Origin of the sequence: Paenibacillus piscarius (assembly GCF_022234545.1) — a bacterium.
Lineage (GTDB): Bacteria > Bacillota > Bacilli > Paenibacillales > Paenibacillaceae > Paenibacillus_AQ > Paenibacillus_AQ piscarius.
The window spans coordinates 1-57,671 of record NZ_JAIEUI010000028.1 but is presented as its reverse complement, the minus strand read 5'-3'; the positions used below and the strand labels follow the sequence as shown (position 1 = coordinate 57,671).

At 54.1% G+C, this 57,671-nt stretch carries 43 protein-coding genes (1 of these 43 running past the window's edge); 10 read left to right on the top strand and 33 right to left on the bottom strand.

Features of this window, described 5'->3' with window-relative positions; translation table 11 throughout:
* The 6 genes from K1558_RS29330 to K1558_RS29305 form a co-directional block, all read right to left on the bottom strand.
* A protein-coding gene (locus K1558_RS29330) for an ABC transporter permease (RefSeq protein ID WP_420800479.1) crosses the window boundary here: on the bottom strand, window positions 1–219 show its start. The gene continues 2,355 nt to the left of window position 1, outside the view; only the first 219 of its 2,574 coding nucleotides appear in the window; the start codon lies at window positions 217–219; its stop codon lies beyond the left edge, outside the window.
* Between the two features lie 10 nt (window positions 220–229).
* Entirely contained in the window at window positions 230–931 is a 702-nt protein-coding gene (locus K1558_RS29325) for an ABC transporter ATP-binding protein (protein WP_238655521.1), read from the bottom strand.
* A 410-nt stretch (window positions 932–1,341) separates the two neighbouring features.
* Window positions 1,342–2,238 carry an SDR family oxidoreductase gene (locus K1558_RS29320; protein ID WP_238655520.1) on the bottom strand — a complete coding sequence of 299 codons (897 nt, stop codon included), beginning with the start codon at window positions 2,236–2,238 and terminating at the stop codon, window positions 1,342–1,344.
* Between the two features lie 82 nt (window positions 2,239–2,320).
* On the bottom strand, window positions 2,321–3,160 hold the full coding sequence (locus tag K1558_RS29315; RefSeq protein ID WP_238655519.1) for an aldo/keto reductase: 840 nt from the start codon (window positions 3,158–3,160) through the stop codon (window positions 2,321–2,323).
* A 37-nt stretch (window positions 3,161–3,197) separates the two neighbouring features.
* The gene (locus K1558_RS29310) at window positions 3,198–8,231 is read right to left on the bottom strand and encodes an AAA domain-containing protein (protein ID WP_238655518.1); all 5,034 of its coding nucleotides are present in this window, start codon (window positions 8,229–8,231) and stop codon (window positions 3,198–3,200) included.
* Window positions 8,232–8,401: 170 nt separating this feature from the next.
* Window positions 8,402–10,801: a GH36-type glycosyl hydrolase domain-containing protein gene (locus K1558_RS29305; RefSeq protein WP_238655517.1), complete on the bottom strand. Its 2,400-nt coding sequence runs from the start codon at window positions 10,799–10,801 to the stop codon at window positions 8,402–8,404.
* A 169-nt stretch (window positions 10,802–10,970) separates the two neighbouring features.
* Between K1558_RS29305 and K1558_RS29300 the strand changes: the two genes are divergently transcribed.
* The 3 genes from K1558_RS29300 (at window position 10,971) to K1558_RS29290 (ending at window position 16,106) form a co-directional block, all read left to right on the top strand.
* Complete coding sequence (locus tag K1558_RS29300; protein WP_238655516.1) at window positions 10,971–11,960, top strand: DUF4003 family protein; 990 nt, start codon at window positions 10,971–10,973, stop codon at window positions 11,958–11,960.
* 608 nt (window positions 11,961–12,568) lie between these two features.
* Window positions 12,569–14,344: an ABC transporter ATP-binding protein gene (locus K1558_RS29295; protein WP_238655515.1), complete on the top strand. Its 1,776-nt coding sequence runs from the start codon at window positions 12,569–12,571 to the stop codon at window positions 14,342–14,344.
* Window positions 14,331–16,106, top strand: coding sequence for an ABC transporter ATP-binding protein (locus K1558_RS29290; protein WP_238655514.1), 1,776 nt, complete (start codon window positions 14,331–14,333; stop codon window positions 16,104–16,106). Before K1558_RS29295 ends, K1558_RS29290 begins: the two co-directional genes overlap by 14 nt.
* 285 nt (window positions 16,107–16,391) lie before the next feature.
* On the opposite strand, the gene K1558_RS29285 is transcribed toward K1558_RS29290, so the two are convergent.
* Window positions 16,392–16,994: a GNAT family N-acetyltransferase gene (locus tag K1558_RS29285; protein WP_238655513.1), complete on the bottom strand. Its 603-nt coding sequence runs from the start codon at window positions 16,992–16,994 to the stop codon at window positions 16,392–16,394.
* Window positions 16,995–16,998: 4 nt separating this feature from the next.
* Entirely contained in the window at window positions 16,999–17,937 is a 939-nt protein-coding gene (locus K1558_RS29280) for an AraC family transcriptional regulator (RefSeq protein ID WP_238655512.1), read from the bottom strand.
* 64 nt (window positions 17,938–18,001) lie between these two features.
* On the opposite strand from K1558_RS29280, the gene K1558_RS29275 reads away from it, so the two are divergent.
* Together K1558_RS29275 and K1558_RS29270 are read left to right on the top strand one after the other, a co-directional pair.
* Window positions 18,002–18,556 (top strand): histidine phosphatase family protein, encoded by a 555-nt coding sequence (locus K1558_RS29275; protein WP_238655511.1) that lies wholly within the window; start codon window positions 18,002–18,004, stop codon window positions 18,554–18,556.
* Between the two features lie 102 nt (window positions 18,557–18,658).
* Complete coding sequence (locus tag K1558_RS29270; protein ID WP_238655510.1) at window positions 18,659–19,186, top strand: ClbS/DfsB family four-helix bundle protein; 528 nt, start codon at window positions 18,659–18,661, stop codon at window positions 19,184–19,186.
* Window positions 19,187–19,221: 35 nt separating this feature from the next.
* Here K1558_RS29270 and K1558_RS29265 read toward each other — a convergent pair whose 3' ends face one another.
* From K1558_RS29265 to K1558_RS29235, 7 genes are all read right to left on the bottom strand, one after another.
* Entirely contained in the window at window positions 19,222–19,467 is a 246-nt protein-coding gene (locus K1558_RS29265; RefSeq protein WP_238655509.1) for a hypothetical protein, read from the bottom strand.
* Window positions 19,457–21,025: a glycosyltransferase family 39 protein gene (locus K1558_RS29260; RefSeq protein WP_238655508.1), complete on the bottom strand. Its 1,569-nt coding sequence runs from the start codon at window positions 21,023–21,025 to the stop codon at window positions 19,457–19,459. The genes K1558_RS29265 and K1558_RS29260 overlap by 11 nt, the downstream gene beginning before the upstream one ends.
* A gap of 207 nt (window positions 21,026–21,232) precedes the next feature.
* The gene (locus tag K1558_RS29255) at window positions 21,233–22,084 is read right to left on the bottom strand and encodes a formylglycine-generating enzyme family protein (protein ID WP_238655507.1); all 852 of its coding nucleotides are present in this window, start codon (window positions 22,082–22,084) and stop codon (window positions 21,233–21,235) included.
* Between the two features lie 164 nt (window positions 22,085–22,248).
* Window positions 22,249–22,881 (bottom strand): glycoside hydrolase family 11 protein, encoded by a 633-nt coding sequence (locus K1558_RS29250; protein WP_238655506.1) that lies wholly within the window; start codon window positions 22,879–22,881, stop codon window positions 22,249–22,251.
* Window positions 22,882–23,294: 413 nt separating this feature from the next.
* Window positions 23,295–24,335 carry an NAD(P)-dependent alcohol dehydrogenase gene (locus K1558_RS29245; RefSeq protein ID WP_238655505.1) on the bottom strand — a complete coding sequence of 347 codons (1,041 nt, stop codon included), beginning with the start codon at window positions 24,333–24,335 and terminating at the stop codon, window positions 23,295–23,297.
* A gap of 219 nt (window positions 24,336–24,554) precedes the next feature.
* Complete coding sequence (locus tag K1558_RS29240) at window positions 24,555–25,682, bottom strand: ROK family transcriptional regulator (RefSeq protein ID WP_238655504.1); 1,128 nt, start codon at window positions 25,680–25,682, stop codon at window positions 24,555–24,557.
* A gap of 171 nt (window positions 25,683–25,853) precedes the next feature.
* Window positions 25,854–26,498 carry a hypothetical protein gene (locus K1558_RS29235; RefSeq protein WP_238655503.1) on the bottom strand — a complete coding sequence of 215 codons (645 nt, stop codon included), beginning with the start codon at window positions 26,496–26,498 and terminating at the stop codon, window positions 25,854–25,856.
* A gap of 67 nt (window positions 26,499–26,565) precedes the next feature.
* On the opposite strand from K1558_RS29235, the gene K1558_RS29230 reads away from it, so the two are divergent.
* Complete coding sequence (locus K1558_RS29230) at window positions 26,566–27,036, top strand: acetyltransferase (RefSeq protein ID WP_238655502.1); 471 nt, start codon at window positions 26,566–26,568, stop codon at window positions 27,034–27,036.
* Here the strand turns inward: K1558_RS29230 and K1558_RS29225 are convergent.
* From K1558_RS29225 to K1558_RS29205, 5 genes are all read right to left on the bottom strand, one after another.
* The gene (locus K1558_RS29225) at window positions 27,022–30,402 is read right to left on the bottom strand and encodes a HEAT repeat domain-containing protein (RefSeq protein WP_238655501.1); all 3,381 of its coding nucleotides are present in this window, start codon (window positions 30,400–30,402) and stop codon (window positions 27,022–27,024) included. The genes K1558_RS29230 and K1558_RS29225 overlap by 15 nt on opposite strands.
* A gap of 150 nt (window positions 30,403–30,552) precedes the next feature.
* Entirely contained in the window at window positions 30,553–31,311 is a 759-nt protein-coding gene (gene yaaA / locus K1558_RS29220; protein ID WP_238655500.1) for a peroxide stress protein YaaA, read from the bottom strand.
* A gap of 61 nt (window positions 31,312–31,372) precedes the next feature.
* Window positions 31,373–31,684: a type II toxin-antitoxin system RelE/ParE family toxin gene (locus K1558_RS29215; RefSeq protein WP_238655499.1), complete on the bottom strand. Its 312-nt coding sequence runs from the start codon at window positions 31,682–31,684 to the stop codon at window positions 31,373–31,375.
* A gap of 109 nt (window positions 31,685–31,793) precedes the next feature.
* Window positions 31,794–32,072 (bottom strand): type II toxin-antitoxin system Phd/YefM family antitoxin, encoded by a 279-nt coding sequence (locus K1558_RS29210; protein ID WP_238655498.1) that lies wholly within the window; start codon window positions 32,070–32,072, stop codon window positions 31,794–31,796.
* A gap of 132 nt (window positions 32,073–32,204) precedes the next feature.
* Complete coding sequence (locus K1558_RS29205; protein WP_238655497.1) at window positions 32,205–33,230, bottom strand: glycoside hydrolase family 88/105 protein; 1,026 nt, start codon at window positions 33,228–33,230, stop codon at window positions 32,205–32,207.
* Window positions 33,231–33,378: 148 nt separating this feature from the next.
* Here K1558_RS29205 and K1558_RS29200 point away from each other — a divergent pair, with 148 nt between their 5' ends.
* A complete protein-coding gene (locus tag K1558_RS29200) occupies window positions 33,379–34,320 on the top strand; it encodes an AraC family transcriptional regulator (protein WP_238655496.1) in 942 nt (313 codons plus the stop codon).
* On the opposite strand, the gene K1558_RS29195 is transcribed toward K1558_RS29200, so the two are convergent.
* The 3 genes from K1558_RS29195 to K1558_RS29185 all read right to left on the bottom strand — a co-directional run bounded on the left by K1558_RS29195 (window position 34,304) and on the right by K1558_RS29185 (window position 42,621).
* Window positions 34,304–34,729, bottom strand: coding sequence for an NUDIX domain-containing protein (locus tag K1558_RS29195; RefSeq protein WP_238655495.1), 426 nt, complete (start codon window positions 34,727–34,729; stop codon window positions 34,304–34,306). The genes K1558_RS29200 and K1558_RS29195 overlap by 17 nt on opposite strands.
* A gap of 119 nt (window positions 34,730–34,848) precedes the next feature.
* Window positions 34,849–41,631, bottom strand: coding sequence for an S-layer homology domain-containing protein (locus tag K1558_RS29190; RefSeq protein ID WP_238655494.1), 6,783 nt, complete (start codon window positions 41,629–41,631; stop codon window positions 34,849–34,851).
* Window positions 41,632–41,889: 258 nt separating this feature from the next.
* Window positions 41,890–42,621: a hypothetical protein gene (locus K1558_RS29185; RefSeq protein ID WP_238655493.1), complete on the bottom strand. Its 732-nt coding sequence runs from the start codon at window positions 42,619–42,621 to the stop codon at window positions 41,890–41,892.
* 147 nt (window positions 42,622–42,768) lie between these two features.
* On the opposite strand from K1558_RS29185, the gene K1558_RS29180 reads away from it, so the two are divergent.
* Complete coding sequence (locus K1558_RS29180; RefSeq protein WP_238655492.1) at window positions 42,769–43,368, top strand: DUF4304 domain-containing protein; 600 nt, start codon at window positions 42,769–42,771, stop codon at window positions 43,366–43,368.
* 80 nt (window positions 43,369–43,448) lie between these two features.
* On the opposite strand, the gene K1558_RS29175 is transcribed toward K1558_RS29180, so the two are convergent.
* The 7 genes from K1558_RS29175 to K1558_RS29145 all read right to left on the bottom strand — a co-directional run bounded on the left by K1558_RS29175 (window position 43,449) and on the right by K1558_RS29145 (window position 52,897).
* Window positions 43,449–44,615, bottom strand: coding sequence for a DUF4317 domain-containing protein (locus K1558_RS29175; RefSeq protein WP_238655491.1), 1,167 nt, complete (start codon window positions 44,613–44,615; stop codon window positions 43,449–43,451).
* A gap of 110 nt (window positions 44,616–44,725) precedes the next feature.
* Window positions 44,726–46,255, bottom strand: a complete 1,530-nt coding sequence (locus K1558_RS29170) for a hypothetical protein (protein ID WP_238655490.1) — start codon at window positions 46,253–46,255, stop codon at window positions 44,726–44,728.
* Window positions 46,248–46,817 (bottom strand): RNA polymerase sigma factor, encoded by a 570-nt coding sequence (locus tag K1558_RS29165; protein WP_238655489.1) that lies wholly within the window; start codon window positions 46,815–46,817, stop codon window positions 46,248–46,250. Before K1558_RS29165 ends, K1558_RS29170 begins: the two co-directional genes overlap by 8 nt.
* Window positions 46,818–46,980: 163 nt before the next feature.
* Entirely contained in the window at window positions 46,981–47,718 is a 738-nt protein-coding gene (locus K1558_RS29160; RefSeq protein WP_238655488.1) for a Fic family protein, read from the bottom strand.
* An 89-nt stretch (window positions 47,719–47,807) separates the two neighbouring features.
* Window positions 47,808–49,355, bottom strand: coding sequence for a GGDEF domain-containing protein (locus K1558_RS29155; RefSeq protein WP_238655487.1), 1,548 nt, complete (start codon window positions 49,353–49,355; stop codon window positions 47,808–47,810).
* Between the two features lie 87 nt (window positions 49,356–49,442).
* A complete protein-coding gene (locus tag K1558_RS29150) occupies window positions 49,443–51,167 on the bottom strand; it encodes an ABC transporter ATP-binding protein (RefSeq protein ID WP_238655486.1) in 1,725 nt (574 codons plus the stop codon).
* The gene (locus tag K1558_RS29145; RefSeq protein ID WP_238655485.1) at window positions 51,164–52,897 is read right to left on the bottom strand and encodes an ABC transporter ATP-binding protein; all 1,734 of its coding nucleotides are present in this window, start codon (window positions 52,895–52,897) and stop codon (window positions 51,164–51,166) included. Before K1558_RS29145 ends, K1558_RS29150 begins: the two co-directional genes overlap by 4 nt.
* Window positions 52,898–53,067: 170 nt before the next feature.
* Between K1558_RS29145 and K1558_RS29140 the strand changes: the two genes are divergently transcribed.
* Window positions 53,068–53,274 (top strand): helix-turn-helix transcriptional regulator, encoded by a 207-nt coding sequence (locus K1558_RS29140; RefSeq protein ID WP_238655484.1) that lies wholly within the window; start codon window positions 53,068–53,070, stop codon window positions 53,272–53,274.
* The gene (locus tag K1558_RS29135) at window positions 53,271–53,702 is read left to right on the top strand and encodes a DUF6442 family protein (protein ID WP_238655483.1); all 432 of its coding nucleotides are present in this window, start codon (window positions 53,271–53,273) and stop codon (window positions 53,700–53,702) included. Before K1558_RS29140 ends, K1558_RS29135 begins: the two co-directional genes overlap by 4 nt.
* Before the next feature lie 51 nt (window positions 53,703–53,753).
* Here the strand turns inward: K1558_RS29135 and K1558_RS29130 are convergent, their stop codons facing one another.
* The 3 genes from K1558_RS29130 to K1558_RS29120 are packed head-to-tail and all read right to left on the bottom strand — an operon-like array spanning window position 53,754 to window position 57,357.
* On the bottom strand, window positions 53,754–55,475 hold the full coding sequence (locus tag K1558_RS29130; RefSeq protein ID WP_238655482.1) for an AraC family transcriptional regulator: 1,722 nt from the start codon (window positions 55,473–55,475) through the stop codon (window positions 53,754–53,756).
* Window positions 55,476–55,526: 51 nt separating this feature from the next.
* The gene (locus K1558_RS29125) at window positions 55,527–56,294 is read right to left on the bottom strand and encodes an IucA/IucC family C-terminal-domain containing protein (RefSeq protein WP_238655481.1); all 768 of its coding nucleotides are present in this window, start codon (window positions 56,292–56,294) and stop codon (window positions 55,527–55,529) included.
* Between the two features lies 1 nt (window position 56,295).
* A complete protein-coding gene (locus K1558_RS29120; RefSeq protein ID WP_238655480.1) occupies window positions 56,296–57,357 on the bottom strand; it encodes an ABC transporter substrate-binding protein in 1,062 nt (353 codons plus the stop codon).
* Window positions 57,358–57,671 lie beyond the last annotated feature (314 nt).

Sequence of the window (57,671 nt, the reverse complement as noted above, 5' to 3'; positions counted from 1 at the left end):
CTTCCCGTTCAATCCGTAAGTGGACTGGACGCGAAGGTCCATCAGCCGCAGGTTCTTATAATACGTTGCTGCGGTGTCCAGCATGTCCGGCCCTGCCGACTTGATCCCGGCGAAGAAGCATACCCCCAGCATAATAATGGCGAAGATCGAGAGGAACCTTGCCTTGGTACGGCGGATCTCCCGGAATACATCCTTCCATAACGCCCGTTTCTTCATCATCTCCGGCTCCTTACCATTCGATGTCTTCTACGGATACCGGCGCTTCGTTCTTCACCATTCTCCGTACCTTGGCATTGTTGATCTCGATGACCCTGTCGGCCATCGGGGCAATCGCCAGATTGTGTGTGATCACAATTACCGTAGTCCCGGTATTGCGGCACGTATCCTGCAGCAGCTTCAGCACCTGCTTACCGGTATTGTAATCCAGCGCGCCGGTCGGCTCATCGCAGAGCAGCAGCTTCGGCTGCTTGGCCAGCGCTCTGGCAATGGCCACCCGCTGCTGCTCCCCGCCGGAGAGCTGGGCCGGGAAGTTGTTCAGCCGCGCGCCAAGCCCCACATCCTCCAGCACCTGCCGGGCATCCAGTGCCCGGGGAGAGATCTGCGAGGCCAGCTCCACATTCTCCAGCGTGGTCAGATTGGGCACCAGATTGTAGAACTGGAACACGAAACCCACGTCATTACGGCGGTAGCCGGTCAATTCCTTAGCGTTATAACGGGCGATGTCCACACCGTCCACAATGACCTGGCCTTCGTCGGCGGAATCCATCCCGCCCAATATATTCAGTACCGTTGACTTCCCCGCTCCGCTGGGTCCGACAATAACGGCGAACTCTCCTTGTTCAATCTCAAAATCAATGCCGTCATTAGCGACAATCAGGGTCTCCCCCATCTTATAACGCTTATATTCACCTTGTACTGTTACGAATGCCATGCTGTCTCCTCCTGTCTTCTCCCCACACCGCCTGGCCTGCCGGGCCGGCAGCTCATGTTCTACCCTCAAGTGTAGCACATGAGCCCCCCATACATGCAAAAGTACCGCTTTCACTGCCCCGGCTGCAAGCATTCCCGCTACACAAGTGGAAACGGGGCTGTCCCAAAAGTGACACCCCCATTTATTGCGGGAATTATGTATGTGAAAAACAGCATACATTTGCTGACGCGCAAGTAACATCTCACCGATGGATACAACGTTCTGTTGCGGAGTGTCCTTCTCCCCCAAGTGCTCACTCTAAATCAACTCCAGCATATAGAGCTATCCCAAGCAGCCGTTTGTTGGCTTCTGGGACATTCCCGCTACAGCAAAAAACCTCCTTGCGGAGGTTCCTCGCTAAGCGTATCCGGTTATGGCGTCGGCATACCGCCGTTGGCATTCAGCGTCTCGCCGCTGATGTAGCTTGATTCCTGGCTGGCCAGGAAGACATAGGCCGGAGCCATCTCGGCAGGCTGGCCGGGGCGTCCCAGCGGGGTCTTGGCGCCGAACTCCTTCAGCACCTCCTGCGGCTGTCCGCCGCTGACCTGCAGCGGGGTCCAGACCGGTCCCGGCGCAACGACATTCACGCGGATGCCCTTATCAGCCACCTGCTGGGCCAGCGCTTTGCTGAAGGTGTTGATCGAGCTTTTGGTGGTGGCATAATCCAGCAGAATCTCTGAAGGCTCATACGCCTGAATCGATGAAGTGTTGATAATCGTGCTGCCCGGCTTCATATGCGGAATCGCGGCCTTACAGAGCCAGAACAGCGCGTAGACATTGGTCTTGAAGGTGGCATCGAACTGCTCGGTGGTCAGATCGGCGATATCCTTCACGAACTGCTGCTTCCCGGCAATGTTGGCCAGAATATCAATTCCGCCCAGTTCCGCCACTGCCTTGGCGATCAGTTGCTCGCAGTACTTCTCGTCCTTCAGATCGCCGGGAACGGCAACCGCCTTGCGGCCCGCTTCCTCTACCAGCTGGACAACTTCCTTCGCGTCCGCTTCTTCCTCCGGCAGATAAGCCAGCACCACATCGGCCCCTTCCCGGGCAAAAGCGACCGCGACCGCCCGCCCGATTCCGCTATCCGCTCCGGTGATGACCGCCCTGCGTCCGGTAAGCCGTCCGCTGCCCTTATAAGTTCCCGCCCCGTCGTCGGGACGCGGATGCATCTTCGTCTCCAGACCAGGGGCCGGCTGCTGCTGCTCGAATTCCGGCGTAGCCTTGTCATACTGCTTCACAGGGTCCTGAATCTTATATTGATCGCTCATGCTGAATTCCTCCTCTGTTAGCTTCTGGTCGTCTGGCATCTGACACTTTTAATGTAACCAGCTTCCAGTTCTGCTAAACGGATCAGAATTCCTCATACACCGCCGGGTCCTGATCCCACAGCGGTCCGGTGGTTGGAATATCGCAGATCGCCTTCATCTCTTCCTTCGACAGCTCGAAGCTGAAGATATCAATATTCTCCTGCTGGTGCTCCTTCGACTGCGAACGGGGAATCGGGATAGCCCCGAGCTGCACATGCCAGCGCAGCACAATCTGCGAGACGGATTTGCCATGGGTCTCAGCAATGGCGCGGAGATGTTCATGCTCCAGCAGCTCCTTCCCGCGTCCGAGCGGGCTCCAGGATTCGGTAACAATGCCATGCGTCAGATGATTCGCGCGCTGCTCCGCCTGATTATAGAAGGGATGCAGCTCAATCTGGTTCATGCTCGGAACGACGCCCGTCTCCTGAATGAGACGTTCAAGATGCTCCGGCAGGAAGTTGCTGACGCCGATCGAACGGATTAGTCCCTTTTTACGGGCATCAATCAGGGCCTGCCAAGCCTCCACATACAGGTTCACCTTGGGGTTCGGCCAGTGGATCAGATACAGGTCATAATAATCGAGCCCGGCCCGGTACAGCGATTCCTCAATCGTCTTGACCGCCTCATCATACTTATGATGCCGCCCCGGCAGCTTGGAGGTAATGAACAGCTCCTCTCTCGGTACACCGCTCTTCCGGACTGCCTCCCCGACCACGCCCTCATTCTCATAGTTAAATGCGGAGTCGATTAGGCGATACCCCAGATTCATTGCTGTCTTCAGACTCTCTACACCCTTCGCGCCTCTGATCCACGCGGTTCCAAAGCCGATGGCCGGCGCCTTCACCCCGTCGTTCAACAGAACCTCCGGAATATGAATGGTCATGAATTTGCAGCCTCCTTTATCACAATTTTTATTCTCCTTATCTGCAATACCACGCAGCCCTCCAGCGGGTAGCATACACGCCTTCTTTTACATAAGTAAACGTCAGCCCTAACTGCCGCAAGGCCGGTAAATGCCTTACCATGTTCAAATCCTTAATTACCCAGATTGTGCCGTCCTGATCTCTTGTATCTACAAATTGCAGGTTATTGGCTTGCAAATAATCCCGCAAATTAAATCTCGAGCCCCTGTCCATATATTCTCCCAGGCTATCTGACCGAACTTCAGAATCGTTCCAGTAATGCACTTCCAGACCAGAAATCGATTCCAGCAAGACAAGCTCCTGTTCCAGAGCCGCCTGCCGTTCCTCTTCCCTGTTACGCATTTCTTCTGTCCAATAGTCTGTGAGATTTGGCTGCCCGCTGATTTCCTGATAAAAGAATTCGTCAATAACCTCTTCCTCCGGTGACCTGAACCCGGCTACATCTATTACATACTCCGCAGGTATATTCTCATCGGATGGCAGCTCCTCCGTAGCCGATTCCTGCTCAACCTTGTGCCATTCCTGCCGGATCTGCGCTGCCCTGTTGATGATAGACGCCTTCAGCCCATGATCAGCGGAATCTTCGGAAGCCCGTTCTGTCTCCTGACGATGAAGCTCACGCGGAATGTCCAGCTCTTCCAGTCTGCGGAACAGCGGCTGCAGCGCCTTTTCCGGATTCCGGAAATATTCTCCACCGCGAATCCGCACGAAGCTCCAGCCTAAGCGTTCCAGTATGGACTGTCTATCCATATCTTCCTTAAGCTTCTCTGCTGGATGCCATTTGTCTCCATCACATTCCACCGCAAGACGTCTCCCGCCTCCTTCAACAACCATATCAATCCGGTAGGCCCCAACCTTCCATTGAGGAAGTACTCTATAGCCTTCCCCCGTCACCCGGCGCATAACCTGCCGCTCGAATTCGGACTCCAGCACGGGCTCATGACGTTTATATGCTTCATCTGCTGAATACGGATTTTTGACATATTCAATTAATTGTTTCCGCAAATCCCCTTCTTTGAGTTGGATAGAGGCATCCAGCGAATGAATAAGCCATAGCTGGTCACGGGCACGGCTTACGGCTACGTTATACCGTTTCTTGGTGCGGTTCCCCGGATCAGATATCAGACGCAGAGGCACCATCTCTTCAGAAGCATCTACCATGGACAGGAATATAATATCGCGCTCATCTCCCTGAAATTGGGCAGAGTTCCCGCAGCGTATCTTCCGCCTTTGATATTCAGTCGCCGGAATATACTTGTGCAGATACTGATCAATCAGAATAGCCTGTTCTTCGCCAAGTAATGTAATTACGCCGATGGTTGCATCCTTATATTCTTCCAGCCCGATAGCAGACAGAATTAGCGATGCAATAGTCTCTGCTTCAGCTTCATTGCGCTTACCGTTCCGGATCGCTCCTTCCACCCGGTACTCTACTGTATACGGCTTAGTGGAGACCCCGCTGGCATCCCGCAGCGGAAGAACAGAGCCATTATAGGACAACAGATTACTGAACTGGATAATCGGTTCCACACAGCGGAAATGCTCACGAAGCTGCGTCATACCCGCGAATGAAGTTTTGGCTAAATCATAGATTGAGGTACTTCCATCATATAGCGCAGCATTGGGTATCCCCTCCAAATGCGCTCCCATTAACCTTCTGGTCTCATCCAGCCGCTGGCCGATTGCTTCCGGACTTACCTGCTCATCATCACCCACCACCACAATTTGCGTTCCCAGATACAGGGCAGTCAGAGCCATAATATCGGCCTGGCTCGCTTCATCCACAATCACCACATCAAACCGGTTCTCAGACGGTTTAAAGCTGTCTACCACTCTATACGTTGGCATGATCCAGACCGGAACAGCCGTCTGGCAGACCGGCATCAGCTTTCGGGCTTCAGCCAGAAGATGCGGTGCAGCTTTTCCTGTACGCTTGCCGGCCTTCTTCATCAGCAGTTTCCATCCATGCAGCGCATTCTGTTGCTTGAGTGTAGTTTTACGGGCCAATGCCAGCCAAGCCTTCTTCTCCACTAACTGAACTGTGATTGCTTTGAATTTCTTACGGGAATCCGCCAGCTCTTCCTGAAGCTGCTGTGCCGGGATGCTCCCCCGCTCATCAAGCTCGATATCCAGCTGTTTGAGCAGCCAGGCGGTATCAAGGCCTTCCGGTGCGCGATAACTTCCATGGATTCCGCTTCTATTCTTAAGTGCCAGCGCCCACTCCCGTGCGCTCTTCTGCACTTGCTGAATCCAGGCTCCCCTTTGGGCGATTAATGCGCTTTTATCCCGCAGCTTCTGAACCTCCTGATATGCCTGTTCATAGAGTGCCGGGTCCAGCTGGATTACACCTTGTTGCAGACGACTGGCTATAGCGGAGCGGGAATCTCCCAGTAAATCAGCCATCCTGCCTGCTTCTGCAATTTGACTTTTGACCGAAGTCCATCTCTCAGCTTGAAGATATGAATCTATAATAAGAGGCAGTTCATGTTCTGCAAGTTCCCGGAGGTGATGCCATTCCATATGTCTGCCTACAGCCATGGGCTTAGCATTCAGAAGGACATCCCACAGCAGTCCCTCACTCTCTAGAGAATGAAGCGGCGGATCGAAGCTGGTCTGTCTCCAGTACAGCAGGCTGCGGATCTCCTGAATAACGTTATCCATTTGCTCTTCCGGCTGAGGCCCAAATTCCGCCAGATCATATCCGCCCCGATCCGTTACCTGACGCTTCCAGCGGATGGTCAATTTGGAACGCTGAGCCTGATACGCCCCCATCGCCAGCAGTGCGTCCAAGTAGGCAGCGTTAACTTCTTCCAGGGCTTTGCCGGGAGGCGCAATCCGCTCGCAGGTTTTTTTCCACTGTCTCTTAAGCAGCAATTGGAAGGTATTCAGCTTCCCCCCGGCTTCCAGATACCGCTTCATTTCCTCCAGAATAGGCAGCAGTGGCTGCAAATCGGTATCAGACAGATAGTCAAAACCATATTTATACCGGGCAGTTCTCGCTATACGATACAGTTCAACCCACTTCTCCATTTCTTCCAGCAGGTCAATCCAGTCGTTTTTCTCCGTTTCCCTGGTTGAAACCAGATCCAGCTTCCATTCGTCCTCAGTAATGGTTCCAAATGCCTGGCGCAGCTGTTGTAGTGCAACAAGTAGCTTATCCGGATGCACCTCGGCTCCTGTTACCCAGTAAGGGATATGTCTGCTAGTATCTATTGTGGACAAATGCTGATGCTCCTGTACAAGCCTATGGAATATATCAGGAGTAACAGGTAGTTCTACTCGGTTGTGTAAATACTGAAATTCCGTCTCATCCAGTATACTGATGATTTCGGAGCTTCTGTATAGCTGGTCTAATTCATTTGGAGTAAGCGGAAAAACATGGCCGGGCACTATGCTCCCCGGAACCAGCTCCATTGTATTCCGGCCTTCAGCGATTAATTTTGCCGCTGCGGAAGGATCGTACTGCGTTCCCCACATCACAATAGGCCGGTAATCACTCTCTCTGGAGAACTGCAGCCGTTCTTCAACGTCTCTGATCTTGTCCAGCAAGGATTTACGTTCAGCGCTCAGCCGTTCTACCTCTGCTTCTGTCTGGTCAATAGATATTGAGCTTAAAGTGGAGGTAATCGTATCGATTGAGGTTTCAAGCTGCTTCTGTCCACTGACATCATCCAGCACACTGACACATAGATCCTGAAGCGGCCCGGCCACTTTATCACGCAGTACAGCTAGCGCCCTTGAGGTATGGCTGGTTACAAGTACGCTTTTACCTTCTGCCAGAAAATGCCCGAGCAAATTGGCAATAGTATGCGTCTTCCCGGTACCCGGCGGTCCTTGAACCAGTACCGATCCGTATTTGCCCAGCTTCAGGGCGATATCGAGCTGCTCTGAATTCGCTTCTTTGGTGAACAGAACGTCCTCACTCTCGCCATTTACATTAAGATTAGTATAAGAAAATACATTCGCTGGGTTGGAAGCCTCTCCGGGATCAATTCCGGTAATTCGTGCAATGGCCTGAGGCGGTTCTTCTCTAACTTTCAAATCTTCGATGATCTCTTCAAAAGCATGCTCGAAGCCGGCAGAACGTTTGCGCAGAAATAGAACCGGCTCTCGTTGGATATAAATGGCCTTCTTGTCCAGGGCAGCAGGTGCAGAGGTTCCATGGTAAGGAATAAACTTTGCTTGGGCCGACAAGTATCCTGATATTCTCCGTAAATAATCATCCGTATCGCTATAGCCCAAAGGAGAGCATAGAGCTTCCAACAATTCTCCGGCACATCTTTTAAGAGAACCTGGGCTTATTTCAGGAATATCCCTGAACAACTGACTATAGAACTCAGGTGCGGCATCGGTAGCCGTGATTGTAAATTCAGGACCCTCGGGGTTGAAGGCAAGCTCGACTCTTTGTAAAAGTACGGGATGGTGGACCGGTTCCGGTGCCAGCTCCCAGTGCAGAATACCGTCGCCAATCATTAACTCTACAGCATCCCGCTCACGGTCAATCCAAGAATATAGCATGTACAAATCCTCGAACAGCTTAATCGTTCGGCGAACAGGCCACTCCCGCTGTTGCCAGTGCTCACGCTCCTGAATCCAGCTGTCCCACAGGCTTACTCTCTCCTTATCTTGATCGAAACGTTCCACATAAGCTTCATATTCACCATCCGCAGCTTCTCTGTAGCTGTTCATACTCTCCATACGCTCCGGCCGGGCATGAATCTTCTCCCAATCCGGCTTCATCCAGCGCAGAAGCAGTTCCGGCGGCTTGGGGCATGCTGTCTTATCGGGTCGTTTCACACGAAGAAGAATCTCAGGCACTTCGTCTTCTATACGTTCAGAAGGGCTTATCCCCGCTGTAAAATCACACGCTACATTAGAATGTATCGGCAGTTCCGCAAGAGACTGCGACCATAACTGACTGGTTATACGCTTGATTATCGGCTGCTTCAGCTGATGCAAAGCCTGTAGATAGGTAAACACCTGAATAAGCTTCTGCTTCGCGGCGCTCTTCTGCTCTTCGCTAATTCCCATACAAAGCCCTTCTTCTCTGCCTCTTGTACGACAAAGATCCTATTTTTTAACCTAATTATAATATAATCAGCTATGTTGCAATACCAATAATTTCAATAACTGAAAAGAGACGCGGATGGCCCGCGCCTCATCAAAATCTGCTAAGAAGATACTACTAGCAGCCGATATTATTATCTCTCATCATCGAGAGTACCTGCCGGAATCTTAACCAGTACCTCATATTGCGAACCGGAGGCCAGTCCCTTCAGCACACCGTCCTCTGCAAACTGGCCGTTCAGATAGACTTCCATTGTCTTGACCCCAGGCTCACGCTTCATCTTAATATTCAGCTCCGCGCCTCTGAAGCTGCGCTTCACCGCCGCCTCCTGCCAATCTGATGGTAATTGCGGCTTCACCTGCAGCCCTTCGCGGGTTCCCTGCAGCCCGAACAGCCCGTCCATCAGGCAGCGGTAGACCCACGGTACCGTCCCTGTATTGAACAGATGGCTGGAGCGTCCCGCCGTGTTCGGGAACTGCTTGTACGCGCCGCGGTAATAGTTGGGAATGAATACCGGCAGCTGGCCGCGTCTGATGATGTCCTCCAGATCGGGTCCGGGGATCATTTTGCGCAGCATGCGGTAGGCATCATCCTGCTCACCCACGGCATACAGGCCATAGATGTAGAATGCAGCCGCATGGTTATAGACCGCCCCGTTCTCGGCTGTCCCCGGATGCTTCTGGGTCACCCGCCCCACATCCTCGCGCATGGCTGTATAGGAGGGGGCCAGCTTCTCCAAGCCATATGGTGTCTCGAGCTGCTCCTTGACCGACTTCATCAGCTTCTGACGCTGCTCTTCATCCGCTGCTCCGCTAAGCAGCGCCCAGCCCTGCGGGTTGATGAAGATCCGGCCTTCCTTATCTTCGCTGATGCCGAACAGGACATTGTTATCGGTGATCCCCCGCGCATACCATTCGCCGTCCCACAGATACTGGTTGGCCGCCGCGTTCACTTCGTCCGCCGCCTGGCGGAAGGTGTCCGCCGCCTCCGGCCGGCCGCTGCGTTCACAGATCTCCGCCCAGATCCGGCAGGCATAAGCCGTCGCTATCGTCAGCCAGCCGGAGACACCCTTACCCTGGTAGCCTACCATGTTCATCGGGTCGCACCAGTCGCCCTGATTGATATAATTCAGACCGCGTTCATCGCGCTCATGGAGCAGCCACTCTACCGCCCGGTCGATATGCTCATGTACAGGTCCCGTCCCCAGGCCGCCCGCATACGTTACTTCCTCATCCAGAATGCTGTAATCATCCGTCTCATCCAGATAGGTGCTTAAGCAGATCGGCAGCCACACGCAGTGATCGGTATGCGGAACCTGGTTAATATATTTCAGTTCAGCCGCCTCATGCAGAATAATCCCGTCCGGCATCGCTCCGCTCACCTCCTGCTGGCACAGGGCAGTGAGGAAGGCCGCTCTGGCTACCTGCGGCTTGATATAGCTCATTCCCATATGGTCCTGCAGATAGTTGCGGGTCTGGGGGTCGGTCGTCAGGCGGTTGGTCTGTCCGTGATAATACATCTGCCGGGGCAGCCAATGGTTGACCAGATTGTCGAGATCGGCATCCGGGGTTGTAATCTCAATGGAGCCCCTGCCCTCTCTGATATACTCTGCGTACTCCTGCTCGGCCCGGACGAATCCGTCTGCGCCATCCTCTCCCTTATCGAGGAACAGCCGCTGGCGGATCTCTGCAATCTCCTGCTCATCGTGGGCCGGCCCGAAGATGAAGCGGTATTCCTTCTCCTCGCCCGCATTCAGCCCGGTGCTGTATTGCAGCACCGCGACTGGGGTTTCATAGCGGGCTTCCCCCCTGGACAGCAGTCCGCTCTTCAGCGCCGACGGCGATCCGATGCCGCCTTCGCCCTCGAAGGCCTCCTGGTTCACTTCCCAAGAAGTAGGAGCGTGCTCGGCCAGCAGGAAGGTTTTGTCCTTCAGATGTTTGATTTTGGCATAGTCCTGATATTTCTGATAAGGTGTTACGGCCGTAGCCACGACTCCCTGCAGGTCTTGTTTATACTCGCCGGACTGATTCATCCATGACATATAGCCGATGGTAAAATAAGGATAAATACTGATTTTGCGCGGCACAGAGGACAGATTGGTCACCTTCACCCGCCACAGCTCCATTGGCTCATGCTTAGGCAGGCTCAGCGTCATTTCGATGGCGATGCCGTTCTTCTCTATTTTCCAGATAATATTATGCTTGCCTACAGCAAAGGTGTAATGGTCAGGCGGCATACGGACAGGCTCGTAAGGGGCAGAGAACACCTCTCCGTTCTCCTCATCCTTCACATAGACGAAGCGGCCGGGATGGTGGGCATAATAGGGCTGCTCCGGCTGCATGAAGGTCTTGGCCTCCAGATTCGGGGCATAGGAGTACTTGGCCGGCTCGGGCTGCATGAACTGGGCCACCGCATAGCCGCGGCAGTTCACATGAATCATCATCTGCTCATTCCACAGGAAGCCTGAAGCCTTGGGGAGCATGGTCGGGCTCGACAGCTCATAGTATTCATTGTTCTCGGATGCTCTTATCATTCTCACGCCTCACTTTCCTGAATTATCCTGCTAATCGTAGTGTCATCAATATAAGAATACGCTGTCATAGATGCGGCGGCAAGTCAGCGGGATGGGTTTCAAGTTGATTGTTTTGGTGTTTATAGTAGAATAAACCTAATTTCATACAAACTAATGAGAGGTGTAATTCTTGAAAAATTCGAACCAATCGTACATATCCAGACTGGAGCTATTTGTAGACAATGCCCGGCAGGTCAGGGAAGCCTTCAAGTGGCAGAACGCCTCGGTGAACCGCCTGGCCGCCCTGCTGTATGCAGTGGAGAACAAGCGGGCTAATGTAGAAGCCATCCGCACCTACCATGAGATGATCAAGAACAATACCCGGGGCTTCTCGGCCTTCCGGGGACTCTCCGCCATCTGTATCGCCGCCCTGCTCTCCCTGTCGGCAGAGCCGGAACAGCAGTTCACGAACACGCTGGCCGTCTACGACCTGATGAAGGAGCGCAGCTTCAAAGGCTCGGATTATCTGGTCATTGCCGCGTACCAGATCGCCGCACATGCCCCGTCCGCCCAATACGGCATGGTCATCGACCGAACTCTGGCCTTCTATGAGGGAATGAAGGAGAAGCACCGGTTCCTGACCGGGCGGGATGATTATATTTTCGCTGCTATGCTGGGCCTCTCCGGCATCCCTGTCGAGCAGGGAGTGGAGCGCATGGAACAGCTCTATGCCGCGCTGAAGCCTGAATTCTCTTCCGGCAATAATGTGCAGGCGCTGACCCAGGTGCTGGTGCTCGGCGGGGAGAACCTGCAGACTCCTGAGCAGGTGCTGCGTCTGCGCGATGCCTTCCGGGCCCAGAACATCCGGCTGGACAAAGGCTATACGCTCTCTTCACTTGGCATCCTGGCGTTGCTCCCCTATCAGGAGAGCGAGCTAACGCGCAGTGTCTCGGAGACCTACGAGTATCTGCGTGAGCAAAAGGGCTTCGGCGGCTGGTCCATCAACAAGCAGGAGCTGCTCCTGTTATCGTCTGCTCTGGTCTCCTATCAATATGTAGATGATGTGAAGAACGGCCTGATCCAGTCCACGCTGTCCACCAGCATTACCAATCTCGTCATCGCCCAGCAGACGGCGATTGCCGGGGCCGCCGCCGCGGCTGCGGCGGCCGGTTCGTCTTAAACAAGTGGAAACGGCTATGCCGTCCTTTTTAAGGACGGTATCATTTCAGCGAGAAATATAAGGACTGCTACTAACTGCTACCACTTCTGTTTGCACCTTAGTCGTAACCTTTTAGTTGGATTTCTGTCACTTGTTGAGGAGACTATTCCCGGATAACGGTAAATAATTGGATTAATGACACCTATTGCGCCCACTTATTGCGGTATCACTTACAGTCGGCCTCAGCAAGTGTATAATTTCCAACTAAAATTCTTCAAACAGTATTTTGGCAATCATTAAGTAGCGTTTATCCACTTATTGTCTTAACGCCGCGCCGTCTAACGCCCAGCGCAAAGAGCCTGTCCCCGGCTAACCGGAGACAGGCTCTGTTCATTTCACGGGCAGCCGCCTGCCCCACTGGAAGCGCTAAGCCGGTTTTTTTTCCAGCCACGCAACAATCCTACCCTTCCTCCCCATCCCCAGGTACATGATCTACATTAACGCAATGCAGAATTACTCCATTACAAAGTTCAAGTGTTTGTAAAAAGAAATTAATCCTATCCCTATACATTTTGATTCATAGTGTTATAATCACTTTGGTTTATAAGACACAGGAAACAGGTGATCAGATGTTTGAACTCAAGTGGCTGTGGCAGAACCTGGAGGGCAACCGGACACGGTATGTCATCGCACTCTGCCTCTCGGTGGTCGGCTCAAGTCTAACGATTGTGAACCCCTACCTCAGCCAGCGCATCGTCGATACGTTCATTGCCGGTGACCAGGCTGTTCAGAATCTTGCGACCGGACGCGGGCTGCTCGTAGCGCTCTGTCTGGGCATGATCGGCTTCTCCCTGCTCCGCACGGGGCTGGCTTACTTCACAACCATGCAGTACGAAATTTCTTCACAGAACATGATGTATAACATCCGCATTTATCTGTACAACAAGATTCAAGGCCAGGACCGGGAATATTATGACCGTAACCGGACCGGCGACCTGATGACCAAAATGACCGGGGACCTGGACATGGTCCGGCACTCGATGGCCTGGATTTTCAAAACGATCATTGAATCGCTGACGATCTTCCTGGCGGCCGTTATTTATTTCCTCACGATTGATGTGAAGCTGACGCTGTGGATGCTGATCCTCTCGCCGCCGATCTTCATCGTGGCCTTCATTTTTGCCAAAAGAGTGCGCCCGATGTACATCGACCTGCGCGAACGGCTGTCCCAGCTCAATACGACTACCCAGGAGAATATCTCCGGGAACCGTGTGGTGAAGGCTTTTGCCCGCGAGGAGTTCGAGATTGCCAAGTTCACGGAGAAGAATGTCAACTACGCGACAGCCAATAAAAAGGCAGCGCTCGTCTGGCTCGACTACTTCCCTTATCTGGAGTCGTTCGCTCAAGGGTTCAACGTGGTGCTGATGCTGGCCGGCGGCTACTTCGTGATGGAGGGCCGGATTACCTTCGGTGAATTCACGGCATTCTCGTCGCTAATCTGGGCGGTCTCGAACCCGATGCGCAATATCGGGATTATTATTAATGATATTCAGCGCTTCTTTGCCAGCTTAGCCAAAATCGTCGACATCTATTACGCCCGTCCGTCAATTGCCAACGATCATAATCCGGTGGAGCCGCGCCGCTATGAGGGACGGATTGAATTCGACCATGTCCGGTTCAAATATGATAGCGCTACCGTGCTGGATGATGTGAGCTTCACGATTGAGCCCGGCGAGACCATTGCGATTATGGGCGCCACCGGCTCCGGCAAAACCTCGCTCATTAACCTGATTCCCCGCTTCTATGATGTCTCCGGAGGACGTGTGCTGGTGGACGGCCGCGATGTCCGGGAGCTGGAGCTGGATGAGCTGCGCAGCAACATCGGGATGGCTACACAGGATGTGCTGCTGTTCTCTGATACCATTGACGGCAATATCGCTTACGGCGATCCTGATCTGCCTGAGGAGGATGCGAAGGCTTACGCAGCGCTGGCCGCAGCCCATGACTTCATTGTCAAAATGCCCGAGGGCTACGATACGGTAGTCGGGGAGCGCGGCGTCGGCCTGTCCGGTGGACAGAAGCAGCGGATTGCGCTGGCCCGTGCCCTGGCGGTCCAGCGTCCGATCCTGATCCTGGATGATACGACCTCCGCGGTCGATCTGGAGACGGAGGAGCACATTCAGCGCAGCCTGAGAGAGCTGGAATACCCTTGCACGAAGATTATCATTGCGCAGCGGGTATCGACCACCGCCCAGGCTGACCGCATTCTGATCCTGGAGGGCGGACGTCTGATTGAGGAAGGCACCCACGCCGAGCTGCTGGCGAAGCGGGGTTACTACTATGATGTATTTATGCTTCAGAATGAGGGGATTGGAAGGCAGGTGACCGAGAGTGGCCAGGAATAAATTCGATGTCGATGAGAATCTGGAATCGCCGTTTAATATCAAGCATTTCCGGCGGGCGATGGTCTATATCAGACGCAAAAAGAAGCCGATGCTTATCGCCTTCCTGCTCAGCGCATTGTCGGCGGCGATCGCCCTGTCGGCTCCGCTGATTATGCAGCATGTCGTGGATGTGACCATTCCTGCCAAGGATATGGGCGCACTGGTTGGCTGGTCCGTACTGATGCTGGCAACGATTGTGGTCAGCGTCATTCTGGCGACCATCCGCTCGCGGATTATGACAAGTGTGGGCCAGGATATTATCTTCGATATACGCACAGATCTGTTCAAGCATCTGCAGGACCTGCCATTCAAATACTACGATGACCGGCCGCAGGGCAAAATCCTGATCCGGGTCGTGAACTATGTGAATGCAGTCTCCGATGTGTTGTCTAACGGAATTATCAACTTCATTCTGGAGATTGTGAATCTGATCTTCATTGCAGTGTTCATGTTCGCTGTGGATGTGCGGCTCTCCTTCATCATCCTGGCCGGACTGCCTGTATTCCTTGGCATCATGCTGCTGATCAAGACCCGGCAGCGCCGGGCCTGGCAGGCCGTATCGAACAAAAGCTCCAACCTGAACGCCTATCTGCAGGAGAGCATCAGCGGCATCGGCGTCACCCAAATGTTCTCGCGGGAGACGCGTAATGAAGGCATCTTCACCCGGCTGGCCGGCAACTTCCGCACGGCCTGGATGAAGGCGCTGCGCTACAACATCCTGATTCCGTTCAGTGTCGATAACCTCTCAACCATTGTGACGGCCATGATCTTCCTGGTCGGCCTGCTGACCCTGGACCCGCAGAACATGACGCTGGGCGTGATTCTCGCCATGAGCAGCTACGCGGCCCGCTTCTGGCAGCCGATCCTGAACCTGTCGAACCTGTACAACAACTTCATTAATGCAGTGGCTTATCTGGAGCGGATCTTCGAGACGCTGGATGAGCCGGTGACGGTCAGCGATGTTCCCGGAGCCAAGGCACTGCCTCCGGTTCAGGGCCGGGTGACCTTCGATGATGTCACCTTCGCCTACGATCCGGGGCTGAATATCCTGGAGAACATCTCCTTCGATGTGGCAGCAGGAGAGAGCGTTGCTCTGGTCGGTCCGACCGGTGCGGGCAAGACCACGGTCGTCAACTTGATCTCGCGTTTCTATAACCTGACGGGCGGACGCATTCTGATCGACGGACAGGATATCTCCCAGATTACGCTGAAATCATTGCGCAGCCAGATGGGAATTATGCTGCAGGACAGCTTTATTTTCTCGGGGACCATTATGGACAATATCCGCTACGGCAAGCCGGATGCAACCGAGCAGGAAGTCATTGCTGCCGCGAAGGCGGTCTGTGCCGATGACTTCATCCGCGAATTCGATCAGGGGTACCAGACCGAGGTGAACGAGCGCGGCTCCAAGCTCTCCCAGGGACAGCGCCAGCTTATCTCCTTCGCCCGGACGCTGCTGGCTGATCCGCGGATTCTCATTCTGGATGAAGCAACCTCCTCCATCGATGCGCAGACCGAGCGTCTGCTTCAGAAGGGGCTGAATGAGCTGCTGAAGGGACGCACCTCATTTATCATCGCGCACCGCCTGTCTACGGTGAAGAACTGTGACCGCATTATGTATGTGGCGAATAAGGGCATTGCCGAGAGCGGCTCGCATGACGAGCTGATCGCCCGCCGCGGCCTGTACCACCGGCTGTATACGGCGCAGAAGATGGAAGCCTAGTTTTATCATGTCATACGAAAACCGCAGCAGAGGTTGTCCCCTGTCTGCGGTTTTTTGGTGTTTTTAGGCGGCTCACAAGACCCCGTTATCACTTAAGACTAATGTTACTGGAGTACTCCTGCTGCGGGCCAGGCGGACTGGAGAGCCGCTATTCCTGTGAATTTCACCATTTTGCGAGCCAGGCGGACTCACATGCACGTAACCGGTCGCTTTTGCCTCATTTCTACCACCAACTGGCCCTATAACGGCCCCTCAGTCCGCGGGTGGGCGATACAGCTGTCCTTTTTACAGAATAAGAGCTTCATGGTCCGGTTCTAGAACCTTCATGTAATCTTCCCTCAGCATACTGTAGATCTCCAGATCAACCACGCCCTTGCCGGACCAGAGTGCCGCTTGCCGCAGCATTCCTTCCTTGACGTAGCCATTCTTTCGTAGCACCCTCTTGGAGGACTCGTTGCTCAGCATCACCTCCGCCTGAATCCGGTTCACCTGCACCTCCATGAACAGGAATTCTGTCAGCAGGGCCACCGCTCTGGAAGCCAGGCCTTTCCCCCAATGGGCTTCCGCGAGGAAGTAGCCAATCGTCACCATGTTCACCTTCTGATTGAATTCGCAGGCTTCAATGATTCCGAGCAGGCGCGTGTCGTCCTCTGCGGCGAAGATGCCCCACTTGATCCGTGATCTTTTACCATAATCCCGTTCATAGTGACCGATCATGCTCTTCACCGTCACCTTGTTGTGCTTGGGAATGATGCCGCAAAACTCAAAGACCCGATCATTACTGTAGATGCCGAACAGGTCGTCCAGATGCCGCTCCTCAATCTTGCTTAGTATCAGCTCCCCAGAACTCAGGACCGGGAACTGGTCAAATACAGCCTCCATATTCATTCTCTTACACTCCATTCTCAGCTCTCTGAGCGTTCTGGCGGATCGGGACGTACAGATCAACCTTGCACCTGCCCTCGGGGTCCTGCGCCGGATCATTCAGGCAGTACTCCAGGCATGGCCGGTCATCGGCTTCATAACCGCTGCGGGGTAACCATACGCTGAACATGCTATCGTACGCAAGGACAAATCTATCTACCGTATCATAGTAGGAATACACCGCATACAGCCCGCCGGCCAATGTCTTGAACCCGACCTCCTCCCGGTGCGCCTCCCGATCAAAACCGGCAGGCAGTGTCACGCAAGCATCATACCGGCAGAGGGGCTCTTCTGTCAGCTCCCCGTCATCCAGCGAGATCCCGATAAACTGCTGATTCTCCGGATGGAGTCCTTGCTTCGCCGCCCAGCGGTTCAGCTTATCCCATGCGTTGTACGTCTTCAGGTAGCTTCCGATATGCCTGATATAGGCAACTTCAACCTCCGCAATATCTCTAAGCTCTACCATTGTATCCCACGCCCTCCTCAGTAACGGATTACTTCCTGCTCTATTGTAATCCGTGAGGGGCGACGGCTCTGCCTGACTATTGCTGAAGACTGCCGGGATATTGCTAAGATTGCGCTTCCGGCTCCTGATGCTGCCCGGGGAGCAGCCGTAATGCCGCTTGAAATGAACGCCCAGCGCAGAGACGGACTCGAACCCGCAATGGCCCGCGATCTCCAGAATCGTCTGGTTCGTCCGGCTCAGCAGCATCATCGCCCGCTCGACACGCTTCCTGATTACGAAGGCCATGGGCGTCATGCCGGTGACCGCTGTAAAGATCCGCGTGAAATGATACTTGGAGAAATGGGCAACCTCCGCCAGCTGCTCCAGCCGCAGGGGCTGGCTGCTGTGCTTTTCTATGTAAGCAATGACCTGCCTGATTCTCTCTTCGTACTGATTCTTCATCACTGAACCCCCGATTCCTGTGTGTTACAATACAGTCAAATATTAATAGGTGAGGCGATAGTGAATGGCTACCACGCTGTACTTCGTAAGGCATGCCCACTCTACTTATTCTGCGGATGAATTCAACAGACCTTTATCTGCCAATGGAGAGGCAGACGCCCTAAGAGTTACCGAGCTACTCCACCATGAGCAGATCAATATTCTGATCTCAAGCCCCTACAAACGGGCTATTCAGACTATTGAAGGACTGGAGAAGCCATTGAATACTCAGATTATCATCGAAGATGATTTTAGAGAAAGAGTGTTGTCTGCAGAACCTGTCCCCGACTTCAGACATGCAGTGGCCAAAGTATGGGAGGACGATTCCTTTGCCTGGCCTGGGGGAGAATCCAATCGGGTTGCCCAGAAGAGAGGCGTACAAGCACTCTATAGAGTATTACATCAATACCAAGGCAATACGATTGCTGTAGCAACCCATGGTAATCTTATGGTCCTGATTATGAATGCGCTGGACATGCGTTATGATTATAACTTCTGGAAGCAGTTAGAGATGCCCGACATTTATAAGCTAAGCTTTCACGAAGACCAGCTTATGGGGGTTGAGCATCTTTGGCGATAGACCCGCCAGGAGAATACATATAGTTTCTAGGCACCACTTCGAACTTGACAGACTGCTGTCACAGCCCTGTGGTATAACCCAAGTATAAGGAGTGGTTGTGTTATGGCAAGTTATGAATATGCGTCCAGGCAGGAGCTGATGGACAAGATCCGTGCACTGTACGTGCTGCTGGATGCCGAGTTCGACGGGATTAACGATACCTATAAGGATACCCGAATCCCGGAGGTGGACAAAACACCGGCCGAGATCCTCGCTTATCAGCTCGGATGGCTGGAGCTGGTGATGGGCTGGGAGCGGGAGGAGCTGGCGGGACGGACAGTCCAGATGCCTGCCGAGGGATATAAGTGGAATGCGCTTGGGGGATTGTATCAATCCTTCTATAGAACCTATGCCGGATATTCCCTGCCAGAGCTGCGTGAATTATTCCGGCAAAAGGAGCAGCAGTGGCTCGATTGGATCGGCACCTTAACGGAGGAGGAGCTGTTCGTTCAAGGCGCCCGCCAGTGGACCGGAACCAAGGCCAACTGGCCGATGGCCCGGTGGATTCACATCAACTCCGCCGCCCCGTTCCAGACCTTCCGTGCGAAGCTCCGCAAGTGGAGAAAGCATCTGCCGGAGGCGCTGGCCTAACAACATCAGCATAGCGGCAGCGCCCTGCTCCGCAATCATTGCGTGCTGCCGTCTCTCCTGTCCGGGCCTTGCGTTCCTTGCCTTCTCGCTCCTCCCCGGTCCATCCCTCTCCCGCCATCCTTGGAGCCCGTGCCTCCGTTCATACCGGGGAAACCGCCGGGCCGGGAGTTGAAGTCTGCACTTGTAATGTTCTGGGCGGTGATTGCTTCGCAGGAGGTGAGCACCAGCGAACAACTAAGCAAGCTAATGATTAATGTGATGTAATATTTCTTAGTCCGCATTATGAGACCTCCTTCTGCCGGTCAGCAGGCCATAGACGTCTTGGAACCCCAGATAAGATAAGACGAGCAGTAGCGGATATACAGGATAAATATACCGGGACTTAATCTCCCACAGCAGATAGAAGCCGATGAAGCCAAGAATCACCAGAAGGAGCGGGGTCTCCGCGAAGCGCTTAGTCCGCAGCCCCTGTATTAGCCGGATCAGAATGAACCCGTACATCAGGAAATTCTGGACATATAAGGCCCACAGCAAGCCGCTCCGGTACACAGAAGCACCTTCAAACAATCGGCTTGCGGCGGTGGAATAGCTGTAAGAGCCCATCACCATTCCGCCCCTTCCGCCAGTGAAGGAGGCTCCTCCTTCGTTTCCAATCCCGTAGCGCTCCATCTGATAAGTCCCTTCCGTCCAGGTCCAGACCAGCTTTTTATAATACATTTCGGCTAGCTCCGTAAAGGATGCGCTTGAGAGCTTGCTGCGGATGGACGCCTTGAACAGTTCTACACTATCCGCCTTGTTATAGCCGGCATCCTGCTGGTAGATATTATAGCTCTCCCGGTCATCCCAGAACCCGAATGTCGCCAGATTAATCCCCATATTCAGCCACATGTACACCGGAGCAGAGTTGCTGGACGGTGATTCGTCTACGATTCCTCTTGCTTCAAGCGCCGCGTTCTGAATCCAGCCGGGAACGTTAAACAGCATCACTATTATGCTTATGGAGGCAATGGCTTTCTTCGCACCAACCGCCCGCACGTTAAGGAGCAGACCGAGAACAATGGCAATCAGTACAATTATCCCTATACTGCGGAAGTAGTTGCCGGATGCCAGCAGAACGGCTGCGAACAGTATATCCTTCATGGACTTCCTGCGGATAAACCGGACCGCGAAGTAGAGCGCACTGGTAAGCAGCGCCGTGGCAATCCCGTCGTTATAGATGAAGTTGCTCATGAACATAGCCGGTATATAGGTCGCAGCGACAATCAGCAGGCCATAGTGTTTGCTGCGGGATTGGGGGCTCAGTTCTTGGCCGAGCAGATAGATGACCAGCGTGGTAGTGAGCGTAAACAGGATATTGAAGCCCTTGATGACCAGATAATTGTCCGGGAACAGGAGCAGCAGGGTCTTCAGATACAGCACGATGGAGAAATTGAACGGGAACATATACAGGTATCCACCGGACTGAAAGGAGGAATAATCCTTGTCATAGAGCATGGCCCAGGCCAGGGACAGCACTGTCTGCGAATCATCTGTAGGCATGCGGGTGAACAGGAAAATAATCACGGTCTGCATCACACCGGACAACAGCAGCACTGCGGGAATGACCTTGGCCCGGCTGTACCTTTCAAGCCTCTGAGCGAGTTTGTACAGCACGAAGCCCAGTCCCAGAACAACTACAATCCATAGCAATAAGACAAGTAGCTGCTGCCCTTCCAGCACTGGCCTGTCTCCATACAGGGAGTAATTGTATTTGGCCCGGAGGAAGAACGATGAGGTAATGAACAGCCCGATGAACAAGGCGAGAATGATTGTTATGAGTTGCTGGATTCCTTTTACCATGATAGCCTCCTGATCGGCAGCGCCTTAATTCGTACCAGGAGTATACATAGTGAACCTGAATGTAAGTTGAAAGGATGCATCAGACAAGCCAAAAAAAGCCTCCGGTTCCTCTCCAGCCGCCGCATCCGTAGATGAGCTATGCCGGACAAGCTTCCCGAAGGCGGGCCGTCTAAGCTGTTCTGTGTATGATGAATACGCACTAGTCAATCACTTGTCAGTTGCAGCACGCACCACCCGAAACCCCTGGTCATTTCCCCGGCTGCTTGGCTCATATTGGCCACGGAAGGAAATTTCAGCACTGCCCTCTCCTCCGATCCAGCCGCCGCCCTTCACCAGCCGGAGCGCTCCGGTCTTACTGTCCGGTTCACCGTACCAGTTCCAGCACCATTCCCTTACGTTGCCTGACATATCGTACAGTCCCAGCTCATTGGCCTTCTTAAGGCCGCCGGCTTGGGGCTGGCTATGGTTGCTCTCGATAATCGGCCAGTTCCAATCCCCGGTCAGATACTGGTCCCCGGAATTCCTCCAGTACCACGCCACCTCCTCCACATTGTTGCTCCCGCTGTAAAGATTGCTCTGGCTCTTCTGACCTCCGCCTGCTGCATATTCCCACTCGGCCTCTGTCGGCAAACGGTACCCGTCTGCTCCTTCTTTAGCCGTTACTGTCCATTTCATGAAATCACGGTCGCTGGTATTATTCGGATCGACCTTGTTCTTGTCAATCGTGTAATAGGGCTCCAGCCCCTCCTTCACACTCCGCTCATTGCAGTACTCTATCGCATCATACCAGCTCACACTCTCTACCGGCAGCTTCTCCCCCTGGAACTGGGAAGGATTCGTGTCCATAACCTCCAGCCATTCTTGCTGGGTCACCTCATACTTACCGATGTAGAAGTCCGGGAGGGTCACACCCTTCCCATAATAATTAGATTTCATATCTTTGAAAGTGCCGCCCTCGACCCATACTAAGCGCTCATCCTTAACAGGCTTCTCCTGCGAGCAGGCAGTGATGGCAATTAACGTGACGGCTATGCACAGCATCATTAATGGTCGTCTCATGGAACCCTCTCCTCATGAACAGTTGGCAAGGTACAGGCTGTAGTTCCGATCTATGTGTCAAAATGATAAGGCCGGCAGCTTGTCCATCCACCCGGCCGGCCTTAGCCCTGTCTAGCTGAGCCCTGCCATTGCCGGAACCGGCAACATGGCGTTCAGCTTGTCCGTTACCACACGGTTACGTTGGAGGAGCCGCTGCTCTGGTATCCCTCGGTAGCCAATACCTGGTAGGACCAGCTGCTTCCCAGATACATTGATTTGCTCTGCCAGGCGTTCACGTGGTTGCTGAACGTAATCTGGACATTGCTTCCGATAGGCCGTTTGGATTGTCTTACACTCCAGTACTGCGGGAACGTAGCATTTCCGTCAATGGAAGGAGCGTTGTAACGCATCGTCCGATAGATATCGTACGTGGCGCCATCACTATACACCGTACCCTTGTGATCGCCAGTTGGTCTGTATGTGCCCCAGTTATCTACCACGTAATATTCAATAAGGGAGTTCCGGGTCCATCCATATAAGGTCAGGTAACCGTTACCGGAAGGCGCAAAGACCCCCGCATTATAGTTTACTACCCGGTTCGGTGATCCGTAAGTCCAGCCTTTACCCACTACAAAGTTGCCGGTATTGTACCAGTTTACACTGTAATTGCCGCCCGCCCCGTTAACCGCATTCACCGTTCCGCCGCCATCGGTCCAGTTCTGCCAATAATCTGTTGCACCTGCAGTCGCTGCGAACGCGCTGAAGCTCATCGTGGCTGCCATCACTACCGTCAGAACTTTTTTGCTAAACTTAAACATACCTAATACCTCCCGTTTATAATTTGTTGGTTGCAGGATGCTTCTTCTAATGGAATATAACTTTTCCTGAGCTATATCCCATATATTTACTCGTCCTCCTTTCGAGTTGATTATATCCGGTAAGCGTTTACATTTCTCTCTGCAAACTAAAGGTCCAACCCCAATTTTTATGGGTATTATGAAATTTTTGGGTAGAAATCAGGGGGATTGTGACCTCCCGGGTAGAATATGGTGAAAATTCGGGGGATTTCGGCGGCGGCAGACTAACCTTTGCTCCCATTTAGCTGCTTCGGCTTGCGTCTGTCGAAATCAAGTGCACTAATACCCTTCATTGGCTCAGCCGCCATCCAACGCCAAAAAAGCCGCCCCAAATGGGGCAGCTCAATCTTCCCTCTAACCCATCCTATCGTCCCTTACCCCATCTTAATGACAGCCTTCACCACATCCTCCTTGTTGTGGATAACGAAATCGAACGCCTTCTGCGTGTCCTCGAATTCGAATTCGTGGGTGACGATGCCTTTGACGTCGATTTTGCCGTCTGCGATAGCGCCAATGGCAGCGGGATACAGGTTGCGGTACCGGAAGACCGACTTGATGTCGGCCTCCTTGAACATAATCTGCATGAAGTCGAAGTCGATGATATCCTTGGCGGCCAGGCCGACCAGGACGATGGTTCCGCCTCTTTTGACCAGATAGGGGGTCTGCTTCACCGTATGCTCGCTGCCTGCCGTCTCTATGACCTTATCCACGCCCGCGCCGTCCGTCCAAGCCGCAACCGCCTCCAGTACATTCTCCTCTCTGGCGTTGACCACCCGAGTAGCCCCCAGCTTCATCGCCGCTTCCAGCCGCTTCCCGATGATATCCACCACCACAATCTCCGTTGCTCCGTAAGCCTTGCAGGCCAGCAGGGTAACCAGCCCGATGCAGCCCGCGCCAAGAATCACCACACGATCCCCCAGCTTGATTCCGCCCTGTGCCGCAGCATGAAGCCCCACCGCCAACGGCTCGACCAGTGCGCCCTCCACCGAAGACACATTATCCGGCAGCTTGAAGGCCATGTTCTCCGGAAAAGCCATATAATCCATCAGACAGCCATGGTACGGCGGCGTAGCCAGGAACTGCACATCCGGGCAGAGATTGTACTTGCCGCTCTTGCAGAATTCACATTGACCGCAGGTCACACCAGGCTCCAGCGCCACCCGATCGCCCACCTTCAGGTGCTTCACACCCGGCCCCAGCTCCACTACTTCACCGGCACATTCATGCCCGAGAATGAAATCGCCATCGACCACGAAGTCGCCGATCCGGCCATACTCCAGGTAATGTACATCCGAGCCGCAGATGCCGACATAATCCAGCTTCACAATGACCTCACCCTTCCGGGCTACGGGCATATCGACGTCCTTCATTTGCATTTTTTGCAGATCCGTCATATAAAAAGCTCTGTTCTTCATCGTTTCTCCTCCTCAGGAACATTAGGGTTCAGCAATTCGGAATTCTTGCCCGATCTATTACTAAAATACTTTTATAAAACAATCTAAATAAGATTATAGTCTGAATTCGCTTGAAGTCAATACGAAATCAGACACAAAAAGGCTCCCCCGGAGGAGGAACATGCCGCACTTGCAGCCTTGTCCCTCTTCCAGAGGAGCCTTCACTTCAAAATATGAATGCTAGATACTATCTATAAAATCCGTTACCAGCTCCATCGCGGCACCTACAGCCGTTGCCTCCAGCTTGTATTTGCAGACCCGCAGATAGCTTCCGTCCGGCTCAAAGGTGTTCTTCGCCGCAGCCAGCTCCCGGAGACTATCCAGATAGTCCTCCATATATGCGCCGGCATAGCCGCCGAGAATAACATCGCAGTCGTACAGCATCCGCAGATTGTTGATGGTCACCACCAGATAATTCCGGTATTCCTCCCAGATCGTGCGCTGCGGCTCCTGCCCCTCCCCGAGCAGCCGGAAGAACTCCACAATGCTGCCGCCGGTGCTGTCCGAGAGAATTCTCGCCGAGCAGTAGGCATCGACGCAGCCCTTCTGCCCGCAGTAGCAGGCGCGGCCCTCCGGCACAACGGTCATATGGCCGAACTCTCCGGCCCGGTGATTCTTACCGGCATAGATCTGATTATCTACGATAAATGAACCGCCCACACTATTATTCAGCGAGAGGTACACCACATTATGCATATCCTGCTCTCCCCATAATTCGGTGAAGCCTGCAGCGTTCGCGTCATTGCTCAGGATGCAGGGGTACGGGATATATTCAGCGAAGCGCTGGACATGTCCGCCCTTGAAGTCAATGACCGTAGCATAGCTCACCGATTGGCGGTCGCCGGTCAGAATGGCGGGCAGGGCAATCCCGGCTCCGAGAAGCTTACTGCGGTCAATCCCGCATTCTTCAACGAAGTCCTCCACCAGCCGGCCTACCCCCTGGAAGTAGGACTCCTCATTGGCAAAGGGGAACAGATTCCTGACGTTCTTCACGACCTTGCCGCTGAGATCAATGAGGACAATGCCGACATGATTGCGTGTAACATCAAGGCCCAGTGCATATCCGGCCACACTGTTGCAGGCTAGCGATTTTGCTTTGCGGCCGCCTGTAGACTCGAATAATCCGGTCTCCACAATCAGCTCCTTCTCCTGCAGCTCCTTAAGATTCTGGGTTACTGTAGGAAGGCTTAGATTAAGCGCCTGTGCAATCTCCTGAATTGAAGTCGATTCGCGGTGATACAAGTATCGGTAAATGGCGTTCCGGTTCATCCTTTTGACTTCCATACTGTTCAAGCGATGTGTCGCCATTATAATTCCTCCGACTTTTACAAATGTACTTTATAATCTCTATAAATATACTATACAATGACAACCTTATTTGCAATCAACTGGTTGTTTCAGTTGTGAATATTTTCACTATTTTGAGCTTATTGTATCAAGAATCGGAAGTGCCGTCATTATTCTTTTCGGAGGCTGGCTTTAAATTGCCTGCTTCTTCGCTATATTCCGCAGATTGACACCAAGAATGACGAACCAGCCCGCGAACAGCACCTGAGAGATGAGGATCATCATGTTTCCCAGCATCCAGGGATAGGAGCCAATCAGATCAAAGATTCCGGCCAGGAACCCGAAGGATGCCGTAATCCGCCCGAAGCCGCCCATCCGGATTACCAGACTTAGCAGAATCGTAGCGATCCCGACGACCAGCGCGACACAATGCACGCCCCCATAATATAGGCTAATGACCAGCCTGTAGCTCTCAGGCGAAAGCTCAATCCCGTATACCGGATAGACCAGCCTGCCCAGAATTATGACCAGCACGATATAGACAGGGATGCTAACCGTAAGCAGGCCGCAGCCAAAAACGGTCAGCACCGGATGCACCTGCACCAGCAGCCGGTATAAGGCCGCGATGGAGGGAATGAGCAATACCGCAGCGAAGAACAGCACCTCGTCTGCCATCGACAGCTGGAACCGCCACTCGCTCAGCCATGATAAGAGCGCAGCATCCTCCAGCGGGGGAGCAGGCACCGGCCTCAGGAACAGATATTGGGCCAGGAAAAGCAGGCCGGAGCCGATCAGGGTAATCCCGCCGAACTTCAGCAGGCGATAGTGCGTCTTCATATGCTTCATCTCGATTCTTGTATATTCTAAATGCTATACTCTAAGAAAACTAAGCAAGGAGAACGCTATGAATCAGAACCAGAGCCAGAATCAGATAGAGATCATCACAGACCGGAATCAGGAAGTCTCCCGGCGGCTGCTGGACATTTGGGAGAATGCCGTGCGCGCCACACATCTGTTCCTCACCCCGCAGGATATAGAGGACTTGCGTCCCCTGGTCCTGCAAGGCATTGCAGCCATCCCTCATCTGCTTGCCGTTACGGATCGGGAGGGCCGGCACCTCGGCTTCATGGGCGTGCATGAGCAGAAGCTTGAGATGCTGTTCATCGACCCGGAGGTCCGGGGACGGGGTATCGGCAGATCTCTGGTGGAATATGCCATGCACCACCTGAACGTGGACTCCGTAGATGTGAATGAAGACAACCCCCAGGCCGCCGGATTCTACGAGCATCTAGGCTTCCAGGTCTATGAACGGTCCGAGCTGGATGACCAAGGCAAGCCTTGGCCTATCCTGCACATGCGGCTAATGCAGGAATAACGCAGACTCCTGCGCCGTCCAAATATTCAGGGCCTGCGAGCGGACCGCCGCATGGCTGCAAGTCCTGTACCACCGCAGCCGTTCAGCAGCTTCCGGGCCCCAGTGCAGCGCTCGGCCCGCTGCCTCAAGCAGCGGGAGTCCCAGGAACAGGGCTTCGTAATTCGGCTCATCCCGCAGCACATCCACCAGCTCCAGCAACGCCTCCGGCGTCCAATATCCGGCGCTCTGCTCCAGAGTGCCGGTCACTTCGCTGTACACCTCGCCTAGCAGCATCGGCTGAGAGGCTATGCCCTGAGCCATCCGGTTCAAGCACCCGGAGGCTTCCTCTGTGTTATTCCAATCCAGCACGGCGATGTATAATTTCAGAACCAGCCTCAGCTGCGTCTCATCGGCAGCCAGAATACCGATCAGCTCCAGATATAAGGAGCTAAGCTGTACCCTTGTGCTTATAGGCAGACTGGTCAGCTGCTTGATGAGCACCTGCAGGCGCTGCCTGTGCGGCAGATCTCTATCTGCTGCTGCATTCCATTCCTGCCTTACGGCAGCGGCCGCGAGCTCCCGGCATATACCGGCTACTACTGCATTGACCTTGCCGTCCCGGGCGGCTTCAATAATCGTCATCATCGCGAATTCCCAGCTGGTACTGTCCTCTAAGTCCAACATGCCCTCTGCCGCCGCAGCAGCAACGACGCTCTCATAACCGTTTGTCCATCTGGCCATTGTTGAATAGGCCTGCCTGCGGACGAATACATCCGGGTGCTGGGCTATCGCAATAATTAAATCCAGATAGCGGGGTCTATAATTCGCCGGAAGCGCGTCCGGCTGCTGGGACAACAAGCTCACAGCGATGTCAGGCTGTGGAGAAGACGCGACAGCGCCGAGCAGCTCCCAGCTCCGTTCATCGTCCAGCAGCCCTCTCGCTGCATGTCCAATGGCAATGATGACATCCTTATGCGCCTTAGGCTTCGTGTATTCCTTCAGGAGCAGCGGCAGACTGTCCTCATTTCTATACGCACCAAGCAGGCGGATAGCTTCCTTGCGGACCGTAATTTTCAGCTTTTCGCGGTCCAGCAGCTCCTTCAGCATGGCAGACAGCAGCGCCGGGCTGACCCGGCGGATACACCTTGGGACGGAGTACATCGCCACACGGGCCCGGTCGCTGTCGAGATGCTCCAGCAGCGCAGGCAGGGCTTGCTCCGGCTCCTCCAGCAGGGACAGGGCATGAAGCGCCGCTTCAGCTACCGCCACCTCTTTGTCCTGTACCAGCCCATACAGCAGCTCCGGGTTCCAATCCGGCATACCCGCCATGATTCTAATGGCTCTGGAACGCTCAAACAAGCTGTACTTAGAGCCAGTTGCAACCTTGCTTAACAAGGACCCATACGCCTGTTGCTGGCGCGGAAGCCACCTGTAGAATCCGTCACTAGCCGGAACCAGATACACCGTTTTGCCGGAGAGGAACTTGCCCTTGATGGCAGCCTCCGAAATATAAGGGTCCAGCCATTCCTGGCGCTTCAAGTGCAGATGCCGGAACACCTCGTAGATGGTAATATACGACGGATCAGCATCCAGCAGCTCCCTCACCCGTTCATCCCGCGTCTGCAGCGGGGCAAGCCAGAGTCTCGCGGCACGAATCGCGGTGGCTTCCGTCTTAGCCTTGGCCGCTTCCCGCAAGAGCTGCTGCAGCTTGACGATGCCGTACCCCCTTTTGCCAAAAGAACCCGCCAGGCTCAGCACCAGATTGTAATTCTCCCGCTTGCCCGCCTGCGCAGCATAGGAATAGATGCCCTCAAAAATGATCTCTTCCACGCCCTTCGGCATATTCTTCTCCATAGACGGCAGGGAGAGCTGCCCGTCCTGCTTCGCCAGCTTCTGAAGCGTGCTCAGAGCGAATCTGAACAGTTCTCCGTCAGGCTCCGCCGCCTGGTGGCGCAGAATTGAAAAAGCCAGCTGCTGAACAGAATACCTTGTTCCATAGGAGGTATCTCTGGCATCAATCACACTGTCCACCAGCTCAGCAAGCGCGGGGATATGAGCTGCCTCATACACGGAGGCAGGACTCTCCGACAACGCCTTGAACACCGCCCCCCGGACAGGGTCCTGATCATTGCGGATACGGCCCAAGGTCAGCAGCGTGACATCCATGCCTTGTCTGGACAGCACCGTGCTGCGGATCAGCTGCATCAGCGCCGTGGCGCGTTCGTCTGCACTGGATACCCGGGTGGCCTCCTCAAGCTGGTCTCTGACCTGATGAATCGAGCGGGCGGCAGTAATGCGCAGGGTGCGCTCCCGGTTCTCCCTGATCTCACGCAGGCCCAGCAGCCGGGCGGCCTCCTGATCACGCAGCGCATGGGGTAATACATACAGCAGCCGCTCAGGGAATACCCGCTCCCGGCGCTTCTCCGCCTCATACACCGCCTCAAAAATCTCCCCGCGCCAGGACGGCGCAAGATGCTCAAGCATCCGGGCCACATGCACGGGCTGGTCTGCCAGCAGCTTGGCAAGCTGCTTCCACTGGTCCATCGTGAGGAGCTTCGCCCGCTTGAGCACCGCTTCAGGCACACCGAAGGTAAGCAGCTCCCCGCACGTCTCCGTCCGGATGAGCAGCTCATACACTGCGTCCGGTCTCTGGCGCATCAGGATGCCGAGATGGGCCTTCAGCGCAGACGGCAGCTTATCTGCCGGACTGTGGTTCAGCGCACAGGCCAGCACCAGGTCAGGCTTGTGATTGCAGAGATACTCCATCGCCGAGGAGAAGCGCGACCACACCTGATCCTTGGCTCTAAGCGGAGCCGCTTCCAGCTCTCTAGTGAAATAATCCGCGACCACCTTCAGATGGCGGCTGGCCAGCTTTTTCCAGTCGATAATTGCGTATCCCAGCTCAGTAAGACGTGCACGGACAGTGGCCGCAGAGCAGGCCTGAAGCACAATCGCCGCCTCGCCCGCCCCCCACCGGGCCTGTACCTCCGGGAGCAAACGTTCCGCTAATTCCAGGCGGTTCATCAGGGCAACCGTGCGCAGCAGCTTGCGGCGGCAATCCGGCGCCAGCCCGGGAAGCTCGCGTTCGATCTCCTCCGCTGAGGCGACTTGGGGTGCAAGTCCTGCCGCCGTATTCCGGATACTGGCCTTAGGGTGCTTCAGCCCCGCCAGAATCACCGGCACATCCAGCGTCGCAATTGCACCCATCAGGGCCAGACGCGCCTCATACGCCCCGCCCTCCAGCAATGAGAGCAGCAGCCGGGAGTACTCCAGAGATCCCAGGTGCTGCCGTCCCAAGGCGGCTATTCTTTTGACTCTATCGGAATATCCTAATTGATCCAGTTCCTTCAGTAAGCGCTCTTTGTGAAGCGGGTTCGGTCTAACCATCGCATGTCCTCCTCTGAGCCTGTTCTGATTTGTAACCCCTTCTTTATCTTACAAAAAGCGGACTTCCGCCCGCAACCAAACAAGGGCAATCCCGAGTCCGGCGCTGCCACCATCCTCAAGATTACCCTCTGTACTGCGTACTCTATCAGTCTATTCTTTGTCTTGTTTGGCCTGAACGAACACATAGGTGTTCTCATCCGACAACGCCGCTTCATACCGGAAGTCAAACCCGGTGAACGCCTGAAGCTCCTCCACCTCAGTAATCTGACGCTCGGCCATGAACCGGACCATCTCGCCCCTGGCCATCTTGACCAGCGTTGCCCGCTCCACCACCTTGCCGCCGATGTTCTGCCCAAATACGCAGCTTACCATCCTTACCTTGTCCCCTGTATACGGAGCAATACATTTGCTGTACTCCTTGGAGGCCAGGTTCACAATCGTATCGGTCTCCGCGAATAGCTGATCGGCCAGCCTGCGGTTCCAGAACTCATAAAGCGTCTTGAAACCCGGTCCGCGCAGCTTGGCCTGCATCTCCAGTCTATAGGGAACCACCCCGTCAAACGGCCGGACAATCCCATAGAAGCCGGACAGAATGCGCAAATGCTCCTCCACATATTCCAGCTCCTGCGTCTGGAAGATTCCCGGGGCCATGTACTGGTACTGGATCCCCTCATAAGCGAGAATCGCCGGGGTCAGGTTCTGGGTTAAATCCATCTCCTTGATCCGCTGCATATTCAGCGTAGCGATGGCATCGTTGCATTGCCACAGTGCCTTGGCTTCCTCGTATTTGAGCTTGCGCAGTAAGGCCAGCAGCTGCTGCGACTCGTTTAAGAATTGCGGAGTCTGGCGGTAGCCCAGGACATCCGTATCGGTCTTCATCTTCTTGGCCGGTGAAATAATGATTCTCATCGTACTCTCTTTTCTACCCGTGCGGGAATAAATAATGATAGTACTATCGTAACATATTATTTTACATCAGGTCTTCATACTTGCGTTTCCCGTGAAGCACCCTTCTAATTTCAATAATATCATCCAGCACCACGTAGAAAACTATGTAATTCTCCACAATCAGAGAACGATATTCATCTTTCAGCCCATTCATGTTGCGTGTAACCGGACCAGAGAAGGGGAATGACTCCAGCCGGGAAATAGCTTCATCGAGTTTGTCCAATAGTTGATAAGCCGCATCCGGTGCAGCAAGCTCATCGCTTACATAATCAACGATATCCTGTAAATCGGACAGTGCCAGTCTCAGGTAGCGCAGTTTATATTGTTTGTCCATGTGGGTCCTCCCCTAATTCGCCCAAATAACATCTGTTCACGATTGGCTATAGACTATATGAATGGAATAACTTAAGGACCATAAATAAAAAAAACGCCTTGGCAGGGCGTTATCGGTCTGATTTACTCCGAATCTGCTTTCGCAAATTATTAAATACTTCAGAGTGACTATAGCGCTCCTTAGAGGTATCGGCTTCATGCTCAGCTTCTTTAAGTTTCATGATAATCTCTTGAGTCTGCTGAATATTCTCATATTGTTCGATACTCATGACCACCATGTCGCCATACCCATTTTTGGTTAAAAAAACGGGCTCGTTATTCTCATGGACAATCCGGGATATTTCAGCAAAATGGTTGCGCAAGTCGGATACGGGCCGAATCTGTGGCATTAGACTCACCTCCTTTTAGCGCTATATTATCATAATTATGATAAGCATTCAATGTGTTATCACACCAATAAGCCCAAGCCCGGCCTCCCCGGGTCCTGAGCTTATTCTGATCCAGACTGTATCCCCGCCTAATCAACGAGCAGCAAGCAAGTCAGACAAGAAAGCAAGCGCCAATCCCTGGCCCCAGCCCTGAATCCAATCCTTCGGGATCTGGCGGTAGCCCTCGCGGTCCTTCATGACGGCGGTGCCGCCCGATACGCCGAGCACCCGGCCATCTGCTGTGATGCTTGCAAGGATGCCGGCCAGTGCCTTTTGCACATATTTGCTATGCAGCGGGTTGCCGTTATTGACCATCGCCGCCGCAATCCCGCAGGAAGCCGATACCTCTTCATACGATTCCTCATCATCCAGCACGGTGCGCCACAGGCCATTCTCCGTCTGCACCAGCTTCAGCGCCGCCAGCTGATCCCGCAGCGAGCACTCCACATCCATACACTGCGGATACAGATACCACTCCTTCAGCAGAGGCTTCACCTGCGACATCGTATACGCGCCCCAGGCATTCGCCCGGCCCCAGTGCAGCCCGGACATGTGGTCCTGCTTCAGATGGTTATAGCCGTGGTACCAGAGTCCGGTGGCGGGATCTTGCAGGTACTTGATGTGCCAGTAATACTGGTTCAGCGCATCCTGTATCAGCTCCTGGTCCTCCAGCTTGCTGCCTACACGCAGCAGGAAGAACGCCGCCATGAACAGCGTATCCGCCCAGGCCTGCTCCGGGAAGTCATTCGACACCGACACCGTATGCTGCAGCACATTCTCCCCGAACCGCAGCGCCGATCCGCGAAGATACGCTACTTTGCTCATGACAATATCCCAGTACTTCTGGTCGCCGGTCTCTTCGTACAAAGTGATCAGCATATGGCCCATGGCACAGGTGTTGACCGTCCAGTCCGGCACCCCCAGCGCGATATATTCATCCACCCACTGCACCAGCTTGTCCAGATACTCCCGGTTCCCGGTGGTCTGGTAAGCCCGGGATACCCCGTAATAGGCTACGCCGCAGGGCCATTCCCAGGTCAAATCCATCGCCAGTGTCTTCCGGGTGACCCGATCGATGACGTCCAGGATTTCCTCCCGGTTATACTCTACTTGCAGCATGTGTACTTCCTCCCTTGTAAACGCTTTACAGAGTCTATTGTAAGCAGTAAAATGTTCTACATCTAAGCACATTCATAGCAAAACTGCGCAGTTTCAACCATTTATCCTTCATATTCATCTTAACCTTAGGAGAGCAGGAGCCGCGAATATGCCCAGAAAAAAGAAGCCCGTCATTGAATACCGCCGTTACAGCCTGCCGCTCCATTTCCCGGTGCTGCTGCTCAGCGGTGAACGCTGGAGAATCTCCGACATCAAGAGCGAGCACCTTCATTTCCACAACCACTTAGAGATCGGCATCTGCCATTCGGATAGCGGGGTGATGGAGATTAAGGGCGAGGCTGTGCCTTTTGCTGCCGGTGATGTGACCTTCCTGCCCAGGTATCTGCCCCATACCACGTATAGTTCGCCGGGGGAGGCCAGCTTGTGGTCGTATCTGTTTTTCTCGCCGGAGGATCTGTTTCAGCATTCGTTCAAAAGCGCCTACAGCCACTTCGAGCCGAACCTGTGGTCCGTCCAGGGCAGCCGCTGTATTCTGAGCCGGGAACGCTATCCGCTGGTGTACACGCTGGCCACCTCCATCGTACTGGAGCTGCAGCAGCAGCGGCCTTATTACCAGGAGAGCGCCTATGGCTTATTGCTGTCCCTGTACATTGAATTGCTTCGTATTCATTCGACGCAGGAGGCGCTGAGCGGCCAGGAGGCCGGGCATTCGCTGCTCGGTGATTTCGTGATTGCCCCCGCGCTGGAGTATATCACCCGCAACTATATGACGCCGATGACCATCGATCACCTGGCCGGGCTGTGCCACTTAAGCACTACCCATTTCCGCCGCAAGTTTCAGGATATGATGAGCACCTCCCCCCTCGAATTCCTGAGCAGCACCCGGATTGAGGAAGCCTGCAAGCAGCTTAAGAGCACAGAACACTCCATCCTGGCCATCTCCGAGAAGGTCGGCTTCCACTCCATCTCCAGCTTCAACCGCTGCTTCTCCAGATTGATGGGCATCCCGCCCAAGGAATGGCGCAGGGTCGCACAAGCGGAGGCACAGTCGGCCAAGGCAAGTATTCAGGAGTTCACGGGATGGGTGTGAGCGCTGCTCTCCGGATGCTCTCTTTCGTCCAGGGAGGGGCCAGGGGATGATTCATGATCTCCTCGCGGGTCAGCCAATGTACAGCCTCAACTTCATCAGGACTCTTAGCCGCTGCTGTCCCGCTGTCATATTCACACAAGAAGACCATATTGATCACATGGCGTCCATCCCCGGTCACGAAGGAGGAGCTATACACAAACGTAACCTCATCTTTGATTACAATTCCAACCTCTTCATAGCATTCACGCTTCACCGTCCGTTCAAGGATCTCCAGTGAATCGCCTTCGATGTCTACTTTGCCCCCTACCAAGGCCAGGGTTCCCCCTGCATGCTCTTCTTTGGTGCTCCGTGTAATCAGAAGCCACTTGCCGTCTTTACAGATCGCAGCCTCTACGTTAACGATGAACATCCAGCCGCACTCCTCCCGTGAAAATTTCTGTTACAGCCATTATAGCAATTTCATATGTGCAGCAAAAAGCGGACTCAGCTCAAGGTCTGAATCCGCTTAGGGGATGGTTGTTGCTCTGGTTAATCGATCAAATCAGATTTCTGGAGCAAGCGCTGAATCAGCACTGCCACCTCTGCACGGGTGACATTCGCTGTCGCCTCCAGCTTGCTGCCGCCGCGTCCGGTAATCAGGCCGGCTCTGGCGGCGAGCGCCAGACTGTCCTTGGCCCAGGCGCCTGCCCGGCCTGCATCTGTGAATGCTGCGAGTACACCTTCTGTATCCACCGTGCCCGTCAGCTCTGCAAGCCCCGTCAGCTTCATCGCCTTGGCGATGATGTTCATGGCCTGCTCGCGTGTGATCCGGGCATCCGGGCGGAAGGTTCCGTCCTCGAAGCCGTTAATCAGCCCCTCCCGGGAGGCTGCTTCGACTGCTGCCGCATACCAGCTGTCTGCCGGAACGTCCGCGAACTTCACAGTACCCCCTCCAAGCTTCAGTCCCAGACCGCGCACCATAATAGCAGCGAACTCTGCGCGGGTGATGTCAGCGTTAGGGTTGAATGTTGATTCGTTCACGCCGTTAATGACCAGACGGGAGCCCATATCATTCACCGCATTCTTCGCCCAATGCTTCTCCACATCTTTGAAGTTCAGCGGATGCCAGACCACCGAATAGGTGCTGTTCGTCAGACTGCTTATCTCGGCATAGTACCGACCGTCCTGCTGAATGACTCTGGTGGGTACATGACGCACCTTGCCATCGGGATCTACCACAATCCCCGTTGTAACCCGGTTCGGGTCAATGCCCTGCGGCAGCGCCACCGTCCGTTTTACATAGGCCTTGAACCGGTCTAATTCCACAGTTGCTGAACCGGATGAAGCCGTAACGGAGAAGTCCATGGATGGCGCAACCACCGCGAACCCGCCTCTGCCTGCCGCAGCAGTCACGATCTGGCTCATCGAGGAAGAAGTCTCGCCAATCGTAAGCTTCAGCGTGATATCCTCCAGCTTGGTTCCGTTGCCGAGTCTTGCCGCCAACGCACTGATATTAAGCTCTGATGCCGGCAGTGTATACGAGCCTTTGCCGGTCTGGAGCACCAGCGTAGCCGACTTGTCCTCCATATTCTTGATCATCTGGCCGTTCAGCTCGCCAATGATAATGTTGGAATCCAGCATCACCGGAATGGTGACAACCGCCCCGTTCCCTTCTGCATCCAGCTTCGCTTGCAGTCTGGCCGGATCTACGGCGATGGTGGTTGTTCGGATATTACCGGAGGTTATTGTGGTCGCTGTGCCCGCATTCTCCTCCTTGCCGTTCACCAGGACGATGACGCTGGTCACATTGCTTGCTGTATTCCCGGAGGCCGTTCCGCTGCCCGGGTTGCTGCCGTTACCCGTGCCGCTGCCCGGGTTCACCGGATCAGGACCTGGGGTTACAGGCGTAGACGCAGTTACAACCGCAATCACGCTGCCATACTTCACTACCTTGCCGTCAGCATCAACCTCTGCAATGCCGAGCGTATCGCCAGCCTCTGCCGGAATCAGGCCGTCACTGCCCACAAGGGTGTATCCGGTCAGAAGGTCTCCCACATTCGGAACCATCACACTGCCTGCTCCAAAGTTCATATACAGAAGCTTGTGTCCTCCCGCAGGTGCAGGAGTAACGGTAATCTGTGTTTGGCCGTTATTGGCCACCCCATCCGGATCACTGGCACTTACAGTCAAGCCTGCTGCCGGCAAAGGAGGATTTGTGGTAAAAGCCAGCTCCGTTGCCGGTCCTGCCGGAACAGATCCGCTGGCCGCTACCCGCACCTTCACGGTATGCTCACCGCTGAGATCCGGCAGATTGGTTCCGTCATACCGCACGTACGGTCCGTCATCCACAGCGAATTCCATGCTTGTATCCAGAACGGTAATCGTATTATTCAGATCATCCGCCGCTACTTCAGGTGCAGCCGGAATGACCGCATCAGAGTCATGCACGGTAACCTGAGCCGCGATCGAGGCGAAGGCTCCATCTGTTGCCTTCACACGGACATAATACGTATCCGGGGCCAGGCCGATAAGTGTGTTGTCCGTAGCGTCTGTCCACAGACCTGCGCTGCCTGTCTTGTACTCCATCTGAACGGTGAGATTCTGCAGAGTGCCGTCATTTGCCCCCTTATAGGTCACATCCGTTACACTCACACCGACCGGTGCTGCCGGACGGGCCGGGAGATTCAATGTCTGCACGGCACTGTCTGTGGTCGTTGCCCCGTTGCCCTGCTTCACGATGCTCAGCGTGGTCCCCAGCCATTCGCTGCTGATTACCAGCGTCCCTTGCGCCGTTGCCGTAACCACGGCACCATTTATGGTGTATGAGGCTTCCGGCACCAGGCCTGTCAATATCTCCGCGGCATAATCGATCACCGCTTCAGGTGTCACTTCAGCATTAGCTGCGAAGGACGTTACCGCCAATGATACCGGAGCCGAGGCAAAGGCAGAATCGGTCGCCTTCACCCGGACATAGTACATATCCGGTACAAGTCCTGTTACCGCTACGCCTGTAACATCTGCCCAATCTCCTGCCGCACCACGCTTATATTCCATCTCAGGTGTCACATTAATTAATGACCCGTCATGAGCGTTAATCGCTGTCTCATCGGTCGCCGCCACGCCCGCCGGGGCTGCCGGGCGGGCCGGTATATCCAGGGTCTGCGCTGCGCTATTGATGGTCGTAGACGCATTTCCCTGCTTCACGATATTCAGCTTGACGCCCAGCCAGCTGCTGTCCAGCTCCAGCTTACCAGTTACATCCGCCGTTGCTGCCAGCATACCGTTAATTACATACTTCCCGTTCGGAATCAGACCGGTCAGTTGCTCTGCCGTATAGTCAATCACCGCGGCTGGGGTGATCTCCGGCACCGCCACATACGCTTCTACAGCCACGCTCTGCATGTCCGAAGCGAACGCCGTTGCGGTGGCCTTCACCCGCACGTAGTACGTGTCCGGTGCAAGGTCCGTCACGGTCGGGCCTGAAACGCTCATCCAAGCACCTGCGTTTCCGCGCCTGTATTCCATCGCGGTGGTCACATTCACCAATGCGCCATCCTGCGCATTGATCGCAGTTTCGTCAGTCGCTGTTACACTCACTGGTGCTGCCGGACGGCTAGGTACAACCAGCGTCTGCGCCGCGCTGTCAATCGTCGTGGAAGCATTCCCCTGCTTCACAATGCTCAGCGGCGTGCCCAGCCAGCTGCCGTCCAGCGCCAGCTCGCCCGCTTCATCCGCCGTTACCGGCGTACCATTGATCGTGTACTTCCCATTCGCCGCCAACCCTGTCAGTTGCTCCGCCGCATAGTCAATGACTGCGGCCGGGGTGGCTTCCGGCACTGCCACATACACTTCTACAGCCACGCTCTGCATGTCCGAAGCGAACGCCGTTGCGGTGGCCTTCACCCGCACGTAGTACGTGTCCGGTGCAAGACCAGTTACGGTCACGCCTGTAACATCCATCCAAGTGCCCCTGGTTCCACGCTTGTATTCCATCGCATTGATCACATTCACCAATGCGCCATCCTGCGCATTGATCGCTGTCTCATCGGTCGCCGTTACGCTCACTGGCGCTGCCGGACGGCTAGGCACAGTCAGCGTCTGCGCCGCGCTGTCAATCGTCGTGGAAGCATTCCCCTGCTTCACGATGCTCAGCGATGTGCCCAGCCAGCTGCTGTCGAGCGCCAGCTCGCCCGCTTCATCCGCCGTTACCGGCGTGCCGTTGATCGTGTACTTCCCGTTCGCAGCCAACCCTGTCAGCTGCTCCGCTGCATAGTCAATCACAGCTGCCGGAGTGACTTCCGGCACCGCCACATACGCTTCTACAGCCACGCTCTGCATGTCCGAAGCGAACGCCGTTGCGGTGGCCTTCACCCGCACGTAGTACGTGTCCGGTGCAAGACCAGTTACGGTCACGCCTGTAACATCCATCCAAGTGCCCCTGGTTCCACGCTTGTATTCCATCGCATTGATCACATTCACCAATGCGCCATCCTGCGCATTGATCGCTGTCTCATCGGTCGCCGTTACGCTCACTGGCGCTGCCGGACGGCTAGGCACAGTCAGCGTCTGCGCCGCGCTGTCAATCGTCGTGGAAGCATTCCCCTGCTTCACAATGCTCAGCGGCGTGCCCAGCCAGCTGCCGTCCAGCGCCAGCTCGCCCGCTTCGTCCGCCGTTACCGGCGTACCATTGATCGTGTACTTCCCGTTCGCCGCCAAGCCTGTCAACTGCTCCGCCGCATAGTCAATGACTGCGGCCGGAGTAGCTTCCGGCACCGCCACATACGCTTCTACAGCCACGCTCTGCATGTCCGAAGCAAACGCCGTTGCGGTCGCCTTCACCCGCACGTAGTACGTGTCTGGTGCAAGGTCCGTCACGGTTACGCCTGTAACGTCCGCCCAAGCACCTGCGGTTCCGCGCTTATATTCCATCGTGGAATCCACATTCACCAATGCGCCATCCTGCGCATTGATCGCGGTCTCGTCAGTCGCCGTTACGCTCACTGGCGCTGCCGGACGGCTAGGTACAACCAGCGTCTGCGCCGCGCTGTCAATCGTCGTGGAAGCATTCCCCTGCTTCACAATGCTCAGCGGCGTGCCCAGCCAGCTGCCGTCCAGCGCCAGCTCGCCCGCTTCGTCCGCCGTTACCGGCGTACCATTGATCGTGTACTTCCCGTTCGCCGCCAAGCCTGTCAACTGCTCCGCCGCATAGTCAATGACTGCGGCCGGAGTAGCTTCCGGCACCGCCACATACGCTTCTACAGCCACGCTCTGCATGTCCGAAGCAAACGCCGTTGCGGTCGCCTTCACCCGCACGTAGTACGTGTCCGGTACAAGGCCTGTTACGCTCGTACCTGCAACGTCCTTCCATTCGCCTGCGGTTCCGCGCTTATATTCCATCGCATTGGTCACATTCACCAATGCGCCATCCTGCGCATTGATCGCCGTCTCGTCAGTCGCTGTTACACTCACTGGTGCTGCCGGACGGCTAGGCACAGTCAGCGTCTGCGCCGCGCTGTCAATCGTCGTGGAAGCATTCCCCTGCTTCACGATGCTCAGCGATGTGCCCAGCCAGCTGCTGTCGAGCGCCAGCTCACCCGCTCCGTCCGCCGTTACCGGCGTACCGTTGATTGTGTACTTCCCGTTCGCAGCCAACCCTGTCAACTGCTCCGCTGCATAGTCAATGACTGCGGCCGGAGTGGCTTCCGGTGAAGGCTTGAATAGCGACACGTTCGCAGTCAGCGGAGAGCCGCTTACAGTATATCCGCTTGGCGAATTTACGGCCACCGAGACATCGCCCTCCTTAGTCACCGAACTAAGCCCGATGCTCCAGGCGGTGCCCGCTCCGCTTAATGCCCCTTTTACCGCTGAGCCTGTTCCATCTGTAATCGTAATATCCTCTGCCGTCAGTCCGTTAATCGCCTGATCGAAGGTCAGATCAATCTTCGTGGAGGTTACAGCACCCGGCGTACCGTCAGCTGCTGCCGACTGCAGGGCAACCGGGGTCAGGACAACAGCCTCCCGGTTGAATAGCTTCCCGGTAATTCTGTAATGGCTGGCATCAGTATTATCTGTCTTGATAAACACAATCTTGTCATCGAAGGCCGGATAGACGGCAAACCTCGGATAATATTCCACATCGAACACCCAGTTCTCAGCATCGTATCCCTGAAAAACAACCGGGCCGGAATCGATCGGCTGATCCGTCGTAAAAACCAGATTGCCGTCATTGTCATAGTAATTCAGGTAAGCATACTGGGTACCAGACCATTCTGTACCGTAATTATACGCATCATCAATCGCCTGATTCGATGCGGCATCCAGGCTTACAGTTACGAATCCCGGCACTGCGCCCTTCCGGTAGAGCGCAGCTCCGCTCAGCGCACCGTTTACCGAGAAGCTTCCTTGGCTGTCGCCATTGTTATCATATAAAGCTGCTATGGTACCGGTCTGCCAGCTGAATTGGCTGAACATGAAATTCCCGTTACTCAGCACAGACAGATACAGCTGCTTCTCGCCTGTTCTTGGTCCCACATTAATTGTTTTTAGAAGCGCTCCGCTATTGCTGAAGAGCTTCAGATAAATGTTATCGTTCGAGGGTCCTGAATTGTAAGCGGTCATATATACGCCGTCACCAGCAGCCACGTAAGACATGCTGGCATTCGCATCAATCAGGAGCGTCTCGCCAGTCACTGGAGAACCCGCAGGCGTGAATACACGGGTGACCGTGCTCTTGTTGTCATTTCTCTGCCATGTAAAGGCAATATTGCCGTCCGATAATTCCGCTGCAGAGATAAAGCGTGTAAGCTGCGGAAGACTGGCGGCGCTGAAGGTGTTGAGCCTGGTCTGGCCGGTAACCTTCTGACCCGCCTTGTTAAGGATCATGAAATAGGCATTGGGCGTACTCTCGGTAACGGTACCCAATTGCGTATTATTCTCGCTGGAGTCGCTTTTCCCATAAGTAATCAGCAGATTCCCGTTATTGAGCGCAAGCATACTCACATTAATCATTTTATAATAGGTATCCATCAGGCTGCCCAGATTGACATCTGTAACCAGTGTTCCCGTGCTGCTGTATATCCTCAAAAAATTGGATGAGACATAGGAATTCCCCTGATAGACGTACTTATTCATCAGTACCGCCGTGCTTCCATCCTGAAGCCCCTGGGCATCAGAGAAATTAAGTCCCTCCGTGTAAGTGACCGGACCCTCAATCCCAAAATCAGCCGCTTCATTGAAGGACGGCACAGAGGCATAGCCCCGGAGCGGCATCATGGGCAGCAGCCCGATGATTAACACCAGCGCCAGCCCGATCTTCCCCATTCTTCTTAACATTGTTTTCCTCCTTGTCGGATGACAGCTTCTATAATATAGGCGGCTCCACCGCAGTGAGGCTCACAACGGGGAAGTAAGTACCCTGAGTGATTTATCGACATTTTTCGCGAAATAATTAACGAAATAGTCAAAAAATAATATTGAAATATCATACAAATGTGTATTAAGTCCTTGCATAATTCCTTCATATCATTAAGCGCGCAAAAAAGCCTACTCTGTCCATTGAACAGAATAGGCTTAACCTTCTAATTACACCGGCTACAGTCTCTCCACATACTGCTTGGCTTCACCCAGAGACATATCCGAATGCCCGCGGACGAGCTTGATCGCCGGGATGAGCTGGCCCTCTTGCTTGAGCTGCCGGACCTGCGCCTGCACGTCTTCGGGCACAACCTTCAATGCTGTGCCGGCGGCCTCCCGCCGCTTCAGCTCAGCGGCTACCCGCCGCTCCATCTCCGGCGTCAACGTCTCGTCTACGGTCACGACCGGTATCGGCCAGCGCTCCGGCTGCTTGCCCCGGATCGCACTAAGCAAGGTGCCTATAATGGAGTAGAGCACCATATACTGGGCTAGGCGGTACAGGTATAACCATATTGAACTTAATCGGGTGACCTCTCCATCCGGCTTCAGAATAGTCACGTTCTCCGTAATGGAGAATTGCCCCGGCGCATAATTCGTGACATGGCGGTCGACCTGCAATTGCCCGAACGGGGAGATGATCCATTCCAGCGGCTTGTTATAGACCGGATTGCCCGACGAGTCGATGAACATGCCGAAGAAGGAGAACAAGGCAATAACAATGACCAGACCATTTGACCAGTTCATCCGCTTACCGTACACAATCAGACTGAACACCACCAGCAAGATAACACTTCTCGCATAATCATTATGTAAGAATAACTTTAGAACAATAGGCCCGCCCCACCCGAACAGCACTACCATCACGGCGGCGAACGCGAACACACCTAACAGAATTTTAACATTTTTCATTAATCTGCAGACTCTCCTTTCCTCGATACCTATTTTTACCCAGAATGAAGACATCTGAGTTAACCTTGGTTATAGTACAATATAACTGTCATTAGACAGGTTATCACGAGCAGGACGACATATCACCGCACACGAAGGAGGCTGACAATGCAGGAATTGTTCAAAGAGATCATCAAGCAGGACGTGAAACCTTTTTTCACCGCACGGGGGTATCGTAAAAAAGCTCTGAATTTCACCAAAACAGAAGATCAGCTTATCTATAACATCAATATTCAGAAATCGTCGGGCAATACCTGGGACAAGCTCAGCTTCTATGTGAACTGCACGATTCACTCTACAGAGCTTGAGCAGCTGCAGTCAAGACAGTCGTCCATCGTATCTGTGGCCGGCAGCTCCCACTTCACCTCACGGATCAGAGAGATCGTCCCCGCAGCCCCGGACCGCTATACTTTGACGGAGGATACGGATACGGACAGCTTCACCGCAGAGCTGCTGCAGCATCTGGACCAGGCGCTCACGTTCATGTACACCTTAGAGGGTGCCAGGGCTATCCTGGATTACTATATGGATCGGACAGCGCTGCATCTAAGTGAAGAGACCTTCCGGTTCCTGCTCCGCGCAGGCGAGACAGAGACCGCAGAGCATTACCTGAAGCAGCTTCAGGGCAAATACGGGGCCGAGACGCGCTGGGCGATCTGGGACAAGAAGTATGCAGCCATTTGGGCGGAGTACGGATTGCAGTTATAGCGTCTAACCCCAGTAACCATACAAACGGGCTATCCCAGGTCTGCTCAGAGACACCGGGATAGCCCGTCATACGAAGTATTTTATAAGTTCTCCGTCAGCAGCGTGAAGCCTTCAATCACCGCATCCTCTTCAATCTCAATCATAATGCAGCGCTTGCCCTGGTAATTCACCTGCCGCACATATCTCAGGTCCTGCGGGCTGATCGTGATCGAAGCGACCTTCGTATCAATCTTGATCGACTTGGTCGTATACTTCGGGATGACACTGCTGGCCTTCATCTCATAATGCTTGTTGTCCACAATGGTCTCGAAGGCGCGTTCGACCTTCTCCACCGTTACATCCTCCACCCCGCTGGCCTTTAGCACACGTTCCACATCACGGTAATCCAGTCTCGGCGGCTCTTCCTCCTCCGCGTTGTCCTCAATCACCTGATGAATCTCCTCGTACACCTGGGCAATGGTTGCCACATCGATTTGTTCACCGGCAACTTCCTTCACAATGTCTTCGAAAATAGACCGTTCCTCCAGCGCCGTCACCGACCGCTCCGCATTCAGCACCTGCTCGATGAAATGCGGGTTCGGATTATTCGCGCTTCCGGTGCAGTACAGCACACGGTTCACATCTGAATAGTTGTCAGTCACACTCGGATAAAAGAAGCCTTGCTCCGGCGTACTCAGCTTAATAATCGGGTCCACCATGATATTATACTTGAATTCCCGCTCCACATAATCGAACAGAAGCGTCTTGCGCTGCTGCTCCGTGGAATTCACGCTGCATAGAATGAACGGATGGGCGAACACCTCGTCCTTGCCGGTCTCCTCGGCTTCGTCATTGCGCGCCTTCGTCGGCCGGAAGTATTGCCCCCGCACGAAGGTAATGACCGTATCCTTCTCGTATTTGGCGTCTACCAGCATTTTGTCCACCAGCATGAGCATCAGGTCCTGCCATTCCTCAGGGTCCCCGGTCACGAGGCCCTGGTGCAGCATCACCTGCGTAGGCTCCTCCGCCTCCTCCAGGAATTTCAGCTCGAACAGCTTCTGGTCCAGCTCGCCGGTCAGCAGCTTCCGGAAATTACCCATATACAGCTCCTGCTTCTCGCGTTCCAGCATGGCGAACGGCTGGCGCTCGAAGTGATAGATTTCGTTCGTTTCTTTCATAATATAGACATTCAGAATATCGTACAGGTTCAGCTGATCGTGGTCCATCTTGAACTGCTTGCGGATATGCGCGGCTTCTTTCTTGATCATGGTATGTGACACAGCTCCTAAATAATCAATTGGTCTAATCAGTATATACGATTGTAAAAACCTTCGCCAGACAACCCCGGAGACGGAGCGCTGCCCAGCGGATGATTCCATTATCGCACGCTGAGTTCAACCTGCTGATCCACCTGGACCTGCTCGCGCTGCGTTACAGCATTGATCATTTCCACTTCATACCGCTTCTGCTCAGGGGCCGCAATCCAGATCTCATATTCCCCGTGGCCTTCCTGGGCCTGCAGAACATTCCGGGCCAAGCCCGCCTGATCTCTGTTGCCCGCATAGAACTTATCGTACAGCTCCCGGGACTGAAGCACCTTAGCCATATAATCTGTGATATTGAAGTCAATGCTCATGCGGTTCTGTGCATCCTGTGTAAGCTTCAGCTTCAGGAACCCGTCTTCATAACGGCTCTCGGTCAGAAGCATCTGCTTGCCGCTGAACGGGATCACTTTGGGCAGTGCTTCATCCATGGCCAGAGAGAAGGAGCTTACCTCTGAGAGCTGGACATGCCCGATCTTCAGATTCAGCCGGTCGGCTTGCTGATTGAAGTATGGTGAAGAGGCAAACTCCAGGCGGATCGTACCGGAACCGCCGTTGCTGCGTCCTGGCACAGCATTTAGGCTGGTGTAGCCTTTGAACTCATAGGTGCTGCCTGCGTTATCTGTCAATTCGATGGACGGGTTGCTCCAATCAATATCCAGCAGTTTCTGGTCCGCATTGTTCAGGTGCAGGGTGATGTAGGTGCTGAGCGGTGTGATTTTGACCTCCTGCACGTCAATCACCTCCCGGTCCGAGTGGACGGTAACCGGCATGGAGACCTGCTGCGGGATGATCCGGTCCTGCTTCCACTGGCTTTTGTCAAAATTGACATCAATATTATGCTTCAGCGGAATCGCGCTTCCCGCCTGTGGCTCATAGAAGGTAAAGCTCAGCTTGGACGGGTTCCCCGCCAGGAAATCGGCCACCTGCTGCGGCGACAGCTGCTGCTCGGTCGGCAGAACCAGAATCGGCTCGCCGGTCTGTACGTCATGGGTAAGCTTCATCACCCCGCCTGCTCCAGCACCCGGGAAGTCCTTGCTCGTTACGTGATAACCCGCGTTGCTATAGTCGATCCCCGGCGTTCCGTCCGGCCAGGTGGTCACGCTCCCGCTAAGCTTGTCTGATTGGACAAAAACTTTATAGATCAGCCTGTCACTGGTCAGGTAGACATCACTCAGACTAACCTTGGTATCTCCGAATTTCATCACGACCGGCTGGAACGGCCGGTAATCATGATTGCCCGCATTCTGAACACCATCACCAGTACGCAGCGTAGTCAACCAGTCGGAGGCCACCGAGAAGCCGGGAATGTATTGCATCAGATTGGCGAAGGCCGGCGATACCTGGGCAGAGAATAGCAGCATGGCAGCGGCCGCCGTACCGCACACAGCACCGATCAACCGCCGCTTTGTGCGGGAACGGACCGGACGGCTAGGGGCAGCAGGTTCCGCAGCCGCCGCGTGCCTGGCAATATTTTTCGCAAAATCGTGCAGGCTTTGGGGCGCAGCATGAAGGCTCAGCACACCGCCCATTTCCTCTAACTGTTGCTGTGGTTCACCCTGTATCCCGTTCTTGAACTTAGACATCGAAAATCACCTTCTTCGGATTAATGGAATCATTCAGATTCATCAGCTTCAAGCGTGCATTATGCAATCTGGACTTCACGGTCCCGGCCTTAACGCCCAGAACATCTGCGATCTCGTCTACGGACATCTCCTGATAGTAGTACAACACAATCACTGAGCGGTGGCGCATATCCAACGACATGACCTGGGCCAGCAGCCGGGATTGCTCTTCTTTCTTCAAAACCGCCTCCATAGGCTGTTCCCGTTCATCCGCCGGCTCCTCATGATCCCCCAGCACTTCTGTCTGTCTGAACTGCCTGGAGCGTGCTCTGGCCAGATCCAACGCCCGCATTGCAACCAACCGGCTGAACCAGCTTCGGAAGCTGCGGATTTCTTTGCCGCTCTTAATAGCTCTATACGCTTCCAGCATCGCATTCTGGACGGCATCCTCGGCATAGTGCGGAGAATTCAGAATCGCTCTGGCCGTGCTGTAGGCCCGGTCCAGATAAGGCTTCACCAGCTGGTAGAATGCATCCTGTTCCCCATCCCGGCACTGCTGCATCCATAATTGCTCCTGCTCCATCCGCTTCACCTCCATTTGACTTGTTATACTCTATAGGCGATGGCCGGGCTAATCCGGTTCATTCTTCTCTGAAGACTGATTATGGTAATCCTCCACAAATCAGGACCACCCGTCCAGCGGGTGGTCCTGATTTGTGGGAATATAAATCGATATATTTGGTACATTAATTCTGCCGCTCAATCATTCCAAGATAACGATCTAATTGCTGTTCTTCCAGAGAGGCAATCATATCAGCAAAAGGCTTGAGATCCCGGCGCACAGCATAGGCTTCGAGTGCATCAAAGTACTCCAGCCTTGTTTCCTTGGCAATCGATACGGGAAGATAGCCGCTTGCCAGCAACTGATAATTCATAATCAGCCGCGAGGTTCTGCCGTTCCCATCAACGAATGGATGGATACGTACAAATTCAGCATGAGTCCAGGCCGCAAGCTCTATGATATCGTCTGTTTTCTTTTCAGCTAAATCAGCATAAAAGTTTTTCACTTGCTGGTACATTTCATTGGGCGGAGGCGGCGTATGGGAGGCTCCAGATATATATACCTCCACATTCCGATATACACCCCCAACCATTATATTTTCGGTTAGTATTGCATGGATATCTTTAATAATAGCTTCATCTAAAGGTTTTCCGTCATTAATACAGCCTTTAATATACTGATAAGCTTTATTGTGATTAATAACTTCGTATATTTCCCGAAGCATTTTCCCGCCCACGGATAGTCCTTCTTCTAGGACCACTTTGGTTTCCAGCAGGGTTAACGTATTGCCTTCAATTGCTGTTGAGTTATGTGTGTACTCAAGTTCAAAGGCTTTGACATAACTATTAACGGTGATGTTTGAAAGCTTATCTTTGGTCTGATCATATAAAGCCTTTTTGCGCAGGATTTCAGGGTAGCTCAAGCAGCTCACTCCTTTCTTTATGAGTATATATCCTTAATTATATCCCGGATGAGACTCAAATAACTCCATTCCCCCACTAATCTCAAATCTCATATCTCATGATTCCCCTCCGCAAGGCCCCGCTTAATCGCGTACATCCGCTTATCCGCCTGGCGCAGCAACGCGTCCGGGGCCGATCCGTCCTGCGGGTACAGACTGAGGCCGGCGCTCATATCAATCTTCAGCACGTTACCCTCATAATCCAGCGTGGCCTGTGCAGCTGCCGCCTGCAGCCGGCGTTCCAGCTCTGCGGCCGTAAGCCCCTCCGCTCCCACAGGGCAGAACATTACGAATTCGTCGCCGCCGAAGCGGGCCGCCAGCCCGTCAGGCTGGACCAGCTGATGAATCAGGGCCGCTACCTTGCATAACATCTGATCCCCGGCCTCATGGCCCCAGCGGTCATTCACCTGCTTGAACCGGTCGAGATCCAGCAGCAGGATCGCCAGCTCCCCGCCGGTCTGTCCGGCCTCCGTCAGGGCCTCCTCCAGCTTATCGTAGAACTGTCTGCGGTTCGGCAGCCCTGTGAGCGGATCGTGATAGGCCATGAAGGCAATCTGGCGCAGATGCTGATTCCGCAGCCGGATGTCGCGGATGAGCAGGACGGCATGAAGCTCATGGTCTACGGTCACATAGTCCCCGTTAATCATCGCTTCAATCTGATTGTCCCCGCTGTGGAGGACCATCTCCAGCTCACCGATATCGTCCTGCTCCTTAAGCTTCGTAACAATCTCTGCACCGCCCAGAGAGGCAAGGTTAGTCTTCCCGGGGACAAGCCGCCCGAACATTTTATCCGCACTCGGATTTGCTTCCTTAATATCTCCATTCAAGGAGACAAGCAGCGCCGCCTGCGAATTGATCTGGAACATCTTCTTGTAGCGGTGTCCCGCATGATTAAGGAACTCATACCGCTGCATGGACAGCCGCAGAACGAAGCACCAGATCAGCCCCCCGTAGATATACGTATAAGGCGGCAACACTTCGTTGAAGCGGAAATAGCCGAACACTGCCACCCAGAGGAACGTCACCCAGGAGCCGTACTCCAGCAGCTTGAAGATGCCGTCATGCTTCTGGTAATCAGGGTCGGCCGCACTCCACTTGCGCGCACTGCGCAGCATGGCGATAGGGATGAAGCTCAGCAGCAGGCTGGCCGTCAGCGTCCCGTAGTAGGCCCCATTCGCCACCGGCCATTTCCAGACTCCGCTTACGGTGAACAGCTCCACAGAGGTATACGAACGCTGGCTGATAAGACCCGCCGGAATGGCCAGAATCAGGATATGGAACAGATATGGATACCAGGGCCGCCGCATCCGCTTGTGCAGGCCGATCAAGCGGGCAATCAGATGGAAGCCGAGTCCCGGAATCAGGATACCTACATTGGAGAACCAGACCGCAGCGAGCAGCGGACTATATTCCATCGGCAGCATATACCGGAAGTACTCCTCCAGGAACATCAGGAAATAACACAGAATGGTAGCGCTAACCAGACGGTGTTCAGTTCTTTTAGGATTGCGCAGCAGCACATCCATCCCCATGAAGAAAAAGATGAGCATCGGCAGCCAATAGAATACGACGGGAATCCATACATGGGTCGGGCTCATTTCTATTCTCCTCTTCCGCCGGTCACATGATATCTCTTAATTTTAATATATTCCCCGGTGAAGAAGCCGTCAATGGACAGTTATGCCTTAGCCTGCCTTATATTGGCTCTGGAACAGCTGATGATACTCTTCACTATGCCGGCTCAGATTCTCATGGGTATCGCAGGCCACCACCCGGCCCGCTTGCAGCACCATGATTCTGTCACAGGCTTGAATCGTAGACCAGCGGTGGGCAATCGAGATCATCGTCTTCCCGGCGGACAGGCTCTTCAGCTCAGCCAGGATATCGCTCTCATTTCCGCTGTCCAGAGCACTGGTGCTCTCATCAAAGATAATGATGTCCCGGTCCTGCAGAATCGCCCGGGCAATCGATAATCGCTGCTTCTGGCCACCCGAGAGCTTCATGCCTTTCTCGCCGATGACTGTATCCAGACCATGCTCCAGGGTTTCAATGAAGGGATGGATGCTTGCCCTGCGGCAGCATTCGATTAGCTCGGCCCCGGTTGCACCGGGCTTAGCCAGCAACAGATTCTCTCTGATGCTCATATTGAACAGCACAGGCTCCTGCACTACGATACTCACTTTGGCGGAGATGCTCGCGCTGTTGACCGAAGTGACATCAATACCGCCGATGCTAATCGTTCCCCCTTGCGGCCTGAGCTGCCCCGTCAGCAGCTTAGCGAGCGTAGACTTGCCGCTGCCGCTTGGACCGGCAATAGCCAGGTGCTCCCCTTTGCCTACTGTGAACGATATGTCCTCAAGGGCAAAAGAATCATTCCCCTCATAGCGGAACCGCAGCTGCTGAACGTCTACATCGCTTCCGTTAATATGCTTGTACGGCCGCTTGTCCGTCTCAGCCGCTAACAGTTCAATTACCTTGCTGATATTCACCGAATCCTTGCGGTAATTCATCATGCCGTTGCTGATGCTCTCAATGAACCCGAAGAACTGCCCGTAGAAGCTGATGAACACCAGCATAACGCCGACCTGCGAATATCCCTTAATAACGAACAGTCCGCCGATGAAATAGATGAACAGCTGAGTGATGAAGTTTTTGGTGAAGAACGAATAGGTGACGCCCAGATGCAGATAGAGCTGGTTACGGAACCAGACCGGGCGGATTCTTGAATAATGTCCGTTCAATTCAGCCAACTGCGCCTCCTCCAGATGATTGGCCTTGATGTCCTTCCAGTTCTGCAGATTTCGATGCAGGAAGGAATCATACGCGTTCTGCAGCGTCCACAGCTCTTCACCCGCCATCCGCGACTTCTCTCCCAGGTGATGAACCGTCCACAGGGAGACTGGAACGAAGATGAAGCTGAGCAGTGCAATCCGCCAATCGTAGCATAATAGGATGACAGCCAGCGCAGCAGCATACACCACAGAGTAGATGAACTCAAGAATATGGGTCGTGAAGAATCTCCCGGCCACCGCAGCATCCTGCTCAATCCGGCTTCTGACATCGCCAATGCTATATCTGCTAAAGTCCTCATAGTCCAGGTGAAGCACGGTATTCAGCAGCTTATGCTTGATTCTTAAGTCATACTTCAGCAATAACTGGTTGGAGTAGCGCTTGCTGGCGGCAATCCCGATCGTCGTAAGCAGGAAGGTTCCCAGATACCCGGCGATAATCAGCCACAGCTCATGAAGGTTCCGGCCCACCAGCACCCGGCCCACGAGACGTGAATACAGGAGCAACGGAATAAGTCCGAGCAGCAAATTCCACAGCTTGAACAGGGCGAGTGCCAGCAGCGGCTTGCGGATACCGCCTATATCCCTCGTTAACGCCTTGAACGTTGCCCGTCTGCTCATACCGCCTCGCCTCCCTCACACTGTTCACCGAATAAGCTGATATACGTCCGGTTCTCGCGGAGCAACACGTCATGAGTATCGTAACCTGTAACCACGCCATCCTCCAGAACGGCGATTCTATCACAGTCCCGGATTGTAGAGAGCCGGTGGGCGATGATAATCATCGTGCGGTCTTGCGCAAGCTTACTGGTCATCTCCCGGATGAGCGCCTCATTCTTGCTGTCCAGGAAGGAGGTCGCCTCATCGAAGATTAGAATCTTCGGATTCTTGACCAGTATTCTTGCGATGTTCAGGCGCTGCTTCTGGCCCCCGGATAATTCCTGGCCGTATGTGCCGAGCACTGTATCCAGCCCGTCAGGGAAGGTCAGCACCAGTTCATGCAAGGCCGCCTTCTTAAGCGCTTCCATTAACAGAGCATCGTTATCCCGGTTATTGGTAAAAGAGAGATTATACCGCAGTGTGTTATCGTACAGCACGGTCTCCTGATGGACCATCCCCACCTGGCTCCGCAGGCTGTGCAGGTTCATCTCCTGCACATTCACGCCATCGATCAGCAGCTCGCCGCTATCCACGTTATATAGATTGTAGAGCAGATTCCCGATGGTCGTCTTCCCCGCGCCGCTCCTTCCGGCGATACCAATCGTGCTTCCGCGCTCCACGCGCAGATTGAATCCATTCAGCACCGGCTTGCCTTCAATGTATCCGAAGCGGACATCGCGGAATTCCACAGTCCCCTTCTTAATGGGCATAGGCGGATAGCTCTCCCTGTAATCCTCCTCCTCCTGATTCAGAATATCCGCAACACGCTGCAAGGAGACCGTCTGCCCCCAGGTATCGGTAATCTTGCTGTTAATCGAGCTGAAGTAAGTCACAGCCATATTGAAATAGCTGGCGGCGGCTACGAACACCCCGAGCGGCATCCGGCCCTCTGCAATAAGATAGGCACAGATCACGAACAGCAGCAGTTGTGCGGCAAGCGAGATGAAGGCATTCACCCGCTCAGTGGTCACTTCAATCCTGCCATTCTCCACATTCATGCCATGGATAGAGACCGTATGTCTCAAGTATGTATTGGCAGCTTGCTTCCCGGCATTCAGAAGCTTAATCTCCCGCATATTGGCTACAATCTCAAATAAGTATGAGGACAGTCTGCCCTGCTCCTCTGCCAGATCACGGTTAACGCTAAGCGCCCGCTGCTTGAAGTATCTGGAAGCCAGGAACACGACAGGCACCAGAACAACCGTGAACACGCCCAGCAGGACATGATAATAGAACATGAAGCCCACAGCGAACACAATATGCAGCAGATTGGAATACCCCCAGAGACCGCTCCAGAAGACTAGATTCATAATGTCCTTGGCATCGCGGTTCATCCTGCTGATCAGATCACCGCTGTACATCCCGGAGAGGTCCTTCCCCTTCTGGTGCAGAATCTTACGGAACATCGCCCGCCGGATATCGAACACGAACCCCGTCATCAGCTGGGAGGAGATCAGATTATTAAGCGTCGCCACAATGAACTGGTTGAACAGGAGAATTCCGGCATAGATCAGGCACAGATTCATGAAGGCACTCAGATCCTGATCATAAAAAGCAATATTAATCATCTCCCCGCCCAGAAACGGATAGATCAGATTAACCAGCGTCATCACCGTAGTCACGAGGAACCCGCATACAAACACCCACTTGTGCATCCGCATGAACTTGAACACCCACTGCCTAGCAGTCACAGCCCCACCGCCTTCCATATATTCACAAAGCCCATTGTAGCACGGATGTTCGTATTCGGGGTATGATTAACTTCTTTATTCATCTAAAAATGGAAAGCCAGCTTTACATCATACACATAATACGTTACACTCTCTATGTAAAGTTAACTTTCCATGAAGAGAGTGATTCCATGAATAACCGTTTGGAGGAGTTGCGCAAGCAGCGCGGAATCAGGCAGGAAGAGCTGGCGGCGGCGCTTGAAGTGTCCAGGCAGACGATTGGTTCACTGGAGAACGGCCGCTATAACCCGTCCATCCTGCTGGCGTTCAAGATTGCCCGGTATTTCGGGCTTAGTATTGAGGAAATTTTTATTTATGAGGAGGAAGAGAAGGGATGAAGAAATCGGTCACCGCTTATATTTGGGTCGTTGCAGGTCTAATCTTATTGGCTGTCAGCCTGTATCTAATCAGAACCACTCCAGACCCGCAGGGAGTGATGCGGACATTGCCTTATGTCTGTATTGGGCTGGGAACCGGCATGTTCGGCGGCGGAATGGGGGAACTGATCGGGAGGCGCGCAGCAAAAAACAGCCCCGCCGTCGCCAAGCAAATGGAGATCAACAAGAACGATGAACGTAATGTTGCCATTGCCAACCGGGCGAAGGCGAAGGCCTATGATATGATGGTTTTTGTATTCGGAGCCTTGATGCTGGCTCTTGCCTTAATGGAGACTGAGCTTACCGTGGTGCTGTTACTGGTATTCGCTTACCTGTTCACGATTGGATACGGGGCTTACTATCGCTTGAAGTATGATCGTGAGATGTGAGATAGTATCGTTTAGACTCGTTGTCATGGGTTACGTCCGCCCTGGGGCCACTCAAGCCAGCAAAGCCCGGGCCACCTGATCCACAATGCAATTAATGCCTGTAGGTCCATAACAGCCGATCCAGGTAGCCGCATCCACCGGGTATATACGCTGCCGCTGGTCTGCACCGAGCAGACCTCTGACGCTGTGCTCTGTCATCGAGATCCCCTCCTGCATCTGTTCGTTGCTAAGGAGAAAGTAATAATTGGCCTGCACAGCCGGAAGTCTGTCAACAGAGATATGATAAGCCGTGTCAGAGGAGGTGTCCGCCACAAATAGCGGGGCAGGCAGACCAAGGTCACGGTACAGCACAGCACCTGTGCGGTGCGAAGCCGTATGGACCCGGACGATGGACTCCCGCGGGCGGATCAGGGCCACGCTTTTACCCGTGAGTACCGGAGCAAGCTCTGCGGACAGCAATGCCGTACGGCGGAGATAATCGGCAATAATATGCTCTGCCTCCTCCTGCTTGCCGGTCAGTTCGCCGAACCGGCGCAGAATCGTCTGCCAGCTCTCATTGCGCTTGAACATAACCGTAGGTGCTACCCGGCTTAAGCGTTCATAGTGCGGAGCATGCACCTCGGTGCAGATGATCAGATCCGGCTGCAGCCGTTCAACCGCCTGCAGATCCGGGTATTCATAGGTTCCGAGCATTTCCGTTGCCCTTAACCTCTCCCGGAAATACGGTGGGAAATTCAGCGCCCCGCTTCCGAAGCCTACACTTCCTGCGGGGGACATTCCCAGCGCATGTAAATGGTCAGCATATTGGACATCCAGCACGGCAATCCGCTGCGGAGCAGCGGTGACATGATATTCGCCCCGCAGATGGGGGATCACCGGCCCCTGTATTAATCCGAGCGGGGAGACCATACGGCCCGGCAATCCCGCAGGAACGGTAATTGTGCCGGAACCTGCAGCGGCAGTACGCCTGTAGAGCTGCGGAGGGACTCCATAATGCTTTTTGAACGCCCTGCTGAAATAATACATGTCGCGGTAGCCTGTCCGCTCAGCGATTTCGCCAATGGTAGCATCCGTGTAGCGCAGCATCCGCTCTGCATTCTCCATTCGCAGCCGGATCACGTATTCCATCGGCCCGAGCCGCTTCTCCTGTTTGAACCGCCGCTGGAGCTGGCGCACGCCGCATCCGGCCAATGCTGCCAGCTCTTTCAGCCCCAGCTCCTGCCGGTAATGCCCCTCAATATAAGCGGCAACCACATCCACCACATCCGGCTCTGCCCCCTGCCCGCGTTCATGCTCCATAATAAGCTCGCAGAGCATACCTTGCAGCAGTGCATTGGCATGGAAGCGTTCCAGCCCTTCTCCCCGGCTCCACTTCGCCGCAATCCTGTCCGCCGCCATATGCAGCTCCGCCGTGTTCGAGGGATGATGAACAAACGAAGTGCGCAGCGGGTGATTACGTTGAGGGAAGAGGACATGAGCGGCTCCCGCCACAGGAATGGCCTTGTAGCTAATAGCTATATAATGAATGTTGTCTGATCCCGCAGTCAGAGTATAGGCTGATCCCTTGGCAGCATGGCAAGCAAAAGAGGCCTGGACATGGCAGCCTTCACCATTCATCACAAGCCCTCCCTGCCCGCCGCCAGCCAGCAGCAGCAGATTAGATTCCAGATCTGTCTCGCTCATGCTACCACCGGGCGGCATAGTACCGCTGTGCACATCAAGCACCTTGACCGCCGTATCACTCCACAAGCTTGCCTGTTCTTGTTGCGGCATTTCTCTCATCTCCTGACAACAGTATCCTTTGCTAAACGGATAGACCTGCTGTCATTTTAATTGAGATTCATTCTCATTGTCAATTTTCGGACACTTTCTGCAATATTCCCCTGACATCCGGTAGTAAAAGCAGCAGGTCATACGCTTGCTCTTCGCAACCGGAGCTTCATCATCGCCCTCGGTGAACCGGGTGAGCGGATTGCGTCTATCGCTGAACAATGCGCCGGGAGCCGTCCGGGTCAGAAACGCAAAATCCTCTTGCATCCGCTCCCTTTCTTGGCTGGATTGGTCTGTTCCAGGCGCATACAGCGGGGCAATACGCACCATAACATTCTCCCACAGCACCGCCATGGAGACAGGTCCAACCGCGGCAAGCGTCTGCAGGATCGGAGCAAGCCGTACCGCAAAATGCTCCTCTACAACGGCTTCGCGCCACACCTTCCTATCATCCGCCAGTGCGGATGACTGAATGCCGTCCACCGCCAGGAAAGGGAATGTCGTCTCTTCTGTAGCGGCCGGATGATAGAGAAAGCTTCTGTCCAGCGGGAAGAGTATTTCGCGGTTATGAAAGGTCATGGCGGTCACTATTGGCGCGATCCACAGATAGCCGATCCGTTTGGCCAGCATGGAAGCGGCAACCTGCGTGTCCGGCGCGCCGATATAATCCTTAAACCAGCTAACATATTCGCGGCACACCGCTTCATCCTGCAGCTCACTCAGAGCGATGGTGCGGACGCTGCCCGCAGGCGGCTCCCCCAGCCTCATCCGGTAATCCTCCGCCAGTTCCCTCCAGGGGGCCGACGACAGATAGCCGTCCATCTCAGTTCGCTCCAAGCAGCGCTTCTGCGGCCTGATCTACAATAATATTGATCGCCAGAGGACCATAGTACGCGATCCAGAGCGTTGAATTCACTTCATAGGCACGGTTATTCTTGACGGCTTCAACGGATTTCCAGACTGCACTGCTGGCCAGAGCCTCTGCTTCTTTGGCGAACAGATCATCCGAGAGCAGGAAATAGTGATCTGCCCCGATGTCAGCGACCGTCTCCATGGATATTTCAACCGACGTATCGTCTTTAATACCCTGAACGAACGCAGGAGCCTTCAATCCCAGATCCTCATACAGAATGCTTCCGGTCCGGTGCTCAGGGCCATGTACCCGGATGCCTTCCGGCCGCGGACGAATCAGCGCTACTGTCTCGTCGCCCAGCTTCGCCGACAGCTGCTCCCGCAGTCCGGCAATTTTGTCCTCATAGGCCTTCTTCACAACCTCTGCCTCTGCTTGCTTGCCTGTGATGGTACCGATGGTAGCCAGCGTATCCCGCCAATCCTCGTAGAAGTCCAGGACGATCGTAGGCGCAATTTTACTCACACTCTCATAAGCCTCCTCCTGGAAATCGGTCATCAGAATCAGATCCGGGTTCAATGACACAATCGCCTCCAGGTTGGGCTCATCCCGTGTACCCAGGACCTTCACACCTTCCATCTGAGCACTCAGATATTCCGGGAACTCGTCCTTGGTTCCGGCAACCACGCTGCCTGCCGGCTTCTCTCCAAGTGCGATCAGCTGATCGGCGAATTTCACGTCAAGCACAGCGATTACCTTCGGCTTCTCCGTCAGCGTATGTTCACCTTTCATATCCTTAAGGGTAACCGGGTAGGCCGCTGTAGCCTGTGCCTCCGGCGATGCCTGCGCTTCAGCCGACGGAGACGGCTCCGCTGACGCAGACGGCTGTGCAGTTGTCCCTGCATTAGCTCCTTCTCCAGATCCGCAAGCCGTCATTACCAGCACCAGCGCCAGCATCCATACCATGAATAGTCCTAATTTTGAAGCGGCGTATCTCTTTCGGCCGGCCTCTTGCTTCCGTGTTGCTCTGTTCACACTGTCTCCCCCTAATATGTGATAATGATTTTCATTATCATAATTGTTAAAGCGAGTATATCCGATCTGCCGCCTCTGTTTCCATGTACTTTTGCGACATGGCAGCAGGATAAATGCGACATGGGTTGCTGTTAGGGGACTTATCTAACAGTTCATATAGACGGAAACATTACCAAATCACCCTGCCGATTGAAGGATGCGATGCCTTCTCTCACCAGCCGCTTGTATAGAGAATTGTTGCATTTCTGAGACAATTTCATAATTCAAAACCCTTGTTATATCTGGTTTTTTTGAGCATAGAAAAAGGAGTACCT

Bases quoted from the DNA above. Each gene is read 5' to 3' on its own strand.
- K1558_RS29150 (WP_238655486.1), bottom strand. From the start codon at position 51,167: ATGAGCAGACGGGCAACGTTCAAGGCGTTAACGAGGGATATAGGCGGT.
- K1558_RS29250 (WP_238655506.1), bottom strand. From the start codon at position 22,881: ATGTTTAAGTTTAGCAAAAAAGTTCTGACGGTAGTGATGGCAGCCACG.
- K1558_RS29185 (WP_238655493.1), bottom strand. From the start codon at position 42,621: ATGAAAAATGTTAAAATTCTGTTAGGTGTGTTCGCGTTCGCCGCCGTG.
- K1558_RS29170 (WP_238655490.1), bottom strand. From the start codon at position 46,255: ATGTCTAAGTTCAAGAACGGGATACAGGGTGAACCACAGCAACAGTTA.
- K1558_RS29195 (WP_238655495.1), bottom strand. From the start codon at position 34,729: ATGTTCATCGTTAACGTAGAGGCTGCGATCTGTAAAGACGGCAAGTGG.
- K1558_RS29280 (WP_238655512.1), bottom strand. From the start codon at position 17,937: ATGAAGAATCAGTACGAAGAGAGAATCAGGCAGGTCATTGCTTACATA.
- K1558_RS29225 (WP_238655501.1), bottom strand. From the start codon at position 30,402: ATGGTTAGACCGAACCCGCTTCACAAAGAGCGCTTACTGAAGGAACTG.
- K1558_RS29270 (WP_238655510.1), top strand. From the start codon at position 18,659: ATGGCAAGTTATGAATATGCGTCCAGGCAGGAGCTGATGGACAAGATC.
- K1558_RS29305 (WP_238655517.1), bottom strand. From the start codon at position 10,801: ATGATAAGAGCATCCGAGAACAATGAATACTATGAGCTGTCGAGCCCG.
- K1558_RS29260 (WP_238655508.1), bottom strand. From the start codon at position 21,025: ATGGTAAAAGGAATCCAGCAACTCATAACAATCATTCTCGCCTTGTTC.
- K1558_RS29285 (WP_238655513.1), bottom strand. From the start codon at position 16,994: ATGAATATGGAGGCTGTATTTGACCAGTTCCCGGTCCTGAGTTCTGGG.
- K1558_RS29135 (WP_238655483.1), top strand. From the start codon at position 53,271: ATGAAGAAATCGGTCACCGCTTATATTTGGGTCGTTGCAGGTCTAATC.
- K1558_RS29180 (WP_238655492.1), top strand. From the start codon at position 42,769: ATGCAGGAATTGTTCAAAGAGATCATCAAGCAGGACGTGAAACCTTTT.
- K1558_RS29190 (WP_238655494.1), bottom strand. From the start codon at position 41,631: ATGTTAAGAAGAATGGGGAAGATCGGGCTGGCGCTGGTGTTAATCATC.
- K1558_RS29320 (WP_238655520.1), bottom strand. From the start codon at position 2,238: ATGAGCGATCAATATAAGATTCAGGACCCTGTGAAGCAGTATGACAAG.
- K1558_RS29295 (WP_238655515.1), top strand. From the start codon at position 12,569: ATGTTTGAACTCAAGTGGCTGTGGCAGAACCTGGAGGGCAACCGGACA.
- K1558_RS29130 (WP_238655482.1), bottom strand. From the start codon at position 55,475: ATGCCGCAACAAGAACAGGCAAGCTTGTGGAGTGATACGGCGGTCAAG.
- K1558_RS29275 (WP_238655511.1), top strand. From the start codon at position 18,002: ATGGCTACCACGCTGTACTTCGTAAGGCATGCCCACTCTACTTATTCT.
- yaaA (WP_238655500.1), bottom strand. From the start codon at position 31,311: ATGAGAATCATTATTTCACCGGCCAAGAAGATGAAGACCGATACGGAT.
- K1558_RS29245 (WP_238655505.1), bottom strand. From the start codon at position 24,335: ATGAAGAACAGAGCTTTTTATATGACGGATCTGCAAAAAATGCAAATG.
- K1558_RS29325 (WP_238655521.1), bottom strand. From the start codon at position 931: ATGGCATTCGTAACAGTACAAGGTGAATATAAGCGTTATAAGATGGGG.
- K1558_RS29215 (WP_238655499.1), bottom strand. From the start codon at position 31,684: ATGGACAAACAATATAAACTGCGCTACCTGAGACTGGCACTGTCCGAT.
- K1558_RS29255 (WP_238655507.1), bottom strand. From the start codon at position 22,084: ATGAGACGACCATTAATGATGCTGTGCATAGCCGTCACGTTAATTGCC.
- K1558_RS29265 (WP_238655509.1), bottom strand. From the start codon at position 19,467: ATGCGGACTAAGAAATATTACATCACATTAATCATTAGCTTGCTTAGT.
- K1558_RS29155 (WP_238655487.1), bottom strand. From the start codon at position 49,355: ATGAGCCCGACCCATGTATGGATTCCCGTCGTATTCTATTGGCTGCCG.
- K1558_RS29235 (WP_238655503.1), bottom strand. From the start codon at position 26,498: ATGAAGACGCACTATCGCCTGCTGAAGTTCGGCGGGATTACCCTGATC.
- K1558_RS29310 (WP_238655518.1), bottom strand. From the start codon at position 8,231: ATGGGAATTAGCGAAGAGCAGAAGAGCGCCGCGAAGCAGAAGCTTATT.
- K1558_RS29240 (WP_238655504.1), bottom strand. From the start codon at position 25,682: ATGGCGACACATCGCTTGAACAGTATGGAAGTCAAAAGGATGAACCGG.
- K1558_RS29315 (WP_238655519.1), bottom strand. From the start codon at position 3,160: ATGACCATTCATATTCCGGAGGTTCTGTTGAACGACGGGGTGAAGGCG.
- K1558_RS29200 (WP_238655496.1), top strand. From the start codon at position 33,379: ATGCCCAGAAAAAAGAAGCCCGTCATTGAATACCGCCGTTACAGCCTG.
- K1558_RS29165 (WP_238655489.1), bottom strand. From the start codon at position 46,817: ATGGAGCAGGAGCAATTATGGATGCAGCAGTGCCGGGATGGGGAACAG.
- K1558_RS29125 (WP_238655481.1), bottom strand. From the start codon at position 56,294: ATGGACGGCTATCTGTCGTCGGCCCCCTGGAGGGAACTGGCGGAGGAT.
- K1558_RS29230 (WP_238655502.1), top strand. From the start codon at position 26,566: ATGAATCAGAACCAGAGCCAGAATCAGATAGAGATCATCACAGACCGG.
- K1558_RS29210 (WP_238655498.1), bottom strand. From the start codon at position 32,072: ATGCCACAGATTCGGCCCGTATCCGACTTGCGCAACCATTTTGCTGAA.
- K1558_RS29175 (WP_238655491.1), bottom strand. From the start codon at position 44,615: ATGATCAAGAAAGAAGCCGCGCATATCCGCAAGCAGTTCAAGATGGAC.
- K1558_RS29140 (WP_238655484.1), top strand. From the start codon at position 53,068: ATGAATAACCGTTTGGAGGAGTTGCGCAAGCAGCGCGGAATCAGGCAG.
- K1558_RS29205 (WP_238655497.1), bottom strand. From the start codon at position 33,230: ATGCTGCAAGTAGAGTATAACCGGGAGGAAATCCTGGACGTCATCGAT.